Origin of the sequence: Pseudomonas sp. FSL R10-2189, assembly GCF_009600325.1 — a bacterium.
Taxonomy (GTDB): Bacteria; Pseudomonadota; Gammaproteobacteria; order Pseudomonadales; family Pseudomonadaceae; genus Aquipseudomonas; species Aquipseudomonas helleri.
Genome location: NZ_WIVZ01000014.1, coordinates 1 through 57,671 on the forward strand (window position 1 = coordinate 1; position 57,671 = coordinate 57,671).

At 57.4% G+C, this 57,671-nt stretch carries 46 protein-coding genes (1 of these 46 running past the window's edge); 18 read left to right on the plus strand and 28 right to left on the minus strand.

Translation table 11 applies throughout. The features are described from left to right. Positions 1-302 precede the first annotated feature (302 nt). Both rhtA and GHO32_RS12080 read left to right on the plus strand, forming a co-directional pair. Complete coding sequence (gene rhtA / locus GHO32_RS12075) at positions 303-1,190, plus strand: threonine/homoserine exporter RhtA (protein WP_153333695.1); 888 nt, start codon at positions 303-305, stop codon at positions 1,188-1,190. A gap of 165 nt (positions 1,191-1,355) precedes the next feature. Continuing rightward, a complete protein-coding gene (locus GHO32_RS12080) occupies positions 1,356-1,637 on the plus strand; it encodes a hypothetical protein (RefSeq protein ID WP_048373188.1) in 282 nt (93 codons plus the stop codon). Positions 1,638-1,698: 61 nt separating this feature from the next. On the opposite strand, the gene GHO32_RS12085 is transcribed toward GHO32_RS12080, so the two are convergent. Both GHO32_RS12085 and GHO32_RS12090 read right to left on the minus strand, forming a co-directional pair. Next, positions 1,699-3,510: an aminopeptidase P family protein gene (locus GHO32_RS12085; RefSeq protein ID WP_153333676.1), complete on the minus strand. Its 1,812-nt coding sequence runs from the start codon at positions 3,508-3,510 to the stop codon at positions 1,699-1,701. A 55-nt stretch (positions 3,511-3,565) separates the two neighbouring features. Beyond that, positions 3,566-4,735 (minus strand): cysteine desulfurase family protein, encoded by a 1,170-nt coding sequence (locus GHO32_RS12090; RefSeq protein WP_153333674.1) that lies wholly within the window; start codon positions 4,733-4,735, stop codon positions 3,566-3,568. A 333-nt stretch (positions 4,736-5,068) separates the two neighbouring features. On the opposite strand from GHO32_RS12090, the gene GHO32_RS12095 reads away from it, so the two are divergent. After that, positions 5,069-6,178 carry a sigma-54-dependent Fis family transcriptional regulator gene (locus GHO32_RS12095; RefSeq protein ID WP_048391395.1) on the plus strand — a complete coding sequence of 370 codons (1,110 nt, stop codon included), beginning with the start codon at positions 5,069-5,071 and terminating at the stop codon, positions 6,176-6,178. Between the two features lie 187 nt (positions 6,179-6,365). Next, on the plus strand, positions 6,366-7,151 hold the full coding sequence (locus GHO32_RS12100) for a TSUP family transporter (RefSeq protein ID WP_153333672.1): 786 nt from the start codon (positions 6,366-6,368) through the stop codon (positions 7,149-7,151). Here the strand turns inward: GHO32_RS12100 and nudC are convergent. The 5 genes from nudC to gnd all read right to left on the minus strand — a co-directional run bounded on the left by nudC (position 7,119) and on the right by gnd (position 12,244). Continuing rightward, a complete protein-coding gene (gene nudC / locus GHO32_RS12105) occupies positions 7,119-7,949 on the minus strand; it encodes an NAD(+) diphosphatase (RefSeq protein WP_153333670.1) in 831 nt (276 codons plus the stop codon). The genes GHO32_RS12100 and nudC overlap by 33 nt on opposite strands. Positions 7,950-7,992: 43 nt before the next feature. Further along, the gene (locus GHO32_RS12110) at positions 7,993-8,805 is read right to left on the minus strand and encodes a crotonase/enoyl-CoA hydratase family protein (protein WP_153333669.1); all 813 of its coding nucleotides are present in this window, start codon (positions 8,803-8,805) and stop codon (positions 7,993-7,995) included. 123 nt (positions 8,806-8,928) lie between these two features. Then, positions 8,929-9,747 (minus strand): Cof-type HAD-IIB family hydrolase, encoded by an 819-nt coding sequence (locus GHO32_RS12115; protein WP_153333667.1) that lies wholly within the window; start codon positions 9,745-9,747, stop codon positions 8,929-8,931. Beyond that, positions 9,744-11,267, minus strand: coding sequence for a glucose-6-phosphate dehydrogenase (zwf, locus tag GHO32_RS12120; protein ID WP_153333665.1), 1,524 nt, complete (start codon positions 11,265-11,267; stop codon positions 9,744-9,746). Before zwf ends, GHO32_RS12115 begins: the two co-directional genes overlap by 4 nt. Continuing rightward, entirely contained in the window at positions 11,264-12,244 is a 981-nt protein-coding gene (gene gnd / locus GHO32_RS12125) for a phosphogluconate dehydrogenase (NAD(+)-dependent, decarboxylating) (protein WP_153333663.1), read from the minus strand. The genes zwf and gnd overlap by 4 nt, the downstream gene beginning before the upstream one ends. A 424-nt stretch (positions 12,245-12,668) precedes the next feature. Here gnd and GHO32_RS12130 point away from each other — a divergent pair, with 424 nt between their 5' ends. Beyond that, a complete protein-coding gene (locus GHO32_RS12130; RefSeq protein WP_153333661.1) occupies positions 12,669-14,408 on the plus strand; it encodes a phosphoethanolamine transferase CptA in 1,740 nt (579 codons plus the stop codon). Between the two features lie 54 nt (positions 14,409-14,462). On the opposite strand, the gene GHO32_RS12135 is transcribed toward GHO32_RS12130, so the two are convergent. The 7 genes from GHO32_RS12135 to GHO32_RS12165 all read right to left on the minus strand — a co-directional run bounded on the left by GHO32_RS12135 (position 14,463) and on the right by GHO32_RS12165 (position 25,063). Next, positions 14,463-14,948, minus strand: a complete 486-nt coding sequence (locus GHO32_RS12135) for a GNAT family N-acetyltransferase (protein ID WP_153333659.1) — start codon at positions 14,946-14,948, stop codon at positions 14,463-14,465. Positions 14,949-15,030: 82 nt separating this feature from the next. After that, positions 15,031-15,360 carry a hypothetical protein gene (locus GHO32_RS12140; RefSeq protein ID WP_153333657.1) on the minus strand — a complete coding sequence of 110 codons (330 nt, stop codon included), beginning with the start codon at positions 15,358-15,360 and terminating at the stop codon, positions 15,031-15,033. 111 nt (positions 15,361-15,471) lie between these two features. Then, positions 15,472-18,741, minus strand: a complete 3,270-nt coding sequence (locus GHO32_RS12145) for a transporter substrate-binding domain-containing protein (RefSeq protein WP_153333655.1) — start codon at positions 18,739-18,741, stop codon at positions 15,472-15,474. Beyond that, the gene (locus tag GHO32_RS12150) at positions 18,742-19,368 is read right to left on the minus strand and encodes a response regulator transcription factor (protein ID WP_153442842.1); all 627 of its coding nucleotides are present in this window, start codon (positions 19,366-19,368) and stop codon (positions 18,742-18,744) included. Between the two features lie 353 nt (positions 19,369-19,721). Further along, complete coding sequence (gene mgtA / locus GHO32_RS12155) at positions 19,722-22,484, minus strand: magnesium-translocating P-type ATPase (protein ID WP_153333651.1); 2,763 nt, start codon at positions 22,482-22,484, stop codon at positions 19,722-19,724. Between the two features lie 644 nt (positions 22,485-23,128). Beyond that, a complete protein-coding gene (locus GHO32_RS12160) occupies positions 23,129-24,466 on the minus strand; it encodes a lysine N(6)-hydroxylase/L-ornithine N(5)-oxygenase family protein (RefSeq protein WP_153333649.1) in 1,338 nt (445 codons plus the stop codon). A gap of 117 nt (positions 24,467-24,583) precedes the next feature. Beyond that, on the minus strand, positions 24,584-25,063 hold the full coding sequence (locus GHO32_RS12165; protein ID WP_153333647.1) for a sigma-70 family RNA polymerase sigma factor: 480 nt from the start codon (positions 25,061-25,063) through the stop codon (positions 24,584-24,586). Positions 25,064-25,372: 309 nt separating this feature from the next. Between GHO32_RS12165 and GHO32_RS12170 the strand changes: the two genes are divergently transcribed. From GHO32_RS12170 to GHO32_RS12180, 3 genes are read left to right on the plus strand one after another with little or no spacing between them, the layout of a single operon-like run. After that, positions 25,373-26,545, plus strand: coding sequence for an efflux RND transporter periplasmic adaptor subunit (locus GHO32_RS12170; protein ID WP_153333645.1), 1,173 nt, complete (start codon positions 25,373-25,375; stop codon positions 26,543-26,545). After that, the gene (locus GHO32_RS12175) at positions 26,546-28,516 is read left to right on the plus strand and encodes a MacB family efflux pump subunit (RefSeq protein ID WP_153333643.1); all 1,971 of its coding nucleotides are present in this window, start codon (positions 26,546-26,548) and stop codon (positions 28,514-28,516) included. A 7-nt stretch (positions 28,517-28,523) separates the two neighbouring features. After that, positions 28,524-29,918: an efflux transporter outer membrane subunit gene (locus GHO32_RS12180; protein WP_153333641.1), complete on the plus strand. Its 1,395-nt coding sequence runs from the start codon at positions 28,524-28,526 to the stop codon at positions 29,916-29,918. A 63-nt stretch (positions 29,919-29,981) separates the two neighbouring features. Here GHO32_RS12180 and GHO32_RS12185 read toward each other — a convergent pair whose 3' ends face one another. Continuing rightward, positions 29,982-31,601: a PvdJ/PvdD/PvdP-like protein gene (locus GHO32_RS12185; RefSeq protein ID WP_153333639.1), complete on the minus strand. Its 1,620-nt coding sequence runs from the start codon at positions 31,599-31,601 to the stop codon at positions 29,982-29,984. A 191-nt stretch (positions 31,602-31,792) separates the two neighbouring features. Here GHO32_RS12185 and dkgB point away from each other — a divergent pair, with 191 nt between their 5' ends. Continuing rightward, entirely contained in the window at positions 31,793-32,596 is an 804-nt protein-coding gene (gene dkgB, locus GHO32_RS12190) for a 2,5-didehydrogluconate reductase DkgB (protein WP_153333637.1), read from the plus strand. Between the two features lie 44 nt (positions 32,597-32,640). On the opposite strand, the gene zapE is transcribed toward dkgB, so the two are convergent. Next, positions 32,641-33,759: a cell division protein ZapE gene (gene zapE / locus GHO32_RS12195; protein WP_153333635.1), complete on the minus strand. Its 1,119-nt coding sequence runs from the start codon at positions 33,757-33,759 to the stop codon at positions 32,641-32,643. Positions 33,760-34,126: 367 nt separating this feature from the next. Here zapE and GHO32_RS12200 point away from each other — a divergent pair, with 367 nt between their 5' ends. Continuing rightward, positions 34,127-34,384, plus strand: coding sequence for a DUF2790 domain-containing protein (locus GHO32_RS12200; protein ID WP_153333633.1), 258 nt, complete (start codon positions 34,127-34,129; stop codon positions 34,382-34,384). Positions 34,385-34,404: 20 nt separating this feature from the next. On the opposite strand, the gene GHO32_RS26855 is transcribed toward GHO32_RS12200, so the two are convergent. Together GHO32_RS26855 and GHO32_RS12210 are read right to left on the minus strand one after the other, a co-directional pair. Continuing rightward, positions 34,405-35,073 (minus strand): hypothetical protein, encoded by a 669-nt coding sequence (locus GHO32_RS26855; RefSeq protein WP_256665543.1) that lies wholly within the window; start codon positions 35,071-35,073, stop codon positions 34,405-34,407. A gap of 476 nt (positions 35,074-35,549) precedes the next feature. Continuing rightward, the gene (locus GHO32_RS12210; RefSeq protein WP_178113883.1) at positions 35,550-35,867 is read right to left on the minus strand and encodes a hypothetical protein; all 318 of its coding nucleotides are present in this window, start codon (positions 35,865-35,867) and stop codon (positions 35,550-35,552) included. On the opposite strand from GHO32_RS12210, the gene GHO32_RS27210 reads away from it, so the two are divergent. Continuing rightward, positions 35,798-36,088 (plus strand): DUF2790 domain-containing protein, encoded by a 291-nt coding sequence (locus tag GHO32_RS27210; RefSeq protein ID WP_368668456.1) that lies wholly within the window; start codon positions 35,798-35,800, stop codon positions 36,086-36,088. The two genes, GHO32_RS12210 and GHO32_RS27210, sit on opposite strands and share 70 nt — an antisense overlap. Before the next feature lie 122 nt (positions 36,089-36,210). On the opposite strand, the gene GHO32_RS12220 is transcribed toward GHO32_RS27210, so the two are convergent. Beyond that, entirely contained in the window at positions 36,211-36,861 is a 651-nt protein-coding gene (locus GHO32_RS12220) for a hypothetical protein (protein WP_256665541.1), read from the minus strand. A 476-nt stretch (positions 36,862-37,337) separates the two neighbouring features. Continuing rightward, complete coding sequence (locus GHO32_RS12225; RefSeq protein ID WP_256665540.1) at positions 37,338-40,982, minus strand: toxin VasX; 3,645 nt, start codon at positions 40,980-40,982, stop codon at positions 37,338-37,340. Positions 40,983-41,323: 341 nt separating this feature from the next. Here GHO32_RS12225 and GHO32_RS12230 point away from each other — a divergent pair, with 341 nt between their 5' ends. Next, positions 41,324-41,878 carry a GNAT family N-acetyltransferase gene (locus GHO32_RS12230; protein WP_123750111.1) on the plus strand — a complete coding sequence of 185 codons (555 nt, stop codon included), beginning with the start codon at positions 41,324-41,326 and terminating at the stop codon, positions 41,876-41,878. A 74-nt stretch (positions 41,879-41,952) separates the two neighbouring features. Here the strand turns inward: GHO32_RS12230 and GHO32_RS12235 are convergent, their stop codons facing one another. Beyond that, the gene (locus GHO32_RS12235; RefSeq protein WP_153333629.1) at positions 41,953-42,231 is read right to left on the minus strand and encodes a PepSY domain-containing protein; all 279 of its coding nucleotides are present in this window, start codon (positions 42,229-42,231) and stop codon (positions 41,953-41,955) included. Between the two features lie 162 nt (positions 42,232-42,393). On the opposite strand from GHO32_RS12235, the gene GHO32_RS12240 reads away from it, so the two are divergent. After that, positions 42,394-43,395 carry a FecR family protein gene (locus tag GHO32_RS12240; RefSeq protein WP_153333627.1) on the plus strand — a complete coding sequence of 334 codons (1,002 nt, stop codon included), beginning with the start codon at positions 42,394-42,396 and terminating at the stop codon, positions 43,393-43,395. 11 nt (positions 43,396-43,406) lie between these two features. Here the strand turns inward: GHO32_RS12240 and GHO32_RS12245 are convergent, their stop codons facing one another. Further along, the gene (locus GHO32_RS12245) at positions 43,407-45,698 is read right to left on the minus strand and encodes an acylase (RefSeq protein ID WP_368668455.1); all 2,292 of its coding nucleotides are present in this window, start codon (positions 45,696-45,698) and stop codon (positions 43,407-43,409) included. A 268-nt stretch (positions 45,699-45,966) separates the two neighbouring features. On the opposite strand from GHO32_RS12245, the gene GHO32_RS12250 reads away from it, so the two are divergent. Continuing rightward, positions 45,967-46,353, plus strand: a complete 387-nt coding sequence (locus tag GHO32_RS12250) for a fe2+ zn2+ uptake regulation protein (protein ID WP_153333625.1) — start codon at positions 45,967-45,969, stop codon at positions 46,351-46,353. Here the strand turns inward: GHO32_RS12250 and GHO32_RS12255 are convergent. Next, positions 46,350-46,538 (minus strand): hypothetical protein, encoded by a 189-nt coding sequence (locus GHO32_RS12255; protein ID WP_048373123.1) that lies wholly within the window; start codon positions 46,536-46,538, stop codon positions 46,350-46,352. The genes GHO32_RS12250 and GHO32_RS12255 overlap by 4 nt on opposite strands. Before the next feature lie 116 nt (positions 46,539-46,654). Between GHO32_RS12255 and GHO32_RS26860 the strand changes: the two genes are divergently transcribed. Continuing rightward, positions 46,655-46,789, plus strand: coding sequence for a hypothetical protein (locus GHO32_RS26860; protein ID WP_256665539.1), 135 nt, complete (start codon positions 46,655-46,657; stop codon positions 46,787-46,789). Positions 46,790-46,855: 66 nt separating this feature from the next. On the opposite strand, the gene GHO32_RS12260 is transcribed toward GHO32_RS26860, so the two are convergent. After that, complete coding sequence (locus GHO32_RS12260; protein ID WP_123750108.1) at positions 46,856-47,761, minus strand: LysR family transcriptional regulator; 906 nt, start codon at positions 47,759-47,761, stop codon at positions 46,856-46,858. Positions 47,762-47,871: 110 nt separating this feature from the next. Here GHO32_RS12260 and GHO32_RS12265 point away from each other — a divergent pair, with 110 nt between their 5' ends. Next, complete coding sequence (locus GHO32_RS12265; protein WP_153333623.1) at positions 47,872-48,867, plus strand: aldo/keto reductase; 996 nt, start codon at positions 47,872-47,874, stop codon at positions 48,865-48,867. 139 nt (positions 48,868-49,006) lie between these two features. Here GHO32_RS12265 and GHO32_RS12270 read toward each other — a convergent pair whose 3' ends face one another. The 3 genes from GHO32_RS12270 to GHO32_RS12280 form a co-directional block, all read right to left on the minus strand. After that, entirely contained in the window at positions 49,007-52,687 is a 3,681-nt protein-coding gene (locus GHO32_RS12270; protein WP_368668454.1) for a translocation/assembly module TamB domain-containing protein, read from the minus strand. Further along, on the minus strand, positions 52,684-54,411 hold the full coding sequence (locus GHO32_RS12275) for an autotransporter assembly complex family protein (RefSeq protein ID WP_153333621.1): 1,728 nt from the start codon (positions 54,409-54,411) through the stop codon (positions 52,684-52,686). Before GHO32_RS12275 ends, GHO32_RS12270 begins: the two co-directional genes overlap by 4 nt. A 63-nt stretch (positions 54,412-54,474) precedes the next feature. Beyond that, positions 54,475-55,125, minus strand: a complete 651-nt coding sequence (locus GHO32_RS12280) for an N-acetyltransferase (RefSeq protein ID WP_048387349.1) — start codon at positions 55,123-55,125, stop codon at positions 54,475-54,477. 167 nt (positions 55,126-55,292) lie between these two features. On the opposite strand from GHO32_RS12280, the gene xthA reads away from it, so the two are divergent. After that, on the plus strand, positions 55,293-56,105 hold the full coding sequence (gene xthA / locus GHO32_RS12285; RefSeq protein WP_153333619.1) for an exodeoxyribonuclease III: 813 nt from the start codon (positions 55,293-55,295) through the stop codon (positions 56,103-56,105). Positions 56,106-56,261: 156 nt separating this feature from the next. Beyond that, entirely contained in the window at positions 56,262-57,578 is a 1,317-nt protein-coding gene (locus GHO32_RS12290) for a substrate-binding domain-containing protein (RefSeq protein WP_153333617.1), read from the plus strand. On the opposite strand, the gene GHO32_RS12295 is transcribed toward GHO32_RS12290, so the two are convergent. Then, on the minus strand, positions 57,575-57,671 hold the 3' end of the coding sequence (locus GHO32_RS12295) for an acyl-CoA dehydrogenase (RefSeq protein WP_153333615.1). It continues 1,118 nt past the right edge of the window; the window shows 97 of its 1,215 coding nt (coding positions 1,119-1,215); its start codon lies off the right edge, out of view; it ends in the stop codon at positions 57,575-57,577. The two genes, GHO32_RS12290 and GHO32_RS12295, sit on opposite strands and share 4 nt — an antisense overlap.

Here is a 57,671-nt window from a genome sequence, read left to right on the forward strand (position 1 = left end):
GTTAGCGGGAGGCGAATTCTACAGCGTTACACGCTGCTGTCAACACCTCATTTCCTGCTTCGATGAATTGAAGCTGGTACCGTCAAAATCATCCAACTCATTGATATCCAAGGAGTTTTCCGTTTCGACTGCGCCGGAAGTGGTGCGAATTATAGGCTGCAAAAATTCTGAGTCAAGGGTTAATTAACGCCCTCTATATATAAGACAAATTCAAAAGCATATTGCGCACTATATTGCACACTGCGCGCCACTTGAGCATGATGCTTGACCTCTACACACTTATCGCCCAGGCATACCCCGCAATGACACAGTCCTCTCGTAGCCTCGTATCGACGCTATTACCTGTTGGTCTACTCCTTATCGCCATGGCCTCAATCCAATCAGGTGCGTCGCTCGCAAAAAGCATGTTCCCCGTTGTGGGCGCCCAAGGCACGACAACCCTGCGCTTGATATTTGCCAGCATCATCATGCTACTGATACTGCGCCCCTGGAGAGCCAAGCTCACCGCCAAATCGCTCAAGACCGTCATTGTTTACGGTATAGCGCTGGGCGGCATGAACCTGCTTTTCTATATGTCGCTGCGTACTGTCCCGCTGGGGATTGCTGTTGCACTCGAATTCACAGGCCCGCTGGCAGTCGCTATCTTCTCTTCACGCAAGGCCATCGACTTTGTGTGGATAGGCCTGGCAATTACCGGGCTTTTACTGCTTATCCCTCTAGGAGAAGGCGCACAAGGCATTGACCTCGTCGGCGCAGCCTATGCACTCGGAGCTGGCGTGTGTTGGGCGCTGTATATCCTCTTCGGGCAGAAAGCAGGCGCAGACAACGGCGTCCAGACAGCAGCCTTGGGCGTCATTATTGCGGCACTGTTTATTGCCCCCGTGGGCATTGTTCATGCAGGCAGCGCGCTATTGACCCCAGCCCTGATCCCGATCGCCCTTGCTGTCGCGTTATTGTCCACTGCCCTGCCCTACACGTTAGAGATGATCGCTCTTACGCGCATGCCTACCCGTACGTTTGGAACCCTGATGAGTATTGAGCCTGCCTTTGGAGCGCTGTCGGGGCTACTGTTTCTGCATGAGGTTCTGTCTGTCACACAATGGATAGCTATTCTGTGCATTATCATGGCCTCCGTCGGTGCGACCCTCACAATGCGTGGTCACTCAGCACCTGTCAGCACAGACAATTAGTCACCTATTTGACACAGTTCTGGTAATTGACTCTCATTTAGAGGATGTTTATAGGCCGAATGTGTCACTTGGGGCGATTTCGGATAAGGACATCCAAAGGAGCAACTGAATGATCAACCGCTCACCGCACCACGTAAATCTGACGTAAAAGCTTTAAGGACAGGAATGAAACGATTTTTGGTAGTTTTGGCCGTGCTTATGATCTCCGGCTGCGCTGCGACCTCCGAAACCGCCGTCAAACGTGGCAAGCGTGGCTTGCACATCAACTGCTCTGGTTTATCGTCATCTTGGGATAAATGCTACGCGGAGGCCGTAAAGGCGTGCGGAGACAAGGGATACCGCGTTGTTGCCAAGTCAGGCGATGGTACTGAAGAACCTGGGGATTACCCTTTCGGATTGAATCCCGCCGGCTATACCAGTCGCAGCATGATCGTCCTTTGCAGATAACAGCCCAAGTCTCTGTCACGTAACCCACTCAGTCGATTACGTGACAGAGCGCCCTCGCGCTTTAAGAAAGTGCTGCTGTTCGAGCCTGCAACCACGCTAACGCATCACCCTCAAGCAATGGGCTCAATCGCTCACAAACCTGCTTGTGATAACCATTTAGCCAGTCAAGCTCTTCACGCGTCAGCAGTGAAGCCTCAAGGCAACGCGTATCTATCGGGCAAAGCGTCAGGGTTTCAAACTTGAGAAACTCACCAAACTCCGAGGCGCCAGCCTCGCGATTCAACACCAGGTTCTCAATTCGCACGCCCCAACGCCCCGGGCGGTATGTACCCGGCTCAATTGACGTAATCATTCCGGGCTGCATCGCTGTGTGCGGTGCTACGACTGCCTGATAGGCAATCACCTGCGGCCCCTCATGCACGTTCAAGAAGTAACCGACGCCATGCCCTGTACCGTGTCCGTAATCAACGTTATCAGCCCAGATCGGTGCCCGGGCGATGGCGTCGAGCAAAGGTGACAGAATCCCCTTTGGAAACTGGGCACGCGACAAGGCAATCACACCTTTAAGCACACGAGTGCAGTCATGCTTTTGCTCGCGGGTAGGAGTACCGACAGGCACCATACGAGTGATATCGGTGGTACCCCCCAGATACTGACCACCCGAGTCAATAAGCAATAAGCCATCCCCCTCAATGACGGCGTGCTCTTGCTCGGTCGCGTGGTAATGCGGCATTGCGCCATTGGCGTTAAAAGCCGCAATGGTATTGAAGCTCAGCGATACAAAGCCCGGGCGACGTGCACGCGCAGCGCTCAACTGCTCATCAATGGTCAGCTCCGTGATGCGCTCACGACCCAAGGCAGCTTCGAGCCAGGCAAAAAACTCGCAAAGCGCGGCGCCATCCTGCTCCATGGCCTGACGGATGTGAACTGCATCATCAAGGCTCTTTTGCGACTTGGCGAACGTGGTTGGATTCAACCCCTCAACGAACGTCACCTCACGGCTTACGTTGTTGAGCAAACCGCAAGTGACGCGTGCCGGATCTATCAGCAGTCGGGTCGTGGCAGGCAGTGCAGCCAGAGCCGAATTGATCTCGGTGTAATCACGCAAATTGACGCCATCGCGTTGAAGGGTGTCACGCAGTTCAACCCCCACCTTTTCCAGATCAACAAACAACGTCGCCCGGTCCAGCTCAATCAATGCAAACGAGACAAAGACCGGGTTAAAAGAAACATCAGACCCACGCAAGTTAAACAGCCAGGCAATATCATCCAGCGTGGCGATAAAATGCGCATCGGCGTTACGCTGCTTAAGCGTTTCGCGCAGCTTCGCCAACTTGTCTACTCGGCTCACGGTGGCTTGAGGTGGTAAATGTTCATACACCGGCTGTTTAGGCAGCGCGGGACGATCAGCCCACACCAGGCTCAATACATCGATGTCGATACGCAGAACAGCGCCACGCTCTTTGAGCTTGCTCTCCAAAGTGCGCGCGGATGCCAACGCCAGAACAGCACCATCAACCGATACTGTCGACCCTTGCGGAGCTTGTTCTGCCAACCAGTCCAGAGGGCTTGGCTGACCAGGTTGCAACTTGACCAGTTCGATAGTGCTACCGGCAAGCTCTTTGCCAGCTTGCTCCCAGTAACGGCTGTCAGCCCACAATCCGGCAAAGGTCGGCGTCACGATCAACGTACCGACTGAACCGTGAAAGCCTGACAGCCATTGACGGCCCTGCCAGTAGGCAGGCAAATACTCGGAGAGGTGTGGGTCGGCCGAGGGAACCAACAGCGCATAAATGCCGTTCTGTTCCATCAAAGCGCGAGTCCGCGCCAAACGCTGCACCACAGATTCCTGATTCAACGACTGAATACTCATCCTCTCTCCTGCTGGCCACGGTTGTTTTTCTTCGTCGCGGATAATGGAGCAGTCATCAAGACTGGGCAACCGCCCAAAAAGGTGCAGGCGCTGCAATGGCAACCTTGATGGCGTTTACCGCGACATCAATGTCCTGCTCGCGGGTAAAACGCCCAAGACTCAAACGAATGGTTCTCGCCGCCTTAGCTGCATCATGGCCCACAGCAAGCAGCACGTGCGACGGGGCTTTGCTGGCCGAATTGCACGCCGAAGTTGCCGAGTAGGCCAGCACTGCGCTGAGTGCCGAACTATTAAAGTGCCCTTCACCAAACGTCAGGCTCAAGGTATGAGGGATTCGTTGGGTCGGACAACCATTAGATTGCACACCCGGCACATCAGCCAATTGCTCAAGCAAACGCTGGCGAAGGCCCTGAATATGCGCAAGCTCCTGGGTAAACGATTCACGGGCAATGGCAAAAGCTGCGCCCATGCCGGCGATCTGATGGGTTGCCAAGGTGCCGGAACGCAGTCCGGACTCATGGCCACCACCATGGATCTGGGCCTGCAAACGATCTTGCGCACGTGTCCCGACATACAGAGCACCAATCCCTTTGGGACCGTAGAGCTTGTGCCCCGAGAACGACATCAAGTCCACCGCCCACTCTTGCAGGTCGATGGCCACCTTGCCGGCACCTTGTGCCGCATCAACATGAAACAACGCACCGTGCTCGCGAACCAGTCGCCCGATAGCAGGAACGTCATTCACCGTTCCCAGCTCATTGTTGACCAACATCAGCGACACCAGCAGCGTGTCCGAACGCAGCGCAGCACGGACTTTTTCAGCACTGACCAGCCCGTCGCTGTCTGGGGCCAGGTACGTCACATCGAAACCTGATGTCTCTAAAAAGTGCGCGGTATCCAGTACTGCCTTGTGCTCGATCTGGCTGGTAATAATGTGCCCGCGCGATTCGCGGCTGGCCTGGGCAACGCCCTTCAAGGCCAGGTTATTGGACTCGGTAGCGCCCGACGTCCAGATGATGTGCTCTGGTTGTGCGTTGACCAACTGCGCGACCTGCTCACGGGCGAGCTCTACCGCCTGCCGGGCAGACTGGCCGAAAGCATGTGAGCCAGACGCCGGATTTCCAAAATTGCCTTCAAAACCCAGGCACTCGACCATCACCTGAATGACACGATCGTCCACAGGCGTGGTGGCGGCGTAATCGAAATAAAGAGGTCGTTTGTTCATTGTGCAAACCCACTGAGCGCATTCCGGAATCAGGCAGTGCTTGATAGCAGAAAAGTGAAACCGCGTGAAAAGCGCGGCATTTAGAAATAACCGATTGAACAGCTCAAACAAAGAGGCAGCGCCGAGAAAACCTGTAGGAGCCTTCCTAAACTCAGCCAAACGCTAATACATAGCCTTATAAAGCGCTAAAAGTAGGGTGTTATGCAAGTCCGATATGCCATAAGGATATATAAATATGGAATTACGTTAGTTTACGGAATATCAAAATCCCCTTATAAAGTCGCCTTCGGCTTTCCTTTTGTGGGCAGAGCCCCCGATAAAAGGAGCTGTCCATTGCAGCTTTTAACATTACCGTCGACTCCGGCACTCGCGACCTCCATAAGGGCCACGGCCCAAGTGTTTGAAGATCCCGTGTCCAAGGCGTTACTGGCTCATCTGCAACAAATAGCTCCCAGCGACGCCAGCGTCTTGATCATTGGCGAAACAGGCACTGGCAAAGAGCTGGTAGCCCGACACATTCATCAACTCAGCCACCGTCATCAGCAGCCTTTTGTCGCCGTCAACTGCGGCGCATTTGCCGAGTCGCTGGTCGAAGCCGAATTGTTCGGTCACGAAAAAGGCGCCTTCACCGGTGCATTAGCGGCCAAAGCGGGCTGGTTTGAAGAGGCTGACGGCGGTACCTTGTTTCTGGATGAAATCGGCGACTTGCCGCTGCCCATTCAAGTGAAACTGCTGCGCGTATTGCAAGAGCAGGAAGTCGTCAGGCTCGGCTCGCGCAAAAGCACACCGATTAATGTCCGCGTCCTGGCGGCCACCAACGTCAACCTGGAGCAGGCCATCGAAGCGGGGCATTTTCGCGAAGACCTCTACTACCGTCTGAATGTCGTGAGCCTGGTGCTGCGCCCATTGCGCGAGCGACCAGGGGATATCCTCCCGCTGGCCAGACACTTCCTGCATACCTATCGGCAACGTCTGCAACACGGCCCGTCGACGCTCAGCCCATGCGCCGAAGAAGCCCTCACCCAACACCCATGGCAGGGCAACATCCGCGAACTGGAAAACGTCATGCATCACAGCTTGTTGCTGTGCCGCAACCAGACCATCTCCGTGCAAGACCTGCGACTGTCACCTTCACGCGTAAGGCGCCAGGAAACACCCGGGCCGTCATACGCGCATTCGCAAGACAGCACCCAAGACCTGCTGCAACGCGCGTTTCGCAGGCTGTTCGAAGAAGAGCCCGGCGCGTTGCATGAAACGGTTGAAGACAGCCTGCTTCGCGCTGCCTACGAGTTTTGCCATCACAACCAGGTGCATACCGCCAAACTGCTGGGCTTGAGCCGCAATGTCACACGTACACGCCTGATCAAGCTTGGCGCTTTATCCGTGAACACTCGCCGCTCTGACTCACCGCCCTCCTCTCCCTATTTGCAGCAGTCCATCTAGTTAAACAGCAGCAGCCTTATGACGGCTGCTGCTGAGCCGAACGTATAGCGCAGACGTACTGATCAGCCGTTGCCTGAGCAACCTTAGCCCGTGATAAAAGGCCTGTCGCCGCTTCCCGCGGTTATGGGTAAGATGGCTGCTTCCTTCAGCGCATCGCGCATACGTCCCGCCGAATTAAGTCGACCTCATGCCTTTTGATCTCAGCCTCAGCGTAGATTTGACCACCCTCGCCATTTTGGCCGCCGTTGCATTTGTCGCCGGTTTTATCGACGCGATTGCGGGCGGTGGCGGCTTGCTGACCACCCCTGCCCTGCTGACCGCCGGCCTACCGCCGCACCTGGTACTGGGGACCAACAAACTTAGCTCTACATTCGGTGCAGCCACAGCCAGCTTCACCTTTTATCGGCGCAAACTGTTCCATCCACGCGAGTGGAAGCTGGCTATTTTCGGCACCCTGACAGGTGCCCTGATCGGCGCTATCGCCGCCCATTACATGCCGGCTGAATGGCTCAACAAAATGTTGCCGGTGATCGTCTTCGGCTGCGGGCTGTACTTACTGTTTGGCGGCACGCCTAAAACCCCGATCGACAACGACGCGCCGATCAAAAAGAAATGGCAACTGCCACAAGGTATTGGCCTGGGTTTCTATGATGGCGTAGCGGGCCCGGGAACCGGTGCGTTCTGGACCGTCAGCAGCATGCTGCTTTACCCCATCGACCTGGTGAAGGCCAGCGGGGTCGCCCGCAGCATGAACTTCGTCAGCAACATCGCTGCGCTGTCGATCTTCATCTTCTCCGGGCACGTGGACTGGATCATCGGTCTGACCATGGGCTTTGCAGTCATGATCGGCGCCTTCTTTGGCGCCCGCAGCGCAATCAGCGGCGGGGCCAAATTCATTCGCCCGGTGTTCATCACCGTGGTCCTGGGGCTGACAGTGCGCCTAGCCTGGCAACACTGGTTCGACATGGCCTAAACGCCGCGCCACGTACAGGTCGATGAGATAACGCGCGATCGAGCGCGACGCCGGCAATGGCGGCAAGTGGTGAATGTTGAACCACTGCGCATCTTCAATTTCGTCGGCCTGGGGCACTATGTCACCGCCCGCATACTCCGCATGAAAGCCCAGCATCATCGAGTGCGGGAACGGCCAGCACTGACTGCCCACATACTGAATATTCTTGACCTGGACCTGCACTTCTTCGTGCACCTCGCGAATCAGGCAGTCTTCGGCCGACTCACCCGGCTCGGCAAAACCGGCCAAGGTGCTGTAAACACCTGGCACAAAGCGTGGCGAACGTGCCAGCAAGACTTCATCGCCACGGGTAATCAGCACGATCATGCTCGGTGAAATACGCGGATAGCTACGCATGTCACACGGCGCACAATACATCGCCCGTTCCCTCGGCACCTGCGTCATGGCCTGTCCGCAACTGCCACAAAAACGGTGCTCACGGGCCCACGTGCCAATTTGCGCGGCGTACCCCAACACCTTGTACAACGTGGGGTCGCCTTGCAGCATAAACGCACGCAAACCCTGCCACTGGCAGCCCTGAACCTGGGCAGTGCCCTTCAATTCCAGCAGGTAGACCGGCTCGCCGTCCAGATGGCCAATGCCATGCTCAGCCAAAACCGGCAGGTCCTGACGCTTGAGCCATTCACGTGGAAACAATGGGCCATTGTCGTCGAGCAAAAAACCCTCTGGGCCACGCGCCACGGCCAAGCCGCCAGCAAAATCGGTGTCCAGTACTGCCGTAGTCCAACGCGAAGTCATCACAACATCCCAGGTCAAGTTGAGGTGCGACGCGGCGACCGCGTCAATCCTGAAATTCAGGCTTTTGTTTGCTCATATGTGCTGCTATGGCCAAACGCAAGTCCGTGGATTGCAACATGGTCGCGTTCCAGGTGGCAACATATTCAAGGCCATCATCAACACGATGATCACGCATGTAACTGATCATTTGCTTGGTCCCGCCCACCGCAATCGGCGATTTGCCGGCGATGTCTTGCGCAATGGCCATGACCCCTTCCAGCAAACGCTCATGATCACTGTAGACCCGGTTGACCAGGCCAATACTGCGCGCTTCTTCAGCGTCGACCATGCGCCCCGTATACGCCAGTTCCCGAAGCATGCCGTCACCAATAATGCGCGGCAAACGTTGCAAAGTGCCGACATCAGCGGCCATGCCCATGTCGATTTCCTTGATCGAGAACTGTGCATCTTCTGCGGCATAGCGCATGTCACAGGCCGCGATCAAATCAATGGCGCCCCCCAGGCAATAACCCTGGACAGCGGCCAGAACTGGCTTGCGACATTGATCAACAGCATTGAACGAGGCCTGCATTTGCAGGATTTTACGCCGTAGCAGGCGAGCGTTACGCCCCACATCCTTGCCCAGCTCATTGGCCACCGACGCCAGCAACATCAAGTCAATGCCGGCCGAAAAGTGCTTGCCGGCGCCACTGATCACCACTACGCGTACGGCATCGGTTTCATCGATCCACTGAAAAATCTCAATAATCTCAGTCCAGAATGCCGCATTCATCGCATTGACCTTTTCAGGTCGATTGATCGTCACGTGGGCGATGCTGTCGTTTAACTCAACCTTGAAAGCCTGGTACTCGGGCATAACCTGAATCCTTTTTGGGGCGTTGTCGCCGGTCAATGAGCGAGCGACTATAACAAGCAGCGCCCCCCGGAAAAGACCGTGATTACGCCAAAAACCGGACAAAGTGACGTCTTCGATCAGCCATCAAGGCTTCAGGACAAAACGCTCAAGTGCCTGCGCCACGCCGTCGTCCTTGTTGCTTGCGGTGACATACATCGCCTGCTTGCGGATCGCCTCGTCTGCCTGGCCCATGGCAACCGACAGCCCGGCACGCTTGAACATCGCCGGGTCATTGCCGCCATCGCCCAAGGCCATGGTGCGCTCCAGCGGCACCCCTAAACGCGCAGCCAAGGTGGCAAGCGCCTCGCCCTTGTTCGCATGCAAGGCTGTCACATCTAGATAAAACGCCTGCGAGCGGCTGGCCAACGCCTCGCCACCAAAAACATCTTGGAGCTGATGCTCAAGCTCGACCAGCAACGGAGCATTACGGCTGGCCGCGACAATTTTGTCGACCCGCTGCAAATAGTCGCCAAAGTCAGTGACCACCCGCGGAGCAAAGCCCAGCGCATTCTGCTCCTGCGCCACCATGGGCCCATCCGGGTCGCGCAACAACCATTGATCATCGGCAAATACCCAGACTTCTACGTCGTGGTCAGCCAGTAAACTCAACGTCGTTTTCACTGCCTCATAGGGCACGGGATGCGTTTGCAGGTAACTGCCATCAGGGTTAACCAGCACCCCGCCGTTAAAGGCAGCCGTTGGCAACTCGATACCCAGCTGTTTGATCTGCTCACGCATGCCTCGCGGCGGTCGCCCAGTGGCCAGCGTGAAGTACACGCCCGCAGCCTGCAGCGCTTTTACCGCCGCCAACGTGCGCGGACTAATGCTGTGATCGGGCCTGAGCAAGGTGCCGTCCATGTCGCACAGCACCAACTGAATCGGCTCTTGCGTCGGCGTGCTCATTCGATGTCCAGCCATACGCGGCCATCGCGGGCCAACAAATCCCTGGCGGCTTGCGGCCCGTCTTCACCGGCTTTGTAGAAGTGCACGTCCGCCTGCTCACGCCAGGCATCGAGAAAAGGCTGCACGCCGCGCCAGCCGTTTTCGATGTTATCGGCCCGCTGAAACAAGGTTTGATCGCCAGTCAGGCAGTCATAAATCAAGGTCTCGTAGCCAGTAGACGGCTGCACCTCAAAGAAGTCCTTGTAGGCAAAACCCAGCTCAATATTGGCCATGTTCAGACCCGGGCCAGGACGCTTGGCCTGCAAGTCAAACCACATGCCTTCATTGGGCTGGATGCGGATACGCAGATAGTTGGGCTTCAAGCGTTCCACTTCGGTATCGCGAAACTGTGCGTAAGGCGCGGGTTTAAAGCAGATCGCAATTTCGGTGTCACGCGCGCTCATGCGTTTGCCAGTGCGCAGGTAAAACGGCACGCCCACCCAACGCCAGTTGTCGATCATCACTTTGAGGGCGACAAAGGTCTCCGTCGCACTGTCTTCGGCCACGTTGTTTTCTTCACGATAACCGGGCACAGGCTTACCACCCGACTCGCCCGCCGTGTATTGACCACGCACCGAGTTTTTGCGCGCGTCATCAATCGACCACGGCCGAATCGCGCCAATCACTTTGGCCTTTTCGCCGCGCACCGCATCCGCGCCAAACGCCGCCGGGGGCTCCATCGCCACCATGGCCAACAGTTGGAACAGGTGGTTAGGCAACATGTCGCGCAAGGCGCCGGTGTTTTCGTAAAAGCTGCCACGGGTCTCGACCCCGACCGTTTCAGCGGCCGTGATCTGCACGTGGTCGATGTAATGGTTGTTCCAGAACGACTCAAAAAGTCCGTTGGAAAAACGGCTGACCAAAATGTTCTGGACCGTTTCCTTGCCCAGATAATGGTCAATCCGGTAGATCTGCTTCTCGCTCATGACACTCAACAGGCAAGCGTTTAAGGCTTGCGCCGTATCGACATCCGAGCCAAAAGGTTTTTCAATCACTACCCGGCGAAAAGCCTCCGGGGTTTCTTTAAGCAGCCCGCTGGCACCCAGCCGCTGCACCACTTCGCTGAAAAAGCGCGGGGCAGTGGCCAGGTAAAACACCGCGTTGCCCGTGCCACTGGCGAAAATCTTCTGCTCCAGCGCCGCGTAGGTGCTGTCGTCAAGGAAATCGCCCTGCACATAACTGATGTTTTTCGCCAAGCGGGCCCACAAGTCAGCATTCAGGCCCTGACCATCAGGATGGTTGACCTTGCTGGCGGCCTCCGTGCGAATGAAGTCCTCCAGCTTCTTGGCAAAACCCTCATCACTGATCGCATTGTGGTCAACGCCCACAATGCGTAAGCCATCGTCCAGCAAACCGTCCCGAGTCAAGTTGTACAGCGCCGGCATTAACAAGCGCTTTACCAGATCACCATGGGCCCCAAACAGAAACAGTGTGGTTGGAGGCGCAGGTTTAACGTTGGATTTGCTGGACGGTTCGGTCATTTTTTAGGCGTCTCCACATGGCCGCCGAAACCAAAGCGCATGGCCGACAACAATTTGTCGCCATACAGGCTTTGCTGGCGCGAGCTATAACGGGCAAACAGGGCGTTCGACAGAACCGGCACCGGCGTCGACTGCTCCATGGCAGCTTCGATGGTCCAACGGCCTTCACCGCTGTCAGCCACGGCGCCCGAATAACCGTCCAACGGTGCGTCAACGGCCAGGGCGTCGGCGGTCAGGTCCAGCAACCAGGACGACACCACACTGCCACGACGCCACACTTCAGCGATATCGCCCAGGTTCAGATCAAAACGCTGGTCTTCAGGCAGGTTTTCGCCGCCTTTCATCTTCATCAGGTTGAAGCCTTCGGCATACGCCTGCATCAAGCCGTACTCGATACCGTTGTGCACCATTTTGACGAAGTGACCTGCACCCGCCGGGCCTGCGTGGATGTAACCGCGCTCGGCGCGATCGTCATCAGACACACGGTCCTTGGTCCGTGGAATATCGCCCAGGCCCGGGGCCAGCGCAGCAAACAGCGGGTCCAGGTGTTTAACCACTTGCGTGTCACCGCCGATCATCATGCAGTAACCGCGTTCCAGGCCCCAGACGCCGCCCGAAGTGCCGACGTCGACATAATGAATGCCTTTTTCAGCCAGCGCTTTGGAGCGACGAATATCGTCTTTATAGAAGGTGTTGCCGCCATCGATGATGATGTCATCGGCGTCGAGCAGTTGGCTCAGGGTATCGATCGTGTCTTCGGTCGGTGCGCCAGACGGCAACATGACCCACACAGCGCGAGGCTTGGCCAGGCCAGCCACCAGCGCAGGCAGGTCAGCAACGCCGGTGGCGCCGTCCTGTTCCAGAGCACTGACGAAGTCGGTATTGCGGTCAAAAACCACGGTGGTATGCCCATTGAGCATCAGACGCCGTGCGATGTTCCCGCCCATACGGCCCAATCCAATAATTCCCAACTGCATGTACTGTTGCTCCCAACGGCAAATAAATAGGTGTACAGCACCTTAGTTCAGCAATGCTCAAGGTGCTCGGCTAAGGATTAGTCCTATCGCATGGCGCATAGTTTCGCACAAGCAGCGGGGCAGATTCCCGATTGAATCCACTCAGCGGACGGATGAACGGCGATCTGCGCAAAAAAACACCAAAAACCCCTCCCCAACCGTAGGAGCGAGCTTGCCTCGCGATCTTTTAAAAGATCAAAAGATCGCGAGGCAAGCTCGCTCCTACGACCATCACCCCTCGAAGCTTCATCTTCCGCACAAAGTTTTCACATGACTTTTGTGACAATTGATCACTTTTTGGCTGTTTTATTTTCAGACAGCCCACACGCGTTGTGCCGGGTCATCCGGCGTCAACCATTCAAGCTGTATTGCGCTGGAGTGTTGTATGGGGTTGTTTAAACGCAGTAATGCATCTGCGAAGGGGTTCGATTGGGCTGGTTTAGGCTGGTTGTTTCTATTCTTCTGGTACTTTTCCGGCATCACTCAACTGTTGATACAGCTCACCGGTACTTCGGGCTTTTCAGGCTTTCGCCAGGCATTCGTGATGAGCGCCCTGTGGTTGGCGCCGATGCTGATGTTCCCCGCCCGCACCCGGATCATGGCCGCGGTGATCGGCGTGGTGCTGTGGGCCTGCTCCATGGCCAGCCTTGGCTATTTCTTTATCTACCAGCAAGAGTTCTCGCAAAGCGTCATCTTCATCATGTTCGAGTCGAACACCTCTGAAGCCGGCGAGTACATGACGCAATACTTTGCCTGGTGGATGGTGCTGGCCTTCCTGGCGCATACCGCGTTCGCGGTTTTCCTCTGGACACGCCTGCGCCCGGTGTACCTGCCCCGCGCCCAAGCCTGGGCCGCAGCCCTGGCGATCGTGCTCGCAGTGGTCGGCTACCCGCTGATCAAACAGACCCTTAAACACGACACCTTCGCCTCAGCTCTCGAAAGCTTCGAAAGCCGCGTAGAACCAGCCGTGCCGTGGCAAATGGTGGTCGCTTATCGTCGTTATCTGCAACAACTGGACAGCATGCAGGGCATGCTCGCCAGCGCCAGCAAAATTCCGCCGCTCACCAACCTCACAGATGAAGAAGCAGGCCAACCGACCACGCTGGTTCTGGTCATCGGTGAATCCACCAACCGCCAGCGCATGAGCCTGTACGGTTACCCTCGCGAAACCACGCCCAACCTGGACAAGTTGCGCGACCAACTGGCGATCTTTGACAACGTCGTCACGCCGCGTCCTTACACCATCGAAGCCCTGCAACAAGTGCTGACCTTCGCCGACGAAGAAAACCCGGACTTGTACCTCAGCACTCCGTCGCTGGTCAGCGTGATGAAACAGGCGGGTTACAAAACCTTCTGGATCACCAACCAGCAGACCATGACCAAACGCAACACCATGCTCACCACCTTCTCCGAGCAGGCTGACCAACAGGTCTACCTCAATAACAACCGCAACCAGAATGCCCGCCAATATGACGGCGATGTCCTGGAGCCCTTTAACAAGATCCTGGCGGACAGCGCACCACGCAAACTCATCGTGATTCACTTGCTCGGCACTCACATGAGTTATCAGTACCGCTACCCGCCGACCTTCGACAAATTCACCGACCGCACCGGTGCGCCTGCCGGGTTGAGCGATGACCAGATCCCCACCTACAACAGCTACGACAATGCGGTGCTGTATAACGACTTCGTGGTGTCGAGCCTGATCAAAGACTTCGCGAAAACCGACCCGAACGGCTTTCTGCTGTATTTGTCCGACCACGGTGAAGACGTGTTCGACTCTGTGGGCCACGACACTCTGGGGCGCAACGAGGCCAAGCCAACCGCGCCGATGTACACCATCCCCTTTTTGGCCTGGGCATCGCCCAAATGGCGTGAAGACCACACCTGGGATTTCGCCGGTGATCTGGACCGCCCTTACAGCAGCTCACAGTTCATCCACACCTGGGCAGACCTGGCCGGGTTAAGCGCTAAAGAGCTGGATGACAAGAAGAGCCTGGTCAGCGACGAGTTTGTCGTGCGCCCGCAATTGATAGGCGACCCCTACTCTCGCCCGCAAAAAGCCCTGATTGATTTCAGCCTGATCAAGCCAAAAGCGGCGCCAGTGCAAAGCGCGGTCAATTAATAGATGCACAACGGGGCGCCCTTGGCGCCCCGTTGTTATTGCATAAGCCCGCTGTTACAGCGGCTTGTTCCAAAACAGCATACGCCCGTGGGCCGGGTCCAGTTGCCCTGCGCTAAACCCGAATTTGCGGTAAGAACCCTGAGCCACAGGGTTGCCTTCCAGCACTTCGAGGGTGATTTTGCAGCAGCCGCGTTCCCGCGCAATGGCCTCGACCTTTTCCAGCATTTTTTGGCTCAGACCCAAGCCACGGTAGGTATCGACCACTGACACGTCGTGCACGTTGACCAGCGGCTTCCCGGCGAACGTCGAAAAACCTTCAAAACAGTTAACCAGCCCGGCGGCCTTGCCATCCACAAAAGCCAGCACGCTGAATGCATGTGCACGCTTGGCCAACTCGCCCGGGAGTTGTTCCAGCACCTGGGCTGATAACGCCTCGCCGCCACCCATCGGGTCCTGCGCGTAGTGGTTCAAAACGTCTCGCAGTGCTTGAGCGTGAACCGGGTCCGTATAGTTTGCTTGTACGACTACCACTTGCGACATCGCGCATCTTCCCCAAGGTCTGATTTTATTTTGAGAGCCTGCGACCTTAGCGTGCCAGCGGTGACGCAAACAAGTATTCGTCTCAAGGGCGCTGTGGCGGGTCAATGCTCTGCATCAGTTCAACAATATTCGCGGCCAGCGCGTCGGCATCCTGATAAATGCGGATATGCCGGAACTGCGCGTTGTCGCGATGGTATTGCGCGGCATCGACAGCCGGCCCACCGGCCATTTTCTGGCTGATCAAAAGCAAGTCAAACTCACCAGGTTTGGCGTCGCGCAGTCCTTTTAGCGCATCAACTGCGCGCAAAGGAGCTACTCGGTGGTATCCCGCCAGATTGAGCGCCCTGTCAATTTTTAACGCCTGCTCGGTATCAGAGTCTGCGATCAATATTCGTAAAGACTTATTCGGCATAGTGGTTTAACCGTCGTCACACGTCGTTGCGTTGAATGTTTAAACAAAACAGCCCGTTTCAACGATTAATAGGTGGGGTGCCTTGTTTTTCAAGCCCCGCCTGTCTCCAGATCACTGCGCTCCCTGATGCTGCATGTGCTCCTCCAGAGCGCGGGCAAAGCGCTCCATCTCTGCATGCAGCGCATCCACACACGGGAGAATTAACGCCGGATCGGCCAAAGCGCTCGCGGCCTCAAGTTGCTCGCAACAACGCATCAAGCCTTTGGCCTGGACCAGTGCAACAGCTCCTTTGATCTTGTGCGCCAGCGCAGCCAGCCCTTGAAAATCATCGCTGACAAAAAGCTGCATCAACTGCACAAGATCCTCTTCGGTATTGACGGCCATCTCCGTCAGCAACTGATGCACCAACGCGTCATCGCACTGAGCCAATTGTTGGAGGTAGGCCAAGTCAATTTCATCGTGGCCTTCGGCAAGCGGTTCGGCGTAAGACACGTTTGCAGGACCTGGAGTTCCGAAGGCCAGGCACAGACTCAAGTCCTGCAGGCTGATCGGCTTGAACAAGCACTGATCCATCCCCGCTTGCCGACAACGTTCATTTTCTTCGGGCTGGGCATTGGCCGTCAGGCCCAAAACAAGGCATGGTTCAAGCGCCCGCCCAGCCTCGTCGCTGCGTATGGCGCGGGCCAAATCGTAGCCATTCATGACCGGCATGTTGCAATCGGTAATGACCACGTCAAACCTGCCCGCGCGCCACGCCACCAGGCCTTGAGCACCGTTCTCGGCATCAATGACACGGTGCCCCAGGTAACTCAATTGTTGAGCCAGCAGCATCCGGTTGGCCGGGTAGTCGTCCACCACCAGAATGCTCATCGAGCCCGGCGAGGCCAGCCCTTCTACCTCGTCATCTGCTTGCCCGGCATCGGGTTCAAGGCGCGGCACATTGAGGCTGATAACAACGTGAGTGCCTTTGCCCAGCTCACTGCTCATCTGAATCGTCCCGCCCATCATTTCGCAAAGCGTGCGGCAAATCACCAGCCCCAGCCCTGAGCCGCTGCGAGCCGATTGATGATTGTTGCTGGCTTGGACAAACGGGCTAAACAGTCGACGTAGATCCTCCTCGCCAATACCTGCTCCGGTGTCATCAACCCGTATACCAATCTCTACCTGCGACCCGTCAGGGTGAGGCTGCACGTTCAACGTCAGACGGACTTCACCCTGCTCGGTAAACTTGATGGCATTGCTCAGTACATTGGAAACAATTTGTTTAAAGCGCATCGGGTCGATCAACACGTCGATGTCTGCAGCCGATGTAGCGGGTTCATACACCAGACTCAGATGTTTCTGCCGGGCCAAACCATCAAACATACGCACGACCGACATCACCAACGTCTGCACATTGGCGCGTTTGGGGCTCAATGACAGATGCCCGGACTCAATGCGCGCGATGTCCAGAATATCGCCGATCAACTCCAGCAGTTCGCGAGCAGCCCCCGACGCCACCTCAATGGCCAGCCGGTCCATAACGCCCTGATCAGCTTTTTTCATCGCCAACTCAAGCATGCCGATCACTGCATTCATGGGCGTGCGGATTTCATGGCTCATGGTGGCTAAAAACGTGGTTTTGGCGCGGTTCGCCTCATCGGCCTGTTGCTTGGCAGTTTGCACTTGCTCCAGCAATTGCTGGCGCCTGGCGACACTGCGACGCAAATAGGCAATCCAGCCAAACGCGAGCAACAGCAGCACTGCTGCAATGGCAAAGCCCTGGAGAATCGCAGCCCGATTACGCAACCAATAGCTTTCGCCTTCCGGCGAGTCATCGCGCCAGCGATTGGTCAGCACGCTCATGTCTTCAGGAGAAATACTCAGCAACGCCTTGTCCAGAACCCCATGCAGTTCTGGAGCATCGCGCGCAGTGGCAAAACCGATCTGTGCGGGCTGAGTGCCCACCGTACTGGTGATGTGCAACTGCCCGTTAAAACGCCGCGAAATCATGTAGCGCGCACTGATCAACGCGTTGATGGCACCATCCGCTTTACCTGCAACCACCATCGCCATGGCATCGGCAGCGTTGTCTGCCTCCAGCAGTTGGATGCGGGGGTAGTGCCGCAATACAAACTCGCGCAACACATTGCCTCGCACCAGCACCAGGCGCTGGCCCGCCATCTCATCCAGCGTGTCAGGGCTCTCAAGTCGGGTAGAGGTCACCAGCACAAACGGCGTGGTCAGATAAGGCCGGGTAAACAGCAACTGTGATTCACGATAGACGCTAGGAGTGAAGGCGCCGATGACATCGGCTTTGCCGCTGCTGACCAGACCGATCAGGTCTTGCACCGAGTCGCCTTTAACTACCTCGAACTCAAGGCCGGTGCGCGCGCTGATATTAAACAGCACATCGGCGCTGACGCCTTTAAACACACCCTGCTCGTCAATAAACGAAAGCGGCAAGTATTGATCATTGATCGCCACCCGCAGGCGCGGATGTGCATCCAGCCAACGCTGTTCACTGGCGGTCAGGTTCAGCCGCGAATGGCTACTCACTTGCGGCCCTTCCGAACTCCAGCGGCGCAGAATCGTCATCCGCTCACTGGCCGGAATCGCCGCCAGCCCCGCATTGACTATGCGCAGCAACCGGGCGTTATCGCGCGCCAGCGCAAACGCAAAAGGGCTGACATCGATGCGCGAGAAGTCGGCCAATTGCACATTGTTGAGGTAGTTTTTATTGATCAGGTAGTTGGCGCTGATGAAGTCCCCCAAGTAAGCATCAGCCTGACCAAACGCCACAGCGCCAATGGCACTCAGTGTTGAGGGATAAAGCTGCAACTCGGCCTTTGGGTAAAACGCCCGGACTTCTTGTGGAGGCAAATAGTGATCTAGCATGGCCAAGCGCTTGCCAGCCAGATCAGCCGGCATCACCGGTTGGTTGGCGCTGCGCGTTACCAGCGTGGGCGAGTCGTCGGCATAGGCCTGGCTCAGCACCAGTGCGCGATCTTGCGCTTCAAAGCCGTTGGCGCTGCTGAGCAAGTCCAGCTCGCCGCGCTTGAGCGCGTTTATCGCCAGCGACCTTGAGGCATACCGTTTAACGTCAACATTAACATGCAACAACTCGGAGAGTAGCTGCATGTAATCCGCCGTCAGCCCTTCAAAGTCCTGATCATTACCGGTCATGTCAAAGGGCGCGTAATCCGGTGCCGAAATGCCCAGCCGCAAGGTGTCGTGCTGTTTAAGCCATTGCCAGTCGGGCGCCTCAAGCACCACGCTGTAGGCTTCAACATTTGAGCGGCCCAACAACTGCAACGACTGCACCGTCGGCTGCGCCAGTGCGTAAGGCCATCCCAGAACCAGCGACACGATCAACAGCCCGTGCCGCACAAAAAGCTTCATTTAAATCAAGCCATTACGTTTGGCAAACTCTGCCAGATAAACAACTGACGTCATGTTTAATTTTTCAATCAACCGTGCCTTATAGGTACTGATGGTCTTGCTGCTCAGGGTCATATCCAGTGCTATTTGTTTATTACTTACACCTCGAGCAAGTTGCTGCAAAATAGTTAACTCGCGGGCCGATAAACTTTCAATCAATTCGATGTCCGTCAATGTTGCATCACTGTTTCGAACCGAACTGATCGCCAGGTTAGGGAAAAACGTATAACCGTCCATGATCGTCCTGACCGCCCGTTGCAACTCGCTGAGTTCCTGGTTTTTCGTCACGAACCCGGCTGCACCGGCCTTCATACAACGCTGCGAATAAAACAGCGCCGCTTGGGAGGTCAGCACCAAAATCCGGCAGGTCAGCCCGGACGCCTTGATACGGCTGATCACCTCCAGACCGTCCAGACCCGGCATGGTGATGTCCAGGACCACCAGATCGACCGCATGCTGGCGCGCCAACTGCACCGTATCAATTCCGTTAGTCGCTTCAGCCACGACGGTGTAACCCTGATTCTCCAACAGCAGTCGCACAGCCGTGCGAATTAAGGAATGATCATCGGCAATCAAGACTTTATACATTTGAACCCCTGCCAAAAACTGCCAATAACAGGACGTGGGCGGCTTTATCTATTTTTTTGAATAGATAACTCCGTAACTTCCTCATGATTAACATGCTTATGAATACAAGGGAAAGTATAGGATATTTCCTACAAACCTCCCGTGCGTCCTCACCGCTACTTGAACGCAACATCGCGATACCCGATTGAAATCAAGCCGCGAATAATCACCATTCGGGTGCAACTTAGGAGAAGGGAAAGAACCACACAGGATGTAGGAAATTTCTTAAATGATGGCGCGTGCCCGAGATTAAATGCCTCCAAGGGGCATGGGCTGCGATCGTTACATGACCGCAGCCCACGCTTTGAAAGCCTTTACTGCCAGCCGAACTTACGGATGTAAAAACCCTTAACCGCTTGGGTCAGCGCCATGTACGCCAGCAAAATCACCGGCAGGAAAATGAAGTACAGCGGTGGCAGCGCCTCCAGTTTGAAGTAGCTGGCCAGCGGCCCCATCGGCAGGAAAATACCGATGGCCATGATCACCCCGGTCATTACCATCAACGGCGTCGCTGCACGGCTTTGCAGGAACGGAATTTTCGGTGTGCGGATCATGTGCACAATCAGGGTTTGGGTGAGCAGCCCGACCACGAACCAGCCCGACTGGAACAGAGTTTGATGCTCAGGGGTATTAGCCTTGAACACGTACCACATCAGGGCGAAGGTCAGCACGTCAAACACCGAGCTGATGGGCCCGAAGAACAGCATGAAACGTCCGACATCCGCTGGCTGCCAGCGTTGTGGTTTTTTCAGCATTTCGTCATCGACGTTATCAAATGGAATCGCGATCTGAGACACGTCGTACAGCAGGTTTTGTACCAGCAGGTGCATCGGCAACATCGGCAGAAACGGAATGAACGCACTGGCGACCAACACCGAGAACACGTTACCGAAGTTCGAGCTGGCGGTCATTTTGATGTACTTGAGCATGTTGGCGAAGGTGCGACGGCCTTCCAGCACGCCCTCCTCCAGCACCATCAGGCTTTTTTCCAACAGAATGATGTCCGCCGCTTCCTTGGCGATATCCACCGCGCTGTCCACTGAAATCCCGATGTCAGCAGTGCGCAACGCCGGGGCGTCGTTAATTCCGTCCCCCATAAAGCCCACCACATGGCCGTTAGCCTTGAGCAAACGCACAATGCGTTCCTTATGAGTGGGTGTCAGCTTGGCAAATACGTTGGTGGTCTCGACCGCAACCGCCAGCTCGGCGTCAGTCATGCGCTCAATGTCATTGCCCATCAGCAAGCCTTGTTGCTCCAGGCCCACTTCGCGGCAAATCTTGGCCGTCACCAGTTCGTTGTCACCGGTCAGCACTTTGACTGCCACGCCATGCTCGGCCAGCGCTTTGAGCGCAGGCGCGGTGCTTTCCTTGGGCGGGTCCAAGAACGCAACATAGCCGATCAGCGTCAATTCCTGCTCATCTGCCAGGCTATAGGTGTCACGGCCCGCAGCCATCGAACGCGCAGCCACCGCGACCACGCGCAAGCCTTCCTCGTTAAAGGCCGCCGTTACCTGGCGAATACGCGCCAGCAGTTCGTCGCTGAGGGCCTCTTCCAGATCGCCATGGCGAACGGTCTTGCACACCGACAGCACTTCTTCGACCGCGCCTTTGCAGATCAACTGGTGCGGCTGATCCTGCTCGGCCACCACCACCGACATGCGGCGGCGGGTGAAGTCGAACGGAATCTCGTCAACCTTGTTGAACGCTGTGCCCACGTTCAATTCGCGGTGCACTTCCACATGCTCCAGCACCGCCACATCCAGGAGGTTTTTCAGGCCTGTCTGGTAGTAGCTATTGAGGTAGGCCATTTCCAGCACGTCGTCGGACTCTTCACCCCACACATCCACATGGCGCGCCAGGAAGATCTTGTCCTGGGTCAGGGTCCCGGTTTTATCGGTGCACAGTACGTCCATCGCGCCAAAGTTCTGAATCGCGTCCAAACGTTTGACGATGACTTTTTTGCGCGACAGAAACACCGCGCCCTTGGCCAGGGTCGAGGTCACGATCATCGGCAGCATTTCAGGGGTCAGGCCCACCGCCACCGACAGCGCGAACAACAAGGCTTCAGTCCAGTCACCTTTGGTAAAACCATTGATGAACAGCACCAGCGGCGCCATCACAAACATGAAGCGGATCAACAACCAGCTGACTTTATTGACCCCGGTCTGGAACGACGTCGGGCCACGGTCGGTGGCCCCGACACGCTGGGCCAGCGCCCCAAAGTAAGTGCTATTACCCGTGGTCAGGACCACGGCGGTGGCGGCACCGGACACCACGTTGGTGCCCATGAACAGAATATTTTCCAGCTCAAGCGGGTTGATGGTCTGGCTGTCAGAGTGGTGCGCAAACTTCTCTACCGGCATCGACTCACCGGTCATGGCCGCTTGGCTGACAAACAAGTCCTTGGCGCTCAAAACCCGGCAATCAGCCGGGATCATGTCCCCAGCCGACAGTACGATCAGGTCGCCCGGGACCAATTGTTTGATCGGCAACTCAATGCGTTGCGCGCCCTTGATTTGCTGGGCCGCGCCGTAGAACTTGCCAAACATCGGCGACGCTTCTGCACTGAAGTCCCGACGCATGACCGTGGCGGTGTTGCTCACCATCGCCTTGAGAGCATCGGCTGCTTTGTTCGAACGGGCTTCTTGCCAAAAACGCAGCAGGGTCGACAGCACCACCATGGTGCTGATCACCACTGCCGCCTGGATGTCATCGGTGGCCAGCGATACCGCCGCGAGCAAGGTCAACAGCAAGTTGAACGGGTTTTTGTAGCAGTGCCACAGGTGCACCCAGCGGCTGAGGGGCTGCTCGTGTTCAATCTCGTTGAGGCCGTGGCGGTCACGCAGTGTCTGCGCTTCGGCTTCACTCAGGCCATCGGTGTGGGTGCCGAGCTTGTCGATCAACGCCGCGCTTTCGGTGTTGGCCGAAGCCACCAGGGTTTGCGCCAGGGTAGGCGGCACTTCACGGCTGACCGTGGTGTTGGTCAGGCTGTCGAGCAATGCCAGACGACGAAAGTGCCGTCCAATGTGGCGAGTGCGTAGAAAGCCTGCGAAGAATTCTTTCAGGGTGTGTTTCATGGTGCTACTCCTGCGCTGCCTGCGTAGTCACCCTGTTCAGCGTGATTACCCAGGCGGCCTTAAACTCGAACCGTCATTCATTTTTTAGTCTCGGTCAGCGGGCCTGATGCCCGCCGTCAATTACTGGCGTACACACAACCTGGTAGGGCTGGGCGGTGCTGGCGACGGCGAATGGGCGTAAAAAAGTGCTTCATGGTGCTTCCCCTAACGGTCAACGCAGCCTGAAGGAGGCACAGCCGAACGTGCGCCCCGTGCCTGAGGCACGCGCGAACGTCGTGTTGCACTACGCAACACGTTTCAGTGTCTAGAGGAGGGCTTCGGGTTCGGGGTCTTAACCCCGTTCAGGATGCCGCTGCTCGCTGGTCAGCAAGCAACGACAGGGGAATCTGCGCGTTATCTTGCCGAGAATACGCCGGTCTTCATAACCGGCCGACTACTGTCACTCGAACTGTACCCACTTAGGATCTGCGCTCTTGATGAAAACGTCGGCAGCTTACTCCCGGCATTTAGGAGAGTAAACCGTAGGAAAGCTTCCGTTTTATGAATCAGATTTATCTTCAGGAAGGGTTCAGTTTGCGCGTACCCACATCTCTGCGTAGCCGTTGACGAGCAGCGCGAGGCTCGTCAACGACTACAACCGGCAGTTATATCGCCGCCGCCAATACCCGCTCATCCGTCAGGCTGCCCTGCTTGTGATGTTGGTCATGGGCGTACAACGAAGCGCAGATTTCTTGCGCGCGGATCGGCAATACCGACAGCAAGGTGTCACTCAAACCATGGCTGGCCTGACAAAAACCCTGCATGTAGATCCCGGCCTTGCAGCGTTTGTCCGTGACGATCCGGTAGTCGCGATCCACCTCAAAATCACCCAGGTATTGCGCCAGCGGCGCCAGCAGATGACGGTGCATTTGCCGCTCATAGCCGGTGGCCAGAATCACTGCATCGTAGTGCTGCTCGCTAACGTCACCGCTGGCGCTGTTGCGCAAGACCAGCTTGACGCCCTGCTCGTCTGGGGTTGCACTTTCAATGCTGGTCAGGCTGCGGAACACATGGCGGGCAATACCGGACACTTTCTGACGATAAAAAATGCCGTAGATGCGCTCGATCAAGTCGATGTCCACCACCGAATAGTTGGTGCTCTGGTACTCAGTGATCAGCCGCTCGCGCTCGGCAGTGCCCTGCTGGTACACCAGATCGGTGAACTCCGGCGAAAACACTTCGTTGACGAACGGGCTATCATCCGCCGGTTTCAATGCCGAACCGCGCAACACCCAATCCACCTGCGCCGACGGGTAGCTATCGTTCAGGTCGATAAACGCTTCGGCAGCACTCTGCCCGCCCCCAATGATTGCGATACGCATCGGCTGGCCTTTAACGCAGGGCTGGCGGCTCATGCGCTCAAGGTACTGGGAGTGATGAAACACCCGCGCATCGTCTTTCAACGCCTTGAAAGCGGCCGGAATGCGCGGCGTACCACCCGCGCTGACAACCACGGAGCGCGTCGTGCGCACATGGTGCTGGCCCTGGCTATCACGGGAGATGACCCGCAGCGCTTCAACCTGCTGCTGGTGCAGCACCGGCTCGATGGCCAGCACTTCTTCGCCATACCGGCTCTGCGCTTCAAAGTGTGAAGCCACCCAACGCAAGTAGTCGTTGAACTCCATCCGGCATGGATAGAAGGTCCCAAGGTTGATGAAATCAACCAGACGGTCGTGGGCTTTAAGGTAATTGACGAACGAATAAGGGCTGATGGGGTTGCGCAGCGTCACCAGATCCTTGAGGAAGGAAATCTGCAGCTCACTCTGGGTCACCAACGTGTTGCCGTGCCAGCGATAGTCCGACTGTTTGTCTAAAAACAGCACATCCAAGGGACCGTGCACCTGCCCGCTCTCTTCCAGGGCGATGGCCAGGGCCAGATTGGAAGGCCCGAAACCGATGCCGATCAGATCATGAACGACGGCCGAAGCGATTGCCTGTGTCATTTCCAGTGTCCTCTGGATTGCCCCTCAACAGAGGGATTAAAAAACCCGTAACCCGACTGTTCTGTTGCAGATCAGCAGGGCGTCTGTTGAGTAGGGACGAGGACACGGAAAAAAAATTTAAGGCGTGTCCCACTGCCGAATTCGAATCCGGCAATGCTTCATGGCATTTACGATGTGCTTCTCGACCACGCTGCGCGACACGCCCAGGCGTTCGGCGATTTCAACGTGGGACAAGCCTTCCAGCTTGCGCAGCAAAAAGCTCTCACGGCACGCCGCCGGCAATTCCGAGAGCGCCTGCTGGATCTGTTGCAGGCGCTGACTCTGGTCCATCAGCAGTTGTGGCGACGGGCTGAAAAAACGCTCTTCGCTGTCCAGCACCTCCAGTGGTTCAGACTGGCGCAAGGCGCTGCGGCGGTGACCGTCGATCACCAGATTGAGCGCGGTGCGATACAAAAACGCCCGTGGCTGCTCAATCGGCTCATCGCTGGTGCGCTCCAGCACCCGTACATAAGCGTCATGCACCACATCTTCTGCCGCTTGAGCATTGCCCAATCTGGCACTCAAAAAGCTCACCAGTTCGCGATAGTAGTTTTCCAACAGGACTCCCGGCCGCAGCAGCGCGGCAACATTCCATGAGCGCAGAAACAGACCGAATGAGTTAGCGGCATGATGATGGCACTTTTGCTGGCGTAATTTATAGTAATTCTCATATAGATTTAAAGCCTGTTGCAAAAACAGCCGGGAAATATTTAGTCACAGACACAGGATTAAACGCCTAAATATCTAGCTAAATCCTTCGTTTACTCAACAGCTCCCCGTGTTTGTCGATTGCTCGACAGCGATTGCCCCGGGCTTTTTGTGCCAGTGCAACGAAGACGGGCCGATCCCCATTGGCCGGAACCCTGAATGAAACGCCCTCGACAGACCCGCCGTGCGCTCTTTATTGCCCTGTTTTTACTGATGGTTGCCGCGTTGGCGGCATGGCCCTTCCTGACCACTGGCCGCGACGCTTATGACACCGTGCCCATCACCCGCGGTGACATTGAAAGCAGCGTAACGGCACTTGGCACGCTGCAGCCTCGGCAATATGTGGACGTGGGCGCGCAGGCCTCCGGGCAGATCAAGACGATTCACGTTGAGGTGGGTGACGAAGTCAAAGAAGGCCAATTGCTGGTCGAAATTGACCCGTCCACACAAAAAGCCAAGCTCGACGCCAGCCGCTATGCCGTTGAAAACCTCACGGCCCAGCTCCAGGAACAGCGCGCCTTGCACGACCTGGCCAAACAGAAATATCAGCGCCAGCAAAACCTCGCCAAAGGCGGCGCCACTCGCGAAGAAGACATTCAGTCAGCACTGGCTGAAGTGCGAACCACCCAGGCCCGAATTGATATGTTCCAGGCGCAAATCCGCCAGGCCCAGGCCAGCTTGCGTAGCGATGAAGCCGAGCTGGGTTACACGCGTATCTACGCGCCCATGGCGGGGACTGTGGTCGCCCTTGATGCGCGCGAAGGCCAGACCCTCAATGCACAACAGCAAACCCCGTTGATTCTGCGCATCGCCAAACTCTCGCCGATGACCGTCTGGGCCGAAGTCTCCGAGGCCGATATCGGCCACGTCAAAGCGGGCATGCAGGCGTACTTCACCACCTTGAGTGGTGGCAATCGGCGCTGGAACAGCACCGTGCGACAGATTCTGCCGGTCCCGCCCAAACCGCTGAATGAAGCCAGCCAGGGCGGCGGCAGCCCGGCCAGCTCGGGCAAAAGCGGCAGTGCGCGGGTGGTGCTGTACACCGTGCTGCTGGATGTCGACAACAGCGACCAGGCGTTGATGGCAGAAATGACCACCCAAGTGTTCTTCGTTGCCGATCAAGCTAAAGACGTGTTGCTGGCGCCGATTGTCGCGCTGCAAGGCAGCACCGAGGGCAATCGGCAGAGTGCAAACGTGGTGACTAAAAACGGCAAGATCGAACACCGCGACATTCGTACCGGTATCAGCGACCGCCTGCGCGTGCAAGTGCTCGAAGGGCTAAACGAGGGTGATCATTTGCTGATCGGCCCGGCCACCGGCAACGGAGGCTAAATGCGTACTCCCCTGATCGAGCTGCAAGACATCCGCAAGGTCTACGGCGGTATCGACACACCTGAAGTTCACGTGCTCAAAGGCGTCAGCCTGTCGATCCACGCCGGTGAATTCGTCGCCATTGTCGGCGCGTCGGGCTCGGGCAAATCCACCTTGATGAACATCCTTGGCTGCCTCGACCGCCCCACCTCTGGGCGCTACCTGTTTGCCGGCGAAGACGTTGCCCACCTCGCCAGCGATGAACTCGCCTGGCTGCGCCGCGAGGCGTTCGGCTTTGTGTTTCAGGGCTACCATTTGATCCCCTCGGCCTCGGCTCAGGAAAACGTCGAAATGCCAGCCATTTACGCCGGTACACCAGCGGCCGAGCGGCATGCCCGCGCCGCCGCCCTGCTCGACCGGCTGGGCCTTGGAACACGCACCGGCAACCGCCCGCATCAACTGTCGGGCGGACAGCAACAACGCGTATCCATTGCCCGCGCGCTGATGAACGGCGGGCACATCATTCTGGCCGACGAACCCACCGGCGCGCTGGACAGCCACAGCGGCGCCGAAGTCATGGCGCTGCTCGATGAGCTGGCCGGCCAGGGCCATGTGGTAATCCTGATTACCCACGACCGCGAAGTCGCGGCGCGGGCCAATCGGATCATTGAGGTGCGCGACGGCGAAATCATCAGCGACTGCGCCAATGGTGCCGCAGCGCCGACCCGCGAAAATCCCAAGGCACTGCAAGCAATTGACCTGCGTCAGCGCCTGAATGAAGGCAGCGAAACCCGGGACGCCTGGAAAGGCGAATTGGTCGACGCCCTGCACGCGGCCTGGAGGGTCATGTGGATCAACCGCTTTCGCACCGCCCTGACCTTGCTCGGCATCGTCATCGGCGTGGCATCGGTGGTGGTGATGCTGGCTGTCGGCGAAGGCAGCAAACGCCAGGTCATGGCCGAAATGGGTGCGTTTGGCTCCAACATCATCTACCTCAGCGGCATGTCACCCCGCCCCCGGGCGCCGCTGGGGATTGTCACGCTCAATGACGTGGCCGCGCTGTCGACCTTGCCTCAAGTAAAGATGATCATGCCCATCAACGGCGCCGAGATCGGCGTGCGCTATGGCAACGTCGACCACACGATGTACACCGGCGGCAACGGCATCGATTTCCCGGCCATTTTCAACTGGCCGGTGGTGCAAGGCAGCTTCTTCAGCCAGGCCGATGAAGACGCCGCAGCCGCCGTGGCGGTGATCGGTAAAAAGGTCCGCGACAAAGTCCTCAAGGACGTGCCCAACCCCATCGGGCAATACATCCTGCTGGAGAACGTACCGTTTCGCGTGGTCGGAATCCTCGCTGAAAAAGGCGCCAGCTCAGCGGATTCAGACAGTGACTCACGCATCGTGGTGCCCTACTCCGCCGCCAGCGTGCGTTTGTTCGGCACGCACAACCCGGAATACGTGGTGATTGCCGCCGCCGATGCGAGCAAGGTCAAACAGACCGAAAAATCCATCGAGCAATTGATGCTCAAACTCCACCACGGTAAACGAGATTTCGAGATTACCAACAACGCCGCGATGATCCAGGCCGAAGCCAAAACCCGCAACACGCTGTCGTTGATGCTCGGCTCAATTGCCGCCATTTCGCTGTTGGTCGGCGGCATAGGGGTGATGAACATCATGCTGATGACCGTGCGTGAGCGCACCCGCGAGATTGGTATTCGCATGGCCACCGGCGCCCGCCAGCGTGACATTCTGCGCCAGTTCCTGACCGAAGCCCTGATGCTGTCGGTGGTCGGCGGTCTGGCAGGCATCACCCTGGCCTTTATCATCGGCGGGGTGTTGCTGCTGTGCGATGTGGCCGTGGCGTTCTCAATGGTTGCAGTCTTCGGCGCGTTTGCCTGTGCGCTGGTGACCGGCGTTATTTTCGGTTTTATGCCCGCCCGCAAAGCTGCCCGGCTTGACCCGGTCACAGCCCTTACCAGTGAATGATCGATTGATGAAGCCGTCTTTGAGTCTGTTGACCACGTGCCTGTTGCTGGGCGCGTGCAGCCAAACCCCGCCGCGCGACGCGCACCCGGTGCAACCGCCCCCGGCCTGGCAATCGCCCCACACGCAGGCCAGCCAACTGAGCAGCCAGCAATGGTGGAGTCATTTCCGTAGCCCGGCCCTGGACCGTCTGATCGCTCAAGCACGGATCGGCAGTTACGACCTGGCTGCAGCCATTGCCCGCGTGCAGCAAGCCCGCGCCACAGCCGTTATTGCTGGCGCCCCGCTGCTGCCCGAAGTGAAGTTCGCCAGCAGCGCCAACCGTGAAAAACTGCTGCGCGGCAAGGGCTACAGCCAATTGGACGCCACCGACAACAACAAGGCAGTGGACTCCTTCGACGCCAACCTGACGGCCAGCTACGAAGTGGACTTTTGGGGCGGCAAAGCCGCAGCCCGTGACAGCGCCTTGCACACGCTCAATGCCAGCCAGTTTGACCAGGCCACCGTCGAGCTGACCTTGCTCAGCGGCGTCGCCAGCAGCTACGTGCAAACCCTGGCCTATGACGAGCAACTGCGCATTGCGCGGCTCAACCTGACCAACGCCCAAAACGTCTTGCACGTGGTCCAGACCCGCTATGACGCAGGCTCTGCCACGGCCCTTGAGCTGGCTCAGCAAAAAAGCCTGGTGGCTGCTCAACAACGGCAATTGCCACTGTTGGCGCAACTGGCCCAGGAAGCCCGTATTACCCTCGCGGTCTTGTTGGGCGAACCCGTGCAACGCCTCACCTTGGGCGACACGGCATTTGCCCAATTGCAGTGGCCAGACATCGGCAGCGGGCTGCCCAGCGCACTGCTGAGCCGACGCCCCGACATTGCCAGCGCCGAGGCCAAACTGGCCGCGGCCTCAGCCGATATCACCGTCGCGCGTGCGGCCATGCTGCCCAGTCTGACCTTGAGCGCGACATTGGGCTCAGGCGCGGACCGCTTTGGCGACATGTTGCGCAGCCCTTTCTACAACCTGACGGCCGGGTTGGCCGCACCGATCTTCAACAACGGCCGCCTCAGCGCAGAACGCGACAAAACTGTGGCGCGTCAGCAGGAGCTGTTGCAAACCTATCACGGGATCATCATCAGCGCCTTTGCCGACGTTGAAAAAGCCCTCAACAGCGCCAGCGGCCTGGACCAGCAACGGCAATGGCAAGACGAAGAACTGCAACAGGCGCAACAGGCCTTCGACATTGCCCAAAGCCGCTACAAAGCTGGCGCCGAAGTCATGCTGACCGTACTGGAAACCCAACGCACGCTGTACCAGGCACAAGACCAGCACGTGCAACTGCGCATGGCCCGCTTGCAAGCCAGCATCGCGTTATACAAAGCGTTGGGCGGGGGCTGGCAGGTGCAATAACAACCAAAAGATCGCGGTGTAGGAGCGAGCTTGCCTCGCGATCTTTTGATCTTCCCTGGGAGCTCACACGGGCTTAACCACCAAATGCCGCGCATACCACGGCCGACGCGGTACCCGGCGCAGCAAGTCGCCAATTTTCTTGTCATCGCCAAAGGTAATGCGCAGCGCGAGCTTCATGGTTTCCGGGTCCATCTCGACGCTTTTGCCCACACTTAACCCCGGTGTGGTGCTGCAACCGTGGGTGTCCGGGCCTAACCACGGGTCATCGATTTCAACCCAGCGCCCCGGCGCAAACCACGGCACACCGTTGACCTCCAGGCGCGTCAACTCGCCGGGATGAAAACGTTCGTGGGCACGAAACCAGTCCTCCAGACGATCATCGATCCAGCCATGAAACCGCCAAAACACCGGGTTGATGTGAGACGAAAACGGGTCCCCCAGAAAATCGTTTTCCGCCACGTACCAACGCGCCGCGAAGTCTGCCGGATCCCGCGCCAAGGGTACTGGCGCGCCGTTGGATGGGTCACGTGGCACCGATGCCCAGCGCATGTGCAACCAGTCATGCAGGCCCAGCTCTACCTCAGAGCCGAATTGACCCAAGGTCAGCGTCGACAGATAGCGCGGGTCCCGATAGCGTGACTCCCAGACTTCGAAGTTGCTGTGATACGTCTCGGCCTGTTTGATGTCACTCAGCCATTGGGTGTAGGTGTCATCGCCCTCTGCCAGCCAGGTCGGCGGCAAGGCGCTGCCATCATGGTTGTCGAAATAACGGGCAAACCCGGCACGGTCGCGTTCAAGCTCGGGCTGCGGCATCGGGAACGAAGGCCACGACGGCAAGTCCTGCATTGAGCGTGCAGCCCTCAGCATGTGCCGATGCATGAAAAAAAAGTCGACGCCCGACCCGTTACGGTCTTTGCGCGGGCCGCGCGCATCGCGCTCCTTGTCACGCTGACCGGGCTGCCAGCCAATACCGCGCAGCGCATTGCGCTTGTCCTCGGACAGCTCATGCCAAGTGTCACGCGAGGCATGCCACAGCTGGTGAAACAAACGATGCTCAGGCGACACCAGCCACTGCAATAACGTGGGGTTGAGCGGGATGCGTTGGCGGGCCTCGGGAAAAGTACGCTTGAGCGCGACAAAACGGTTGTCTTGCTCGGGCAACGCCAGCGCTCGGTCCAGACGCTGCACGCGACCACTCAGGGTGCCACTGCCAGCGTTGCCAAACATGCCCCAGACTTCATCAAGACTGAAACTGAACTCGTAATCTGGCTGGCCGTTGGCGGCGTCGCTGCGGGTCAGGCGCCAGTACATGCGCTTGGGGTCCGGCTCAACCAGGTCAGCCAAAATGCGATAGCGCGGCGTTTGCTCACTGTGCAGCACCTGTGCTGTGTCCAGATAACCGCGCACCCCGCGCCCACGCGGCGCAATATCCAGCCACACTTCAAGGTCATCCGCAGGCAAACCGTCCAGCCCGGCATCACGGCCAGTGAAACGGATCGTCCACAACCCACGCAATTGATCGGCGATCTGCTGGCCCGCCGTGTCCGCCAAATCGACAGTTGCTTCACCGGGCGTAATCGGCTCATCGACCCGGGTCAGCTCGCGATGCCCAAAATACACCGCAGGCGCTGCTGCGCCGGTGATCGCCAAGCCAGCGATAAACCATCGTCGAGAAATCGTCATTGCACTACCTGTCCAAGCCTGAATGCAGGCGTTATCCAAGCTAGAACGTTTGCTCAACGATGAAATTTAACCCGCATGGGGATCGTTCATTCATGCCTTGCGGTCAAGATTGCTTTGCGTGGGCTATGGTTTTTCCCACCGCTCAAGCCGTAGATACTCACCCCATTCTTACGACCACCCAGGAGTTATCCATGACAGTCCCAGCATTCGGCCTCGGCACCTTCCGCCTCAAGGGCCAAGTGGTTATTGATTCGGTTACCAACGCCATTGAACTGGGCTACCGGGCAATCGACACGGCGCAAATTTATGAGAACGAAGCCGATGTCGGCCAGGCCATTGCCAGCAGCGGCGTTGCGCGTGATGAGCTGTATATCACCAGCAAAATCTGGGTCAGCAACTTTACTAAAGACAAGTTGATTCCAAGCCTCGAAGAAAGCCTGAAAAAACTGCGCACCGACCACCTGGACCTGACCTTGATTCACTGGCCTTCACCCAAACATCAAGTGCCGGTCGCAGAATTTATGGGGGCACTGCTAGAGGCCAAGAAACAGGGCCTGACCAAGGCCATTGGCGTGTCCAATTTCACCATCGCGCTGATGAAAGAAGCGATTGCCGCGGTGGGTGCCGAGAACATCGCCACCAATCAGATCGAACTGCATCCCTACTTGCAGAACCGCAAAGTGGTGGAGTTCGCACAAAGCCACGGGATCCATATCACCTCATACATGACCCTGGCCTACGGCGAAGTTCTGAAAGATCCGGTGATTGTCGATATTGCCACACGCCACAACGCCACCCCGGCACAAGTGACCCTGGCGTGGGCGATGCAACTGGGTTATTCGGTAATCCCGTCGTCAACCAAGCGCGCCAACCTTGAGAGCAACCTCAAGGCACAATCGCTCAAGCTGACCGCAGAAGACATGGCGCAGATTGCCCAGCTGGATCGCGGGCATCGCCTGACCAATCCGCAAAGCGTGGCGCCTGAGTGGGATTAAACGCTAAACACCTGTAGCCGCTGCCACAGGCTGCGGCTACCGGATCAATGCACACCAAAGCGCTGCAATTGCATTTCTTGCAAGCGGCTCAAGGTCCGGCGGAAAGCGAACTCCAGGTAGCCCTGGGTATACAACTGGTCCATCGGCACTTGCGCCTCAATACACAGCGGTACTTTGCGGTCGTAGCATTCGTCGACCAGCGCAATAAATCGCCGCACGCTGTCGTCATAGATCGACAACTGCGGCAGATCGCGATCACCCGCCTCGACCTTCACCGGTCCATCTTCCGTACCACGGGCGATCTTGCCCTCGCGTTGCTCGGCACTCAGGCAAGGCACGTCGCTGAGCAAAATCACCGTGTATTGATCACAGATCTGCATAAATTCCGTGGCCGCCAACGGTTGCTCGCACAACTCATGAAAGCTGCACCACAACACCCCCGCACCGGCTCGCACAACGTTCAGCGAGCGATGACCTACAGCAATCGGAGCATCCGAAGTTTCCTTACCTTGTGTCAGCTCCGTGAGCACCTGCCCGATCACACTCGGCTGATCTGCTGCTTTCACCCAATAACGTTGCTGCGCAATGCCGGGATGCAGGCGATGGTCTTCAGCGCCGTCCACCGAGACGACGTCCATGTGCTTGAGAATGGCGGTGATCGCGGGGGCAAAGCGTTCTTTGTTGTGGCCGTGGCTGTACAACTGTTCCGGCGGCAAGTTCGAGGTGCACACCAGCACCACGCCCTCGTCGAACATCACTTGAAACAACCGCCCGAGAATGATCGCGTCGCCAATGTCATTAACGAACAACTCGTCAAAACACAGCACTTTCAGTTCTTTGCCCAAGTCCTTGGCGATGATCTTGAGCGGGTCAGCGACGCCGGTTAGCTGAAACAGCCGTTGATGCACCCATTGCATAAAGTGATGGAAATGCTGACGCCGCGCCGGGACGCGCAAGCTTTCGTAGAACTGATCCATCAGCCAGGTCTTACCTCGCCCGACCGGCCCCCACAGGTACACGCCTTTGACCGAACGAGCCCCTGAGTGCAAGGCCTCGTGAGAGCGCTGCAACACCTGCACCGCCTGCCATTGCGCAGGATCCTGGACAAAACCTTGCTGTTCAACGGCCCGTTGCCAGGCACTGAGGGGGGACTCGACATTCATTGTTGGGTTTGGCTCCTGAATCAGACGCGGCAGTATGCCAGCGGTTTTTGTCCGACAGGCACTTAAACGATTAATTGCTGAGCCGACCCTGCGTAGGAGCGAGCTTGCCTCAAGATCTTTTGATCGTTGAAAAGATCGCGAGACAAGCTCGCTCCTACAGGATTGTTACCGATCCTGCATAAGTGCATGGCAGCATTCGGTCTTTAACCTGCCCGGCAAAACCTTATGATTGAACCACCCCCTAGAAACAACATTGAAACAGGGCACGGTACTTCGTGGCAGACACACACTCAGTGGTCTGGCAACTTCTACCGCCATCCGGCACTTGAAGTCAGTTAGTCGTGATTGTTTTAAGGTCTTATTGAAAATGAAACGTTTGATTGCACTTGCTCTGATGGGTCTGTCTACTTTGGCGATGGCCGACGACCTTAAAGTTGCACAACCCCAACCTGCCGTTGAGCAATACACCTACGCCACCGACCTGGACATTGCCAAAGTCATTAACGTGTCGCCTGTCGCCGATGTGTGTGGAGTGGTTCCGGCAAAAATGACGTACGAAGACCATCAAGGTCAGCGTCACATCATCGAATACCGCGTGATGGGTAACGGTTGCACCAACGGCTAACACCCGCAGCAACCTCAGCCTCAGATCAGCCCCCGCTTGACGGGGGCTTTTTTATGGCTGGGCTCATTGCGATACGCCTCAGCAAACACCTCGGTTATCGACTTACGTGGTGAGCGTTTGATCAACGCTTTGACCTTGGCGCTCAAACGAAGCAGCTCGGCGCTGGGCTTGGCCCATTGCTCGGGCGGTAACGGCTCGGACCATTCGCGCATCGCCTCGGGCAGCACTTTGCGGCCGACCTTGGCGATGCGTTTTATCTCCCATTCCACTAAATGGTTGGGCAAGGTCCATAACGTCATGACGTGGTAGACGTACCAAAAAAAACCGTAGATCCACCCCACTTCTTTCTCCCGGATACGCCGATGCAAACTGGCGCGGGCATTGCGAAACGTGTGCAGGCCTTCATGGGGCGGGTCGCCGGGAGCCTGAATTTCCAGCGGGTCCTGGATGGCGTGCAGATCGTTGAGTTCGTACTCCATGTAACCGCGCACAGCCTCCCAATTGGCAATCGCCAGTTGCAGGGCGCCGCACTGGAATTCGACGCTGACCAGTTCGCCTTCATGCACAAAGCCTATGCCCATCCCATAGTGGCGGGTCACGCCGTATTGAGTCGCGCTTTGGCCTTGAACCACCCAGGCAGACAGGGATTCCCAAGGGACGAACAGCGGTTGTGTGGCGCCGTCGGGCATAAAACAGACTTCACGGCGCTGGCGGTTGAAGCGGGTGGGGATTACTTGGGTGAAGAGTTTGTGGTGGTGGAGCCAGATGGCGAAGCAAAGGGCTGAGGATCCAAGCCACCCACTAATAGCGATAGGCAGTGCTGCGAAGAATGAGTCAATAACTGCATACCACGCATCCTCAAAACCACTGCCGAGAAATACAAAGCCTAGACCGGCAATTAGTGGGATGCCGAAAGCTATCAGACATAGAAAAGTAAACGGCCCGCCCAAATTGATTTGATACGAAAAAACATTCGGCTCACCGCCACCAAAGTCCAAGTAAATGTCGTTGTGATCACTGATATAGGGACAGCACGGATCTGCCGCAGTGGGCAGCGGTAAAGGGGCCAAGTAAGTTTGTCGCCCAGCAAGACAAAGCTCTATATCACCCGATTTTTTTGGGGAGGTTTCCACTGGTTGTTGAGGTGATATCGACTTGGAATTGTTCATTGCAAAGGCTCCATTGCCATGACATCAATCCCTAACAAAGGCATTTCTACGCTCGAATCGAAATGCTGCTTCGCCGGGAGAAAGCACCCGCCTTCAACAGGATTGAAGCGAATACGGTAATTACGTCGAACCAATTGCCCCTCGTCATCTAGCGACTGCAGCACAAGCTCAATCAATAATTCCTCGGAAATATTGCCAATCGTACGCTCAGGAGTACGTGGATAAGTCAGTTTGATCAATAAGGGTGCTGGCCCGCTCTGTTCTTTTTCGGGCTTGCTCACCATTCGATACAACCCTGCCTGCACCTGCTCCACAGGAATATCTCGATCCCCCCAAAGAAAGGTTTGATTGCACTTACTCCAATGGCGCTGTCTACCTGGACATCACTAAAGTCATTAACGTGTCGCTTGTCGCCTATGTAGGTGAAGTAATTCCCGCAAAAATGACTTATGAAGACTATCAAGGGTGGGAGCGGGCTTGCTCGCGATGCTCTCAAGAGCGCCTCATTTACTCGGCAAATACGCATCATCGTTAACGACCATCGCGAGCAAGCCCGCTCCCACAGAGGCAGAAATTGCATAAGTGAACAGCATTGCCGCATACCGGGGGCTCTGTTTGAACAGGTTGCAGCCCAGTGATTTGAGTCGTCATAGCCGCTTAACCACGCTGCCGCGAGTTGGGCTCGCTGCGATACGCCTCAGCAAACACCTCAGTAATAGGCTTGCGCGGTGATCGTTTGACCAACGCTTTGACGTTGGCACTCAATCGGAGCAACTCGGCACTGGGCTTCGCCCATTGCTCGGGCGGCAGCGGCTCGGACCATTCACGCATCGCCTCGGGCAGGGCTTTTCGACCGACCTTGGCGATGCGTTTTATCTCCCATTCCACCAAGTGGTTGGGCAGGGTCCATAACGTCATGACGTGGTAGACGTACCAAAAAAAGCCGTAGACCCACCACACTTCTTTCTCCCAGATACGCCGATGCAAACTGGCGCGGGCATTGCGAAACGTGTGCAGCCCTTCGTGGGACGGGTCACCGGGAGCCTGAAGTTCCAGCGGATCCTGGATGGCGTGCAGATCGTTGAGTTCGTACTCCATGTAGCCACGCACGGCCTCCCAATTGGCAATCGCCAGTTGCAGAGCTCCGCACTGGAATTCGACGCTGACCAGCTCGCCTTCATGCATAAAGCCCATGCCCATCCCGTAGTGGCGGGTGATGCCGTATTGGGTCGCGCTTTGGCCTTGAACCACCCAGGCAGACAGGGATTCCCAGGGGACGAACAGCGGTTGTGTGGCGCCGTCTGGCATAAAACAAACTTCGCGGCGTTGGCGGTTGAAGCGAGTAGGGATTACTTGGGTGAAGAGTTTGTGGTGGTGGAGCCAGATGGCGAAGCAGACAGCTGAGGTTGCTAGCCACATTTTTATAGCAATGCCCCACGCCACCAAAAATATTCCTCTCACTGCCTCCCAGCTTTCATCAGTTCCGTAACCTAAAGTTAATGCTATAAAGCCACCTAATAATGGAAATCCAATTGCGACCAAGCAGGCACAGCTAAAAGGCCCTCCTAAATTGACTTGATATGAAAAAACATTGGGCTCACCGCCACCAAAGTCCAAGTAAATATCGTTGTAATCACTGATATAGGGACAGCAAGGTTCTGCCTCTGTGGGCAGCGGCAAAGGAGCCAAGTAGGTTTTTCGCCCGGTAAGACAAAGCTCTATGTCGCCCGCTTTTTTTTGGGGTTCTTCAACTGATTGTTGAGGTGATGTCGATATGGAGGAGGTCATTGCAAAGGCTCCAATGCCATGACTTCAACTCCCAACAAAGGCATTTCTACGCTCGAATCGAAATGCTGCTTCGCCGAGAGAAAGCGTCCACCTTCAATAGGATTGAAACGAATACGGTAATTACGCCGAACCAATTGCCCTTCGTCATTCAAAGACTGCAGCTCAAGCTCAATCAATAACTCCTCAGAAATATTGCCGATACTGCGTTCAGGATTGCGTGGATAAGTCAGCTTGATCAATAAGAATGCTGGCCCGATCTGTTCTTTTTCGGGCTTGCTCACCATTCGATACAACCCTGCCTGCACCTGCTCAGTTACAACCTCGCGCTGCTCAACGCGAGCGCCTCGATCCCCCCGAAGAAACGTTGTGATTCGCTGTGCGCCGATCTTAAGGCCATGACTGGCCCTTCCATCCAACTTGTCTTGATAGTCGGCCAGGGTCATACCCGGCAGGATCACGAAAATCTCACCCGGCTTGGCGCCGCCCAACATGCTTTGCCAAAACGATTCATCGTCTGAACGTTTGACTTCTACAAAGGGCGCCTGCTGCTGCAACGTCAAGTAATGCTGAAACTCTTGAAGGCTGAAATCTATCCGTTTATCAATATCCAGCCCCCACGGGGTACTTTGTAGCCACTGATCATGGCCACTGGTGTTGTAGCGGTTGTAAAGCCAAGTGCCCGCCAGCTCCAGTATCGTGAAAAATCCACCGGCCCAACTGGAACGAAAAAAGACGCTGCCAAGACGAGCGCCAGCAACCTTCCACGCCGTCTTACGAGCCTCACCTTTGGCAGCCATCAGTACTTGATAACCGGCTTTTGCGGTATGACCAAAACCATAAGCATTAGTGGCGGCCAAACCTCCCGATGCGACCATTGCGATCAAGGCACCATTTTGGGCTCCGCGATTGCCAGTAAGTACGGCTTGAGACCATTGTTTTTGATAACCGTTGAAACTTACTAAAGCCGCAGCAAAACCCAAAGCATAAGTTACAAAGCCCAATCCAATATGTAACTTACCCATGGTGACCTGCAGTCGGCTAAGAGAGTTTCTTGCGAGAACTTCCCCGAGTTTTTTAGCCTGAGCACTTAAGGCGGTATCAAATATGCCTTGCGCAGCTGCAAAACCAGCCGCACCCGTTGCAAGTGCAGCACTCACAAAAGGCACCCAAACCCTCTTATCACTCGAAACAGCCATTGTTTCTTTTAACACCTGCACCAAATTCACCGCCTGCGCCACAAACAGCAACAACGCCGCGCCATCCCCCAGCACGTTCATGACCGGCGCGCGCTGGACACCTTTACGAAAGTTATCCATCAGCCCGGCCACTTGCCGTTTGCCTTCATTCGGGAAGATGACTGTCAGCCCTGCTTTGCCCTGTGTCGAACCGAAAATCCGCGCATGTTCATCCGGCAATTCCGGGATGGGACTAAGGCTGGCTGCCAGTCGTCTTTGCTCCAGGTCCAGCCGCTGGCTGTCGTATTGAATTCTCTCCAGCAGTTCCCGGGAGGTCTGCGATTTATGCCCGTATTGACGATTGGATTGGGCTCGCTTCTTTTTAAGCAGGGCTATTTCCTGGCGCAGTTTGAAGGTCTCACCCAACGTTTCGCGTAACGCGGCTTGTTCTTGCGGTGTCGCGAAATGGAACGTCACGCCTTCGGTTTTGGCCGCCTGCACTATCCGCGATTTCAGGGCGACGGGCAGTTTGCGCAACAGTTCTTCAACGTCGGGCATGGCGTTGTTTTTGAAGAACTCGTCAAAGTTGACCAGCACGTTTTCCAGCCCGCGATTAAGCGCCGGGGTCAGGGTGTTGAGGGCGGCATTGGCCACTGAACGGGTACTGTCAGGGAGGTCGTCCAGCGCCGGTAAGCGGTTCTGTTCAATGCTGCGCAGGCGGACCAGGAGTTCAGGGCTGTTGTTGAACAGGACCATGCCCGCCGCCAGCAAAAACGCGTAGTGCACCCACAACGAGGTTTGGTCGCTGTAGGGCAAGGTGTAGTACAGCGGGCGGCTGAATTGCGGGTTGCGCTGGCTGTACGCCAGCAGTTGCTCGCAGGCGTCGTCGCTGCGGCAAATGTCTTTGAGGCAGGCATATTCAGTGGCAAACGCGTGCCCGGCGTGGCCGATGTCCATCGGGTCGAAGTACCAGCCCGCTTTATGAAATGCACCCGAGCACGTCAGTTTGACCCGGTCGGCAGTAATGGCATCGAGCAGGTGATTCCAGCGCGTCAGCCCGGCTCGATGGGCGAGTAATTCTCGGTCCATTGCTTCGCGGTCGATCAGTTCATTGACGCCGCGCTGGCCAAATTTTGCGCCGTACAGCAGGTCATCAACTTGATTGAATCGGTGCTTGCCCAGAGCTACCAGGGTTTCGAAATGTGTGTCGACAAAAGCCACCGGGGCGACCTGAAAATGTTCGCGGGTGTAGAAACGACGGTCGACGTCTTCTGCTGCGCTTCGAGCATTTGAGCCCATGGCAGTGCCTTTTAAGCGGTCCTCATTGGCCAGCATCTGCGCCCGTTGACGCAACACCTCCAGCTCCGCCGGCACCGGGCTGCCCGCTGGCGGCGTCATCAAGCCACCTCTTTCGAGGTACTCAATAATCGCGGCATCGGTCACCCCGTGTTGCGGCTCAGCCATGCACAGCAAATCATCCAGCAGCGCTTTGTGCGCCGGGTCCGTGCTTTCACCGATCAGCGTTTTGACATCCAGCGCATTGAGCTGGCTGAGGGATTCGATGTAGCACGCCAGTACGTAATCGCGTTCGTTATGGCCCTGTTTCGCCCCACCATTGCTCCAGTCATCGATCCAGCCAACCACATGGTCTTGATAGTTGGCCAAGTCGCGCATGACGCCCAAGGTGTCTTCCAGCACCAGATACAGCGTGTCGTGCCGGTACTGTGGATGAATGCAGCCGGTGAGGCGGTTCATGGAGGTTTGAGCGAAACGCGCGGGGGTTTCCCACAGGTAGGGCAAACGCTCATGTTCGGGTAACTCGGCATCCAGCCGTTGCTGGGTGCTGCTGGTGTGCCCGGCCAGCGTGGTGGCAGGGTTCTGTTGCTCTGCCTCGATCCGCTCGGTCGCGACTTCGGCCAGCCAATGCTCGGTCATGTCCGGGGTCAGCAGGTGTTGCCCGCCGGTGTCGCACGTGGCCTTGCTCAAGTCGACCGCTTGCATGAAGTGATTACGCTCGGACGTTGAGTTCAGCACCTGCTGGCACTTTTTCGCGGTCCACGGGACTTCGGAATACGTGACGTACAAGGTGCTGGTTGTGGGGTAAATCAGCCTAGGTTCGTGGATCGGCTCTTCACGGTCGTCGTCTAATACCTCGCGACCTTGCCACAGCATGGCGCTGACCAGCCCGTCTTCAATACGGTACTCGGACAAGGTGCCGCTGCTGCCCTCAATCACGTATAACCAGCCATCACGTAACAGCCGAATACCCAGCGGCCGGGCGTCGAGGCTGTAGGGCATGGCAACCTCGCTCGCGGGGTCGAGTGCCGGGTTGTCGACGATGGCGTAGCGCAGCGGGATCAACTGCACGGTGGTTTTCATCAGCGGGCAGGTGCCCATACTGTTTCGCGCATCGTCGCGGGAGAGGTTGACGTTATTGGGGTTTTTGGGCCAGAACGGCTTTGACATCTTGGAGCCTCCAGCGAACGCAACGCTCGCCTACTAGATCCACACGAGATATCAAGCACCGTGCCAGAAACAAAACACCCCATATAAAACAAACGTTTGGCGCCGACCACTGGCCAAAACCAACACCGCAACTGGCACAAACAGGTTAAAAGTGCGCAAAAAGCTGCACAGTACTGCGCAAGAAGTTGCGCAGCTCGCTACAACCCTTTATTCACGGGGCTTACAGCACGTTAACCCATGTAAAAATAGCATTTAACTGCGCAAGTTTTTGCGCACTCGTAAAGCGCAGGTGTGTATTCAGAGTTAATCTCGATACAAATTAATGGCAAGGAGCCATTTACATGGACGCGCCGCCCACCTTGCATACCCAGCGCTTGATCCTGCAGCCCTTGAGTCTGGCGGATGCTGATGCCATCCAGCAACGCTTCCCGCATTGGGAAGTGGTGCGCTACCTGAACGATGTCGTGCCGTGGCCGTACCCGGATGACGGCGCCCTCAGTTACCTGCGTGACGTCGCTCTGCCAGCCATGGCCCGCGGCGAAGAATGGCACTGGACACTACGTTTGCGCACCCGGCCAGAAGAGGTCATTGGCAGTATCAGCTTGATGGATCACGTCGATAACCACCGGGGGTTCTGGTTGTCACCGCCCTGGCAAGGTCAAGGGCTGATGAGCGAAGCCTGCACTGTGGTGGACGCTTACTGGTTTGAGACGCTGGGCCGCGAAGTGATGCGCGTGCCCAAGGCCGCTCCCAACGCGGGATCTCGGCGTATCTCGGAGCGTGGCGCAATGCGTCTGGTGAGCAGTCAGGAAGGCAGCTTTGTCGGTGGCAAATTTGCGTGCGACTTATGGGAAATTACTCGTGAACAATGGCTCGCACACAGAGCCAGGCGCTAAAACAAAGCCCGATCCGCACAGGCAGGATCGGGCTGCAAACACTCAGTGAGTGCCTGGACTGAAATCGGCAAAAATCAGTCTTTCTTCTCGGACTTCACATTACCCTTCGAGTCGAAAATGATTTCGTACTCAAGACCATCAGCCGCTTTAATACCTTCTGCTTTCCAGAGGTCATTGGCCGGGTCTTGCGCTTCAATTTTCTTGATCACGCTGTAACCGTTTTTGTCCTTGAGCACTTCAATGACCTCTTTGGAGAACGCCCAGTTCGGATTCGTATTCTGCTGCGCCATCGCAACGCTGGAGCCCAGCAAAACAGCAGTGGTGAGCACAGCAGCAAAAGTTTTCTTCAACATGTTCTTAACTCCATTAATTGATGTTGCGTCTGGTACCAAGATGCCGAAGTAACCGTAGCAGAGAAAAAACCCGGCATCGCAATAAATGACATCCTTTTGACATGGCTCATGTTCTCGTTAGCACAAGCGCAGGGTTAGAATGCACCTCACCAAGGAGCGCACATGAGCGAAACACGCCTCACAGAAGCTGAATACGATGCCATCACCGAGGCTGCGGCTCAGTGGTGTATGCGCTTGAACGAGCCTGACTGTACTGACCAGGAACGCGCCGCTTTTTCTGTGTGGTTAAACGCTGATCCGCTGCACGCCTTTGAATATGAAGCAATGCTCGACATCTGGGACACCAGCGAGCATTTGCCACGGCCACAACCCGCTGTCGCACAGGTCGTGCCCCTGCCCCGCAAGGCTCAGCGCCGCCTTTGGCAGCGTGTGGCCATAGCGGCCGCCATTGCTCTTGTCGCGTTGCCTGTGGCGGCCTACAGCGGCTGGCAACTCGGGGTGATTCCCAGCGCGTATAAACGCCTTGAGGCAGGCAACAGCGTGGTCAACGCGACATTGCCCGATGGCAGCCAGGTCGAACTCAACCTGGGCAGCCAACTGACCTACCTCAACTACAAAGATCAGCGCCAGGTCACTCTGAACAAGGGCGAGGCGTTTTTCAAAGTGAGCCACGATGTGACGCACCCGTTTGTCGTTCAGGCGGCTGACGGGCGTATCCGGGTTACCGGCACCCAGTTCAATGTGTGGATGTACGAAGATCAGGTGCGGGTCACGCTGCTGGAAGGGTCAGTTCTGGTCACCAGCAACAAGAACCTGAGTGGCGACGGCTTGCGCCTGGAACCCGGCATGCAGGCCAGCTACAGAGGGGGCGACTACGCGCCGCAAATCAGCCAGACCTATGCCAATGCCCCCGACCTGGCCTGGCGTAATGGCAAGCTGATTCTCGACAACCTGACCCTGGCCGACGCCTTGCCCATGATCAACCGCTACCTGAGCACGCCGCTGTCACTGGCCGACACCGCCACTGGCCAGCTGCGGATTGGCGGGGTCTTCAACACCAAAGAGATCCCGAACCTGGTGGCGTCCTTGCCCAAGGTGTTGCCGGTGTATGTGCGCGTCGATCAAAACGGCCAGCCGGTGATCAACGCCCTGCCTCGCGGCTAGAGCGCTGCAAATTACAAATGGCCCCGAAGCGTGGTCAGCTCATACTGTGGATCGGCCTTGATCTGCGCCTCGGTGAAGGGCAATCGCGGCCACTGCTTGTTTGAGAACGCCTCAGTCTGATCCCGCGAATGCTTTGAAGCCGGGTCGCTGGCGATCGAAAAAGCCAGCAAGCCCTGCGCCTGTGGACCGTGCTCGTCGAAGGTCACGGTCTGCAAGTAGCTGGTGCCACTGACCACCTCACGTATGCCACCCTCGACCGGAACACTTTGCATGGCGTTGTACACCCCCAGCGTGGCCGGGCCGCCGTGGATCGGAGTTCGCTGACCTGCACTGTTGACCCCCTGGATGTCACCCCAGGTCATCTCCGGCGCTAACCCCTGCTCCGCCACGGTTGCTGCTGACGCCTGCAACGCGTGCTGCACGGCTTCGACCACGGCCGGTTGCTCCAGGTCCAGACCACGCGGGGTGTGCTGCGGGTCTGCCGGGTTGAAGGGCACCCGCCACACCTCCGGGACATCAAGCAGTTGAGCCATGATGTTCTGAAAGTGCACCAGCCCCATCCCGCTGTTCAGATTCGCCTGTTGATCCCACGCCTTGAGGCTGGCACACACAGGGCCTTGCCGGGCTTCACACACGGTCAGCAGGTCGGGCATGACTTGCCCCGCCAGGTACACCCGGTCGTCCATCACCATGCCTTGCAAATCTGCGACGCTGACACGCCCCGGCTGACTCAAGCGTTGCAGGGCAAAACGCGCACGCGGCCCCAGCGGTTGGCCGTCCTGGCTGATAAGCGGTGAAAACCCGCTCAGCGGCGCGTTGGGGTTGGCCATCCAGGCCGAGTCGTTGGAGTGCTGCACATAATCGTTACGGCGCAATTGCGGCAACTGGCTGGCCGGGTAAATACCTGGCTGCGCCGCGCTCGGGTCAATCGTCCAGTCGCAGGCACTGCGGCTGCCATCGAGCAAAATCATTTCAAGGCCCGCACGCGGGTCACTGCACGCCGCCAGCTTGGCCTTGTCCACATAGGGCACCACCGACACGTTCATGTACAACGCCTGCCCTTGATCATCTACCGCCAAGGTGTTGACCCACGGAATCCCTTGCAGGGTGTTTACCGATGTCTGCAGGGCATCGAGGTTGCGCGCCTGATTCATCGCGTACCACTGCTGCAAGACCCGGTCATTGTTCAGGTTGGCATCACGCAGGCTGAATGCCACGTGATTATCCCAATCGAGCTTGCCCGGCCATTGCACCACCGGCCCGAATACCGAGCTGTAGAAGGTGCGCGACACCGGCACCAGGCTGCCATCGGCCTGCTTGACGTTGACCGTCAGGGTTTGTTTCTCCAGCGCTCGCGACTGGCCGTCGAGCAGGTAGCGCGTCGGGTCTTTAGGGTCGAGTTCAAGTCGATACAAGGTGAAGTGCCTGGACGTATCCACCGTATGGGTCCAAGCCACGTTCGCATTGAAGCCGATGTTGATCATCGGCAAGCCCGGGAGAGCCGCGCCCATCACATCCAGCTTGCCGGGGATGGTCAATTGCATCTGGTAAAAGCGCATGCCGCCCACCCACGGGAAATGCGGGTTGGCGAGCAATATTGCATGGCCGGTTTGCGAGCGTTCGCTGCCAATGGCAACCGCATTGCTGCCGCGATCCAGGGCAAAACGCTGCATCCGCTCGCTCGCCACGGCAAAGCGCTCAGCCTCTAGGTTTTTAGTTGTAGCGTGCGAGGCTGTGAGCGGTGGCGCAGCAGCCACCAACGCTTCCCCGAACTGGCCGACACCACCTTCGACCAACAAGCGACGGGTCAACTTGACCACATCAGCCGTGGTGATCGGCCGCACCGAGGGGTTATCACATTGCTCAGGCAGGTTTTTGCGTTCACCGAGCTGACGGTTGTAACCGGCCACATAGCCTTCGATCAGGTCACGCACTTCAGGCGTTTGCGCTTGCCAGAAAGCAGCCACGGCCTGTGGGGTATTGAGCCAGGTAAAAAACAGGTCGCTGGAGAGGTTATCGCGCTCTTCGAGGGTCATCTGCTCAGGGCCAAAGTACCTCGAACGCTCGCCGTTGACGGTGACCACTTCATTGGCCAGCAGGCACAAGTTGTCCTGGGCGTAGGCATAGCCGATGCCATAACCCAACCCGCGCTCATCGGCCGCGCGAATATGCGGCACCCCAAACGTGGTACGACGAATCTCGGCACTCACCTCGCTGGCGGGTGTCTGAGCCCATGCGGACACACTCAGGCTCAGGCATAACGCAGCACAACACGACTTGCTCAGCGGCTTGGAAATACTCACGCGGACTCCTGCTCGATCAGTACAAAAGGCCCGGCTGCGTCATCGATTGAAAACCGCGGGCCGGGAACAGCCTGTACAAGAAACGAAGCAGGTTAAAAAAAATTAATAATCGCCTAAAACCCCCGGCCACACGGGACCGAATCGCGATTGAGAATAATTCACGACAAAATTTCTACATTTTGATGTTCATGATTTACGCCGCTCATTCGTCTAGTTAAGTAAGAGCGCTTTTTTATTTTCCTGATCAGGCTCTGAAAGGAGTTTTTGCATGCAGAACCCGCAATTGCCAACGGATGGCAACCAACAGCGTCGCAATACCGCTTTTCAGCCTGACCCAGGCCTGCTGGAAGCGCTTGCGCCTTTGCAAGGTAATGAACGGATCCGCCAGCTACTCAAATGCTTCGGGCTACGAACCAGTCTGGTGCGGCTCAAGGTCATCGATGCCTTGCTGACGGCCGCCGGGAACGACCGCAGGCTGGGGGTGCGAGGCATGCACAGCCATTTGCTGGCGCTGGATATCCCGCTGTCGTTTCTGAGTGTGCGTGAAGTGCTCAAGCGCTTGTGCAGCGAAGGCGTGGTGGTCCTCAACAGCGACAAGAGCTACAGCCTGCATCCACAGGCTGAAGCCGTGCTGATGGGTAAAATCGAGGCTTAAAGCTTGGTCTTGCGGCGCATCACACCGTTGATCACCACCACAACCACAGCCACGCCAATGGCGATGTACTGGAAGGTTTTTTCGGTGATCACGCCGGTGTTTTGCAGATACGACAGACCAAACATGATGCCCAGCACCACCAGAGCGATCAAAATCGAGTACACCAATCGTTGCTTAGGAGTCATTACCTGTTCCTGAAAAATAATGTGAATTGCCGGAGATGAATTGAAACAAACAGGGTCTCATCTTACAGCCGGGGAAGCTTTTTAGCTGCCACCGGCTCAACCCTGAGGATTTACAGATGTTACGTCGTGTCATTCGGCTGGTTCCGCTGTTGCTCATCCTGGCCATGAGCGGGTGCGTATTTTTCCCTGAGCATGGATGGCATCACGATCACCGCTATTACGGTGGTGGCCCTGGGTATTACCAACGTTAAGCCTGTACGCCTCGCGATCTTTTAAACGATCAAAAGATCGCGAGGCAAGCTCGCTCCTACAGCCGTTTACCGTTTAAAACCGCTGTCGGGCCGGCTGCACAGGTCTACCAGCCAGTCGACAAACACCCGCACCCGCGGTGACAGTTGCCGATGCGGCGGATACAACGCCGTCAACGCCAGACGCGGCGGCAAGCAATCACTTAGTACCTCCTGCAAGCTCCCTTCCCGCACCTGTTGCGCCACGTGATAGCGCGGCGTTTGCACCAATCCATAACCGGCCACGCACGCAGCCAGGTAGCCCTCGGCACTGTTGACCGAGACTTGCTTGGGCAGGTTGATCAAACGGACGTCATCGCCAAGCTGAAACTCCAGCCCATAGCGCTTGCCCGAGGCGCTGGAAAAATACTCAATCATGCGATGCCCGTTCAAGTCGTCCAGCGATTGCGGCACGCCATGGGCTCGCAAATAATCCGGGCTGGCGCAGGTCATCTGGTCCATCTGCACCAAAGGTCGCGCCACCAGTGAATCGTCGACAGTCAGGCCGCCGCGGATCACGCAATCCACGCCTTCGCGAATCAGGTCGACGGGCCGATCATTAAGACCGATTTCCAAATCAATCTGCGGGTAACGCCCGGTAAATTCCGGCAGCGCCGGGAACACCACCAGGCGCCCGACGGCTGCTGGCATCTCAACCCGCAAGGTGCCCTTGGGCTGGCTGCCCCGGAACAATCCCTCGGACTCTTCAAGGTCCGCCAACAACCGCACACACCGCTGATAATACGCAGCGCCATCGAGGGTGGGGCTCACTTGCCGAGTGGTGCGATGCAACAGCTGCACCCCCACATGCGCTTCCAGTTGCTTGATCAATACCGTTACCGATGCCCGGGGCATTTGCAGGCTATCTGCGGCCTTGGCAAAACCACCCAGCTCGACGATACGGGTGAACACCAGCATCGCGTTAAATCGGTCCATGCCTCACCCCTATTATTTAGAAAATACGAACAGTGATAGCGTTTCTACCCGGTTTATCCGCTGCGTGTCGAGGTAAACAATAGCGCCACCCCCACTCAGGAGCACCTCACATGCACACTCGCCAACTCGGTAACAACGGCCCGCACGTCAGCGCGATCGGTTTAGGTTGCATGGGCATGACTGACTTCTACACCACCGGTAGCGATACCCGTGAAGCCGTGGCCACCTTGCACCGCGCGCTGGAGTTGGGCATCAACCTGCTCGACACCGCCGACATGTACGGCCCGCACACCAACGAAGAACTCATAGGCCAGGCGATCCGTGGCAAACGCGACCAGGTATTTCTCGCCACTAAATTCGGCATTGTGCGCGATCCAGCCAACCCGTCGGCCCGTGGTATCAGCGGGCATCCCGACTACATTAAGGCATCTGTAGAAGGCAGCCTGAAACGTCTTGGGGTCGACACCCTCGACCTGTACTACCAACACCGCATGGACCCGAGCGTGCCGATTGAAGAGACCGTGGGTGCGATGGCGGATCTGGTCAAGGCAGGCAAGGTTCGTTATCTGGGCCTGAGCGAAGCCTCGGCGGCCACCCTTGAGCGTGCACACAAAGTGCACCCCATCAGCGCACTGCAAAGTGAGTACTCGCTGTGGAGCCGTGACCAGGAAGAAAACGGCTGCCTGGCCACCTGTGAGCGCCTGGGCATTGCCTTCGTGCCTTACAGCCCGCTGGGGCGAGGCTTTTTGACCGGTGCCCTGAAAAGCCCGGATGACTTCGCCGCAGACGACTTCCGACGCACCAATCCGCGCTTTCAAGGTGATAACTTCGGCAAAAACCTGCGGCTGGTGGAGCAAGTACAAGCGCTGGCCGCCGACAAAGGTGTCACCGCCGGGCAATTGGCCTTGGCTTGGGTATTGGCACAGGGCGACTACCTGATCCCGATTCCGGGCACCAAGCAACGCAAATATCTGGAAGAAAACGTTGCCGCGCTGGACGTCAAGCTGAGTTCAAGCAAATGGGCCGCCCTGGCCGCCATCTTCCCGGCGGGCGCGGTGTCGGGTTTGCGTTATGGCGAAGAGTCGATGAAGCATTTGAATCGCTGAAACAGCACGGCGTAAACCGCGTAGTCGCTGACGAGGCACGAAGGCTGCGATACGGGCCGCAGGACCGCCGTCCAGGGTCGCTTCGCAACCCATCGCAGCCTTCGTACCTCGTCAGCGACTACCTGGAATTATTTTTGCTCTAGAAATCCCGTTTGTAGAAAACATCCAGCGAACTGGCCAGGCCGCTGGCCACTTCGACGTACACCCGCTTGCTTAGTTTGTAACGCAAAGCAATGGTGCTGGCCGGCTCAAACACGCCATAACCGTAACGCACGCTCAGGCGCTCGTTGATCTTGCCACTGGCCACCAAAGCGGTGTTGTCGCCGCTGCCTTCGGTATCCAGTTCGAAATCCTTGAGCCCAAGGTGGTTGGCCAAACTGGTGGTCACCCCCGAGCTGCCCATCAAACCCAACCCCAACGCCGCTTGCGCGAGCATGTTGTCGTCTTCCCCGGTTCCGGTCAGTGGACGCCCCAGAATCAGGTAAGACAACGCCTGCTCCTGGCTCATGGCCGGCTCGGAGAAGATCTGCGTGGTCGGCTGCTCTGCGCTGCCGGTAAGGCGAATCCCGGCAATCACGTCATCAGTCTGGCGCACCGCTTCGATGTCCAGGTAAGGCTGAGAAATCGGCCCGGCAAACAATAGGCGAGCCCGGCGGATGGTCAGTTTCTGGCCATAGGCCCGGTAGCGGCCATTGATCAGGCGCAGTTCGCCGCGGGTGTCCAGGTTGTTGCCGATATGAAACTGCCCCGCCAGATCGGCGTTCAGCCCAAAACCGGAGAACGTCAGCAACTCCTGGCCCACCACCACGTTGATGTCCATGTCGACCACCATCGGTGGCGACGCGGACTCATCGCCGGTGTCTTGCCCGACGATCACCGTGTCATCCGACACCTTGACCGTTGAAGGCGGCAACTCGCGCACGGTGATTTCACCTTTGGGGATATTCACCGTGCCCGCGATCAACAAGGTGTTGTCCGGCTTGAGGGAGATTCTCAGGTCCGGGGCAACGTCCAGTTTGGCGTAGGGTTCAACGGTGACCGGCAAGTGGTTGCCCTTGAGCAAGACATTAACGGCCATCGTCTGGCCCCAGGCGACATTCCCGGTAATCGTGCCCTGCCCTTGCTTGCCGCTGGTCCAACCACCGTCCAACTGCATGGCTTCACCCATGATGTGGGCCTTGAGCTGCAGGTTTTCGAAGCTGGTCGGCAGCTCGGGGCCGGAGATCTCGCCGCCCGTCAGCGACACATCGCCGGTGATGTACGGCGCGACCAGCGCCCCCGAAATCGACCCGGAACCGTTCAACTGGCCGGTGAGTTTTTCAACCATCGGGGCGAACGGCCGCACCACCGAGACGTCCAGGCCGGTCAGGCGGAAATCGCCGGTGATCGGCTTGTTTTTAGGCAGCGGGTTGATCCGCGCCGACAACATCACCTGCCCGAGTTTTCCGCCATCAAAGTCGAACTTTGCATCAACCCGGTTCGGGTTGAGGTTGCTGGTCAACTTGAACGCCTGATACGGGAAATCAACCCACTGGCCTTTATCCTTGATACGCAAGGTGCCGCCGCTGGCATCCACCACCACCTGGCCTTTAGGCCCGCTGGCGGGTAAATCGAGGATCAGGTCGGCATTCAACTGGCCTTGCCACTGGAAGTCTTTGGGGAACCATTCGGCGAGGCTATCGAGCGGGAACTGCTTGAGGTGCATGCGCAGCTTGGGATCGGGCATCAAACGCTGTTCTTCACCGCACAAGCTGGCTGGGCCAGAGGTCAGGCACAGCGCACCGAGATTGATCCGGCCATCAGCCAAACGCTCAAGCCGCGCCGGGTTTTGCAGGGTCCATTGCTGCGGGCCATATTTGATGTCACCGCTGAGCAGGCGCCCACGCCAGTTGTCTTTGTCGAGGCCGCCGTCCAGTGCCAGAGCGAGTTGCAACATCGGCCCCTGCAAGGCCAATTGCAGTTGCTGGCGCTTGATGTCACCGCTGCCCGTGGCCGTCAACACACCAAACGGCGTATCACCGGCCTGGATCCCGCTGCCTTTAAGGTCGAAGCGACCGCGCTGGGATTTATCCAGGCTGGCATCCAGCGTGAGGCTTTGCAGATGGTTATCGGCAAATGCCACTTGCTGGCCTTGCAAGGTGACCTTGCCTTGCGGCGCCTTAAGCGTACCCGCCACGTCTACCCGGCCCTTAATCTGGCCACGCAATTCTGGCCACAGTTGGGCCAGACGCGGCAGGTTCAAATCAAGTTGCGCCTTGATTTGCTGCTGCAAGCTGGCGGTGCCATTAATGCGGTTATCACCCAGGCGAATGTCCAGAGCGCTGACTGTCCAGGCGTCGCCCTCACCCGTGGCTTTGGCCTGAAGCATCGCAGGCTGGCCACGCAGGCGCCCTTTGAGGTCGAGGTTGGCGTCCAGTTTAAGCTGCTCGTTTTTGAACTCGCCGGTGCTGCGCAGCGGGCCCGCCAGGGTGCCCGGCAGTTCAGCCACCCAATACGCCGGGTTGATCGCGCTCAAGTCCAGCGCCGTATCCCACGCTACGCCATCGGCAAACTGCACATTGACGTGGCCCCGGGCTTTGCCCTGCCCCGCCACCAGCTCCAATTGCGGCATGAAGATTTTTTCGAGGTCGCCACTGAACGGGCTGCTGACGCTGAAGGCACCCGCAGGCCCGGTCAGGTCGGCCTTGAGGTTGCCCAGGTACTTGCCGTCGGTATAAGAAACTTCGCCATTGAGCGTGCGCAAATCCACGTCTGGCTTGGCAATGACCGGGTACAGGTTGTGCCAGGGGAAGTCCAGCCAGTCGACCTTGGCCTCGGCACTCAAACCTGAATGCCAATCCACCTGACCCGACAGTTTCAAATGTTGCTTGTCGTTGGCGGTCAGGTCGAGGGTGCTGACTTGTGCGCCCTTGGCGTCAACCCGGCCCTTGAGCAAGAGACTCACCGGGGCTTGCTCGGCAGGCAAACTGGCGCTGCCTTCAAGTTCATAACCGCCTGTGAGGTCGCCTTTGGCCGACAATGCCAACTGATTCAGCTGCAAGGTGTCTGGCAGTTCGCTGCTGGGTTTGAACTGGGCAGAGGTGATGGTGACGTGCGCGGGCAGATTCTCGGCCAGCGGCTCCAGGGCGCCGCTCAAGTGAGCGTCCAGGTAGCCTGTACTGTCAGCGACCAGATTGATCGAGCTGCGCACATGGCCGTCAACCTTCAGCGCCAGCGCCCAAGGCTTGTTGTCTTGCTGCGGCAGATTGGCCGTACCCTGCAAGGTCACCGGCCAGTCACCCACAGGTTGCAACAGGCCCGACAGCTCGACGTTCAGGTCTTCACGCTCGATGCGCGCCGAGTCGATCTGCAGCCCTTGGGCTGTCCACTTGGCGGCAATCTGTACGCCTTTAAGTTGCTCAACACCGTCAAACACGATGCTGCCCACTTTCACCACCCCGACTTCGATCGCCACGGGCAACTTCAAATCAGGCAACTCAATCGGCCCGCTGCTGTCTTTTTCACTCGGGGCAAATTGCAGGTTGACCTTGTCGGCCTGCAACTGATCGATGCACAAGGTCATGCGCATCAGGCACGAAGGCGACCAGGCGAAAATCGGCCGACTCACTTCGACACGATCAGCCCCTTGCTCCCACACCAATTGATCGGCGCTCCATTGCGCGCCCAAGCGGCCAGCAAAGTTGTCAATGTGCAAGCCGGGTACTTGCGCCAGCGCCCAGCGGCTACCCGCTTGCGTGCCCAAAATGGCAGCGACGCTGACAACCACCAGCAGCACTAACGCCAACAGCACCAAACCCGCTATTTTCAAACCACGAATCACAGTTCTGGCCCCATCGAGAAGTGCAAACGAACGCCGCCATCGTCATCCAGCGCATGGGCCAGGTCGAGACGGATGGGGCCTACAGGCGAGATCCAGCGGATGCCCACCCCGACCCCGGTTTTCAAGCTGGGGAAGTCGAGGGTCTTGAAGGCATTTCCTTTGTCGACAAACGCCGCCCAGCGCCATTTTTCGGCAAATTGATACTGGTACTCGACACTCCCGGCCAGCAGGTAGCGCCCACCGATACGGTCACCGTCGGAGTTCTTGGGTGACAGGCTCTGGTAGTCATAACCGCGCACGCTCTGGTCACCACCGGCAAAAAAGCGCAATGACGGCGGGATGGATTTGTAACCATTGGTGGCGCTGCCGCCAAACTCGATACGGCCCAGAAAACGGTGCTTGTCCCACAACGTTTTCAGCGCCTTGAACTGGATATCGCCGTGCAGCAGGTTGGTGTCTGACATCAACCCTTGCTTGGCCACTTGGGTGCTCAGGTTGACGCTGTAACCGTGGCTGGGGTCAATCCGGTTATCGCTGCGCAATACCGCGTAGGACAGGCCCGGCATCAACAAGGTGCTCAGGCCCGAGCCATCACCCAGGCGATATTCTTCGTGCTGCCATCTCAGCGAAACAATGCGCGTCCAGCCGTTATCCAGTTTGCTGTGCCACTCAGGGCCGACCGTGAGCAATTTACTCAAGGTGTCGGTGTTGGCAATTTCTTCGTACTGATAACCGGCGGCAAAACGCAGTTTGTCAGTCAATGGCGGATCGAGCGGGATGTCGTACCAGGCCCCGATATTTTGCTTGGGCTGGGAGATTTCAGACTCAAACCCGTAACTGTCGCCCCGAGGGTTGTCCCAGTGGCGGGTCCAGCTGGCTTTGCCGCGCGGACCGGTGTCGGTTGAGTAGCCAAGGCCCAGGGTCATGGTGCGTGGCTTGCGGGTATCCAGGTCTACATCCACCGGGATCACTTGCCCCACCGCCGTACTCGGCGCGGCATCAACGCGCACGGTTTCAAAGTAACCGCTCGATTGCAGATTCTGGTTTAACTCGGCAACCAGCTCGGAGTCATAAGGCGTATTGGGCTTGAAGGGCACCAGACGGTCGAGCAAGGTCTGGTCAAACGGTGCGTCACCGGCAAAAGTGACTTTGCCCAGCAGGTAACGCGGGCCGCTTTCGTAAACCAGATTGATATCGGCATACCCGCCTTTAGGGTCCACCAACAGTTCGTGCTTGAGGAACTTGCCGTTAAAAAAGCCATAGCGCAGCGCACGGTTCTGGATCATGCGCTTGGCGTCTTCGTAGTTGCCCTGATTGAGCACGGCGCCAGGTTTGAGGTCATCACTGACCGGGATTTCAAAGGCTTTGAGCGAGGCCGCAGGGCCTTCTACGCGCACAGTCACGTTACGCAGGTGCACGGGCTCGCCGGGGTCAATGTGCAACACCAGGCGCGGCGGGTCGCCCTCGGGCACATCGGCTTCGATCTTGGGTTGGTAATAGCCCAAGGCCTGTAACGCTTTAAGGGCCTGCTCCTCGGCGCCACGTTTGAAACGCAACAAGGCAGCCTCGTCGCGATCGCCGAGGCTGCCTATATAGCCTTCCACGTTGGCCTTGAGGGCATCGTTTGCCGGTTTGACCTTCACCACCAATTCGCTCTGGGCATACGCCGCAAAGCTGCTGATCAGCAGGACAACACCACTGGTAAATCTTCCTGGAAACTTCATAGGAGCGGATGCTATCACGGGCTGAGGGGGTCATAGAGCGCGCCAATGGGCAAAAAGTTGCCCTTAAGCCGTTGCTGCTTGTAACACCTGAGGGTTGGCGTGAAAGAAAACGTGCTCAACGATGGGCCCCAAGGGAACCTGACCAATTTCGACATAACCATGACGCTTGTAAAACTCCTGATAGCGCGGGTTACTGCTGTCGAGGACGACACCTTCTGAATGTTCGTCCACGGCGCACCAGTTATGTACCGCTTCAAGCAACTGTTCGCCATAGGACAATTCTTGAAAATCAGGATGAATCGCCAACAACGGCAACATATGCACGGCATCACCCGGCACGCAGGCCAAAACAGCCTGATGGTATTCAAGGTAGCGCCGCGTGCCGCGCAAGCCCGCCGTCAGCACCATACGCAGTTGCCACGCCCAACTCTCAGTAATGCCCAGACGCCGTTGCGGCGGAGCAATCAGGGCAACACCGATCAGACGGTCATCCACCAGCAACCCCAACGCGGGCAATTGCTGGAAAAAATGTTGTTTGACCAGCGCCCGAACCGTGGCCCGCACCCGTTGCGCGTAGCCCTTGCGATGGGCCTCAAACACATAACGGAAGGTCGGGTCATGCATATACGCCTCATACAGCAAGGCGCGGGTTTCTTTGGAGTAACCGCTGTCGAGCTGGCGGATCTGGCAAGTGGCATTCAACGTTTGCGTCATGACGGTCAATCTCCCTGGCGTCGCTTGGGTTGCGGCACTTCTCGAGAGTACGAGCTCGCAAGGGCCGCAACAGTTCCATCTGCTTGAATGCTTCCTACGTTAGCAGTCCATTTGCCCCACTGCACGCTGGCCGCTAACATCGCAGTTTTCCTCAGGACTGCCCGCCCATGAAAATCGTTTCTTTCAACATCAATGGCCTGCGCGCTCGGCCGCATCAGCTGGCAGCGCTGATCGAAAAACACCAGCCGGACGTGATTGGCCTCCAAGAAACCAAAGTCAGCGACGAGCAATTCCCCTTCGCCGATATCGAAGCGCTGGGCTACCACGTGCACTTTCACGGGCAAAAGGGCCATTACGGCGTTGCGCTGTTGTCACGCCAGCCCGCGCTGGAACTGCACAAGGGCTTTGCCAGCGACGAAGAAGACGCGCAACGACGCTTTATCTGGGGCACCTACGCTGACGACAATGGCCAGCCGGTGACTATCATGAACGGCTATTTCCCACAGGGCGAAAGCCGCGACCACCCGACAAAATTCCCGGCCAAGCAGCGTTTCTACAGCGACCTGCAACAGTTGCTGGAAGGCCAGTTCAGCAACGAACAGCCGCTGGTGGTAATGGGTGACGTCAACATCTCCCCGCAAGACTGCGACATCGGCATTGGCCCGGACAACGCCAAGCGCTGGCTGAAAACCGGCAAGTGCAGCTTTCTGCCGGAAGAGCGCGAGTGGTTTGAACGCCTCAAAAACTGGGGTCTTGTGGACAGCTTCCGTTACCTGCACCCCGAGGTGGCGGATCGCTTCAGTTGGTTCGACTACCGCAGCCGCGGGTTTGAAGACGAGCCTAAACGTGGCCTGCGCATTGACGTGATTCTGGCCTCTCAGGCGCTGGTGCCACGCATCAAGGCCGCCGGCGTCGATTACGACCTGCGCGCCATGGAAAAACCGTCTGACCATGCACCGATCTGGCTCGAACTGAACTGATCTAAAAATTGTAGGAGCGAGCTTGCCTCGCGATCTTTTAAAGGTTCAAAAGATCGCGAGGCAAGCTCGCTCCTACAAGAAGGTGGGCGTAACTGTATTGAAACGTTTCTGACTTAAATTGCTGGCAACTCTATGGCTCCAGGAAGGTGCCCGCTGATGTTGCGCTTAAAGTCACTGATCCTGCTGTGTGTAATCACCCCTCTGGCCTTTGCCCGGCCTGCGGCGGATTTGCACATTCAGGGTTCTAACACCATAGGGGCCAATCTCGGCCCGGCATTGGTGACGGCCATGTTGATAGAGCAAGGTTTTCACGATGTTCACAGCATCCCGGTTATCCCCCCTAACGAATACAGCATCGTCGCCACCAAAACCTTGGGCCAGCAGGTGCGTGTCGATGTGTCGGCACACGGCTCCGGCACCGGTTTTAGTGCGCTCAAGGCCGGGCAAGCCGACATGGTGGCCTCGTCTCGGCCGATCAAAGACCGCGAGCTGGTCGAACTGGAAGCCCTCGGCGATCTGAAAAGCCCCGAAGCCGAGCAAGTCATCGCCATCGATGGCCTGGCAATTATTGTGCACCCGCATAACCCGCTGAAAAAACTCAACACCGAGCAACTGGCCAAAGTGTTCAACGGCGACATCACCACGTGGGAAGCGCTGGGCGGCGTGGGCGGTTCGATTAATTTGTATGCCCGGGATGACCAGTCCGGCACCTGGGATACCTTTAAAGAGTTGGTCCTGAGCCGCGCCGGTCGGCCGCTGAGCAGCACGGCCCAGCGTTTCGAGTCCAGCGAAGCGCTGTCCGATGCAGTGAGCAAAGACCCCCACGCCATTGGTTTTATCGGCCTGCCCTACGTGCGCGAAGCGAAATCCCTGGCCATTGTGGATGGCGCGTCGCAGCCCATGCTGCCGCTCAACAGCCTGATCGCCAGTGAAGATTACCCCCTGTCGCGCCGTCTGTTTTTTTACCTGCCGCCCACCAGCCAAAACTCGCTGGCCAAGGCGCTGGTGGCGTTTACCCAGAGCGCCCAAGGCCAGGCCATCGTCGCGCAAAACGGTTTTATTGCCCAAACCGTGCAGGCCAGCCACGTGCAGCCCGGTGCGCACATGCCCGAGGAATACCTGGAACTGACCCGTGAGGCCCAGCGCCTGTCGGTCAATTTTCGCTTTGAAGAAGGCAGCGCCACCCTCGACAACAAGGCGCGTCAGGATCTGCTGCGCGTCGTCGACTATTTAAAAACCCACGACAAACTCAACAAACAGGTGACGCTGGTGGGGTTTGGTGATGCCAAGGATGACCCGGAACGCGCACAACTGTTGTCAAAGCTCAGGGCAATGACGGTGCGCCGCGAACTGGTCAAAAGTGGCGTGGTGCTGCGTGAGATTCGCGGCTGCGGTGCGCAAATGCCGGTGGCGGCCAACACCGAAGATGAAGGCCGCCTGAAGAATCGCCGGGTTGAAGTGTGGGTGTATTAACCCGGCGATTGTGCGTACTTGTCCAACTCGAATTTGCCAACCGCCGCCCGGTGCACTTCATCCGGGCCGTCCGCCAAACGTAAGGTACGCTGC

What these genes read in the sequence shown, in the direction of transcription:
- GHO32_RS26860 (WP_256665539.1), top strand. Translation starts at nt 46,655, where the DNA reads ATGTTACGTCGTGTCATTCGGCTGGTTCCGCTGTTGCTCATCCTGGCC.
- zapE (WP_153333635.1), bottom strand. Translation starts at nt 33,759, where the DNA reads ATGAATGTCGAGTCCCCCCTCAGTGCCTGGCAACGGGCCGTTGAACAG.
- gnd (WP_153333663.1), bottom strand. Translation starts at nt 12,244, where the DNA reads ATGCAGTTGGGAATTATTGGATTGGGCCGTATGGGCGGGAACATCGCA.
- GHO32_RS12090 (WP_153333674.1), bottom strand. Translation starts at nt 4,735, where the DNA reads ATGAACAAACGACCTCTTTATTTCGATTACGCCGCCACCACGCCTGTG.
- GHO32_RS12170 (WP_153333645.1), top strand. Translation starts at nt 25,373, where the DNA reads ATGAAACGCCCTCGACAGACCCGCCGTGCGCTCTTTATTGCCCTGTTT.
- GHO32_RS12240 (WP_153333627.1), top strand. Translation starts at nt 42,394, where the DNA reads ATGAGCGAAACACGCCTCACAGAAGCTGAATACGATGCCATCACCGAG.
- nudC (WP_153333670.1), bottom strand. Translation starts at nt 7,949, where the DNA reads ATGACTTCGCGTTGGACTACGGCAGTACTGGACACCGATTTTGCTGGC.
- GHO32_RS12185 (WP_153333639.1), bottom strand. Translation starts at nt 31,601, where the DNA reads ATGACGATTTCTCGACGATGGTTTATCGCTGGCTTGGCGATCACCGGC.
- GHO32_RS12280 (WP_048387349.1), bottom strand. Translation starts at nt 55,125, where the DNA reads ATGACGCAAACGTTGAATGCCACTTGCCAGATCCGCCAGCTCGACAGC.
- mgtA (WP_153333651.1), bottom strand. Translation starts at nt 22,484, where the DNA reads ATGAAACACACCCTGAAAGAATTCTTCGCAGGCTTTCTACGCACTCGC.
- GHO32_RS12220 (WP_256665541.1), bottom strand. Translation starts at nt 36,861, where the DNA reads ATGCCAGACGGCGCCACACAACCGCTGTTCGTCCCCTGGGAATCCCTG.
- GHO32_RS26855 (WP_256665543.1), bottom strand. Translation starts at nt 35,073, where the DNA reads ATGCCCGACGGCGCCACACAACCGCTGTTCGTCCCTTGGGAATCCCTG.
- dkgB (WP_153333637.1), top strand. Translation starts at nt 31,793, where the DNA reads ATGACAGTCCCAGCATTCGGCCTCGGCACCTTCCGCCTCAAGGGCCAA.
- GHO32_RS12100 (WP_153333672.1), top strand. Translation starts at nt 6,366, where the DNA reads ATGCCTTTTGATCTCAGCCTCAGCGTAGATTTGACCACCCTCGCCATT.
- GHO32_RS12275 (WP_153333621.1), bottom strand. Translation starts at nt 54,411, where the DNA reads ATGAAGTTTCCAGGAAGATTTACCAGTGGTGTTGTCCTGCTGATCAGC.
- GHO32_RS12160 (WP_153333649.1), bottom strand. Translation starts at nt 24,466, where the DNA reads ATGACACAGGCAATCGCTTCGGCCGTCGTTCATGATCTGATCGGCATC.
- GHO32_RS12145 (WP_153333655.1), bottom strand. Translation starts at nt 18,741, where the DNA reads ATGAAGCTTTTTGTGCGGCACGGGCTGTTGATCGTGTCGCTGGTTCTG.
- GHO32_RS12110 (WP_153333669.1), bottom strand. Translation starts at nt 8,805, where the DNA reads ATGCCCGAGTACCAGGCTTTCAAGGTTGAGTTAAACGACAGCATCGCC.
- GHO32_RS12080 (WP_048373188.1), top strand. Translation starts at nt 1,356, where the DNA reads ATGAAACGATTTTTGGTAGTTTTGGCCGTGCTTATGATCTCCGGCTGC.
- GHO32_RS12175 (WP_153333643.1), top strand. Translation starts at nt 26,546, where the DNA reads ATGCGTACTCCCCTGATCGAGCTGCAAGACATCCGCAAGGTCTACGGC.
- zwf (WP_153333665.1), bottom strand. Translation starts at nt 11,267, where the DNA reads ATGACCGAACCGTCCAGCAAATCCAACGTTAAACCTGCGCCTCCAACC.
- rhtA (WP_153333695.1), top strand. Translation starts at nt 303, where the DNA reads ATGACACAGTCCTCTCGTAGCCTCGTATCGACGCTATTACCTGTTGGT.
- GHO32_RS12200 (WP_153333633.1), top strand. Translation starts at nt 34,127, where the DNA reads ATGAAACGTTTGATTGCACTTGCTCTGATGGGTCTGTCTACTTTGGCG.
- GHO32_RS12085 (WP_153333676.1), bottom strand. Translation starts at nt 3,510, where the DNA reads ATGAGTATTCAGTCGTTGAATCAGGAATCTGTGGTGCAGCGTTTGGCG.
- GHO32_RS12135 (WP_153333659.1), bottom strand. Translation starts at nt 14,948, where the DNA reads ATGTCGCAAGTGGTAGTCGTACAAGCAAACTATACGGACCCGGTTCAC.
- GHO32_RS12130 (WP_153333661.1), top strand. Translation starts at nt 12,669, where the DNA reads ATGGGGTTGTTTAAACGCAGTAATGCATCTGCGAAGGGGTTCGATTGG.
- GHO32_RS12180 (WP_153333641.1), top strand. Translation starts at nt 28,524, where the DNA reads ATGAAGCCGTCTTTGAGTCTGTTGACCACGTGCCTGTTGCTGGGCGCG.
- GHO32_RS12115 (WP_153333667.1), bottom strand. Translation starts at nt 9,747, where the DNA reads ATGAGCACGCCGACGCAAGAGCCGATTCAGTTGGTGCTGTGCGACATG.
- GHO32_RS12290 (WP_153333617.1), top strand. Translation starts at nt 56,262, where the DNA reads ATGTTGCGCTTAAAGTCACTGATCCTGCTGTGTGTAATCACCCCTCTG.
- GHO32_RS12140 (WP_153333657.1), bottom strand. Translation starts at nt 15,360, where the DNA reads ATGCCGAATAAGTCTTTACGAATATTGATCGCAGACTCTGATACCGAG.
- xthA (WP_153333619.1), top strand. Translation starts at nt 55,293, where the DNA reads ATGAAAATCGTTTCTTTCAACATCAATGGCCTGCGCGCTCGGCCGCAT.
- GHO32_RS12265 (WP_153333623.1), top strand. Translation starts at nt 47,872, where the DNA reads ATGCACACTCGCCAACTCGGTAACAACGGCCCGCACGTCAGCGCGATC.
- GHO32_RS12230 (WP_123750111.1), top strand. Translation starts at nt 41,324, where the DNA reads ATGGACGCGCCGCCCACCTTGCATACCCAGCGCTTGATCCTGCAGCCC.
- GHO32_RS12150 (WP_153442842.1), bottom strand. Translation starts at nt 19,368, where the DNA reads ATGTATAAAGTCTTGATTGCCGATGATCATTCCTTAATTCGCACGGCT.
- GHO32_RS12260 (WP_123750108.1), bottom strand. Translation starts at nt 47,761, where the DNA reads ATGGACCGATTTAACGCGATGCTGGTGTTCACCCGTATCGTCGAGCTG.
- GHO32_RS12235 (WP_153333629.1), bottom strand. Translation starts at nt 42,231, where the DNA reads ATGTTGAAGAAAACTTTTGCTGCTGTGCTCACCACTGCTGTTTTGCTG.
- GHO32_RS12250 (WP_153333625.1), top strand. Translation starts at nt 45,967, where the DNA reads ATGCAGAACCCGCAATTGCCAACGGATGGCAACCAACAGCGTCGCAAT.
- GHO32_RS12255 (WP_048373123.1), bottom strand. Translation starts at nt 46,538, where the DNA reads ATGACTCCTAAGCAACGATTGGTGTACTCGATTTTGATCGCTCTGGTG.
- GHO32_RS12225 (WP_256665540.1), bottom strand. Translation starts at nt 40,982, where the DNA reads ATGTCAAAGCCGTTCTGGCCCAAAAACCCCAATAACGTCAACCTCTCC.